The following is a 57,671-nucleotide window of genomic DNA, read 5'->3' as shown; positions in this document are numbered from 1 at the left end:
CAATCGCCGGAGGGCGATGTCGCAGAGTCGTCGGAGCTCGTCGTCGGTGCGTCCGCCCGGATGCCGGCACTCGCCGAGCAGGCCGTTGACGGCGAACCGGGCCAGGTCGTGCTCGAGTGGGTCGTCGGAGCCGGCCATGTACCGCGTCAGCTGCATGCCGTCGGCGACCAGCCCGGCAATCTCCGGCATGTCCTCGATCACCGGGATGACGTCCTGGATGACGTCGATGACGCCGCGGTGCACGACGGCGAGGTCGGTGAACTGCTGGATCGCGATCTCCTGCGCGACGGCCCGGGGCAGTCCGTCGACAGTCCTCATCAGGGCGGCGAGGTCGGCTGCGGCCGGCTCGAGGACGGCGGCCAGCACCGCAGGTTTGCCGTTGAAGTGGTAGAGCACCGTCGCCTTCGAGCAGCCGGCCGCGGTGGCGATGTCCTGCAGTGACGTCGCGTTGTAGCCCTTGGCCTGGAACAGGCTCATCGCCTGCCGCACGATCTCGTGCCTGGTCCGCTCCCGGACGGGGGTGGTGACTGCCATGTCAGCCATGGTCCTGACCGATCGGCCAGTTTTCAACCGATCGGTCAGTTTTGTGGTCCGCCTCACCTGCTGACGGCGACTTGCTTGCGGTGTAATGCTGTAATCGGGAGGCGGAGATGGCTGAAGAGACTGCTGGCGACGACGTACTCGACGCCTACTCCCGAGTGGTCTCGGGTGTGGCGGAGCATTTGATCCCGCGGGTGGCCAGCCTGCGGATCGCGAGCCGGCGCGGTGACTCGTCCGGGTCGGCGGTGGTGCTGACCGCGGACGGCCACCTGCTGACGAACGCGCACGTGGTCGGCGGCGGCGAGCAGGCGACGGCGGAGTTCGCGGACGGTACGGCGGCCCAGGCACGCGTCGTCGGCGTCGACCGGCTGTCCGATCTCGCCGTACTGCGCTCCGACCGGGACATCCCGGATCCGCCGGAGTACGGGGATGCGGACCAGTTGAAGGTCGGGAACCTGGTGGTTGCGGTCGGCAACCCGCTGGGACTGGCCGGGAGCGTGACCGCCGGCGTGATCAGCGCGCTCGGCCGGTCGCTGCCGGTGCGGACGCCGAACGTGACCCGGATGATCGAGGATGTGATCCAGACCGACGCGGCGCTGAACCCGGGCAACTCCGGCGGAGCGCTTGCCGATGGCAACGGCCGGGTGATCGGCATCAACACCGCAGTGGCCGGGATCGGCCTCGGCCTGGCGGTCCCGATGAACCAGACCACCCGCCGGATCATCGACTCGCTGCTCCACGACGGCCGGGTACGACGTGCCTACCTCGGGCTGGTCACCACGCCGGCACCGCTGCGGCCACAACTCGCCGAACGCTTCGAGCAGCGCACCGCGCTGCGCGTCGTCGAGGTGATCGCCGGGAGTCCCGCCGCCCAGGCCGGCCTCCGCCAAGGTGATCTCGTCCTCGCCGTCGACGGCGCACCTCTCCGCGATGCGCAGTCGCTGCAGCGGCTGCTGTTCGAAGACGCGATCAGCCGCCGGACCGAGATCACCGCCATCCGCAACGGCGCCCTGGTGGACGTGGTGGCTCTCCCTGCCGAGCTCACCGACCGGTAGTCAGGCCCGCTCGGAGCAGTACGCCGGTGCCGGGTTGCAGCGGGTCGCCGGGAAAGGTGAAGTCGCGGGTGACCTCGGTGAAGCCAAGGCTCTGGTGGAGGTCGAGGGTTGCGCCGTTGGCGAGGTTGGCGAAGTAGTAGACGGCATCGGCCCGCTCGGCCGTCCAGCGCATCCGGTCGACCGTGAGTAGCTCGCCGATCCCGTGTCGGCGCCAGTCCGGTGCGACGATCAGACCGACGAGGTAGTACCCGGTCGGCGCCACCTCCGGTGGATCGTCGGGGGAGACCTCGTGGTGGATCACGCCGCCGTACCCGATCACCTCGTCGTCCGCGCAGGCGACCGCGGCGTACCGGTCCGGCTCACGGAGGTCGGCCATCAACCGGTGCGTGCGGGCTTCGATCGACCCACCGGTCCGCGGCGCGATCAGCCGCGCGCAGGCTTCGAGATCCGCGAGTTGTGCCGGCCGGACCGTGATCGCGGCGTCGGCCGGCTGCCGCTCGACGTCCGGCTGATAGTCCGCGAATCCGCTCACCCGGATCAGCTTAGGATCGGCCGGGTGGACGAACGAGTGCGGTGGGCGGGGGAGTTGTACGAGCGCGCGATCTTCAACGGGGACGCCGCTGGCCTTGCCACGGCCGATCGGGAGCTGGACGCGGCCGAAGCCGACCTGGTGCTCGCTCGGGGGAAGGTGCTGCACGGGCGGTTCCTGGAGAACCGGGTGGAGGATCCGCGTGAGCTGGAGCTGTTCGAGCGGGCGCTGGCGCTGTACAACTCCGTCGACGACGAGCGTGGTCAGGCGTTGGCGTTCTTCTGGATCGGCTGCTTCCACCAGGTCGTCCGCGATGACACCGAGCCCGCGGTCTCGGCGCTGACTCTATCGCGTGAGCTCGCCACCAAGACCGGCGACGATCTCACCCTGTCCTATGCCCTCCGTCACCTGGGCGTGGCCGCTCATTCCGCGGGCAACCTGGACCAGGCCCGGGCGCTCCTGGAGGAGTCGACGGCGATTCGCCGTACCCTCGGCTTCACCGCGGGAGTCGCCGCCAACCTGGTCGGCCTGATCTATCTGGCCGACGGCGACGACGTGGGCGCCTTGGCCGACGAGGCGGCGGAGCTTGCGGCCTCTGTCGGCGCCGCGACCATCAGCGCACAGATCGAAGCGGCGCGGCGGTCACGTCTCTAGCGGGCCGCCGCGGAGGGGCTGCCCGTCGATCGCGCGGCGTTCGTTGTCGCGGACGCGGGGCTCGTAGTGGGCGAAGAAGATCTTGGCGACCAGGTCGCGCCGGCTGCGGACGCCAGTCTTGTCGAAGACGCTCTTCAGGTGTTGCTGCACGGTGTGCGTGGAGACGACGAGTTGCTCGGCGATGTCGGTCGTGGAGTTCCCCTGCAGGACCAGTCGGGTGATTTCCTGCTCGCGTTCGGTCAGCCCGTACGCCGACATGAGCAGCGGCGCGATGCGGCCGGGATGAGCCGGCTCGACGATGACCGCGACCCGGCGGGAACTCGACGAGACCAGTGAGGTGCCGTGCAGCACTACCCAGCGACCCGACCGCGACATCACCCGGGATACGGCCACTTCGCCGGCGTCCGGGTAGGTCGCCGTACGCAGAGCCTGGCCGGCGACGGCGAGGACGGCCGACGGCAGCCGGCCCGTTTCCCAGGCACCATCGGGCAGGTCGCGCAGCCATTGCTCGACGCCGGGTGTCGCCGACTCGATCTCCCAGTTGCCGGTGACAACGATCAGGCCCGGGGCGTCGGAACCCTCCGGATCGGTGGCCGCACCGAGGAGCAGCGAGTTGCGCGCGCCGGCCGCGAGGACGGGCGCGATGGTCCGCAGGAACGCCTGGTCCTCGTCGCCGAAGAGAGGTTGCCCTGATTCCCGGTAGAGGCCGAGTGCTCCCCAGACCTCACCTGACCTGGTGCGCAGGCACGCGATCAACTCCTGGTCGCCACCCATCGTCATGTTCTCGTGCCAGCGCGGACTGCTCGCCGGGTTGCCGCCGGTGGCCTCGTGCAGGGTCGAGATGCCTCGCGTCGAGCGCGCGACATCGGCGAGATTGTTGACGTCGTCCCCGTAGTACTCCTGGGCGAGCCATTCCTGCGGCAGCTCCGGCATGCCCTCGTTGAAGTGACTGGTCACCAGCAGAGAAGCGGGATCCAGCGTGTACCAGCACGGCGCCTGGTAGTAGGGGACCGCATCGCGGAGGATCTCCGACGACTCCCGCCAGAGCGTGACGAGGTCGAGCCCCTGTCGCGTCAGAGTCGCGATCCGGTCGCTCGCACGCTCCTTCGCGTACCCGCTCACACCACTCAAGGTACGGCGGGGTGGCCGGTTTGCAGATACCACATTTCTGGAATGGCCGGCCGGAGATCTCGCTCGTAGCGTCGAGCCATGACACAAATACAGGTGGTAGGGCCGTCCGACGGCCAGACGACGAAGGACATGACAGGGATCCGGGCCGACCGGTACCTGATCGACAGCGCGGCCTCGGGTGGCGGGTTCTCACTCGTGGAACAGGTCATCGACGCCCGTGTGCTGGCCGCGCCCGTGCACCGGCACAGCCGGGAGGACGAGTACAACTTCGTGCTCGAAGGACGGATGGGGGTGCTGCTGGGCGACGAGGAGGTTTTCGCTGACGCCGGCACGCTCGTCTACATGCCACGACACCAGTGGCACACGTACTGGAACGCTGGTGACACGCAGCTCCGTGTGCTCGCGATCATCGCACCCGGCGGCCTCGAGGAGCTGTTCCGCAAGCTCGCCGAGCCGGGCGGGGAGTACGACGAGGAGACGCTGCCTGCGCTGGCCGCGCAGTACGGGTGCGAGCTCGACTTCGCGGCGACCATGCCGATCGCCGAGCGTCACCAGCTGATCTTCTAGGCGTCGTGATGGCGCCGGAGGAGCTCGAGTCGATGCTCGAGGACGCGTTCGTCCTGCACGATCACGAGGCGCTCGCGCAGCTCTTCGAACCGGAGGCGATGCTGCACCCGGCCGGGTGGCCCGGCCCCGCCCGCGGCCGGGCCGAGATCGAGCGCCTGATGGACGAACTCTGGGATCACCAGCTCAGGTACGTCGCCGATCCGAGGACGGTCCTCCAGTTGCGGGGGACCGCCCTGATCATCAGTCGCTCGGCCGTCAACGTCGTACGGCGCACCCCGGACGGCACCTGGCGCTACGCCATCGTCCACCTGACCCGCTGACGCCCATCTCTGACCGGACCGCGTTCTACCAGCCGCGGGCTCGCCACTCCGGGACGTTCGGGCGCTCCTTGCCGAGGGTGGTGTCCGAGCCGTGGCCGGGGTAGACCCAGGTCTCGTCCGGGAGCTCGTTGAACAGCTTGGCCTCGACGTCGTTGATCAGTGACGTGAACCGCTCCGCGTCGCCCTGGGTGTTGCCGACGCCACCCGGGAACAGCGAGTCGCCGGTGAACAGGTGGGGTGCGCCGGCCGGGTCGTCGTACAGCAGCGCGATCGAGCCCGGGGTGTGGCCGACCAGGTGGATGACCCTGAGTGTGCACTGGCCCACCGGGATGCCGGCGCCCTCGTCGACGAGCTCGTCGGTGGGTACGCCGATGCCCTCGGCGTCGTACCGGCCGGCGACCGTGGTCGCGCTGGTCCGGGCCACCACCTCGGCGAGCGCCTCCCAGTGGTCCTGGTGCCGGTGGGTCGTGACGACCCGCTCGAGCCCGCCGTCGCCGATCAGCCTGAGCAGCGTCTGCGCGTCGTTGGCCGCGTCGATCAGCACCTGCTCGTCGGTTCGGCGGCAGCGGAGCAGATAGGCGTTGTTGTCCATCGGCCCGACCGCGACCTTGGTGATCATCAGCTCGGCCAGCTCGTGGGTCTGCACGGGACCGCCGACCTTGACGTTTCCGTGGTACTCCGGCATGCGCCCTCCCGGGGAAGTCGGTAACACCGCCGATCCTTGCATCAATCCGGTCGCGCGGTCACGGGCCCCCGGTCTGGACTGAGGAGCAGAGGGAGCGTAGCGACTGGAGCGACGAGGGAAGGCCGGGAGTCAGGGCCCGTGACCCGCCGCGCCGGAGGCGTGGCATCAGTACGGTCTTGTCGGGCCGAGTTTGCCAGAACCACTCTCCTCGATCGAATATACTTTCGAAGCCTGCTCGATCGGGGTCCCCGATCCGGCGGCGGAAGTTTTTGTCGGTGGGCCTCGTTAGCATGACCGGGCATGCCATGGAACCCCTCGAGAACGGCTGAGAGTGAGCTTGTGTCTGACCGTCTGATCGTGCGCGGAGCGCGTGAGCACAACCTGAAGGACGTCTCGGTCGACCTGCCGCGGGACGCCATGATCGTCTTCACCGGCCTGTCCGGGTCCGGCAAGTCCAGTCTGGCGTTCGACACGATCTTCGCCGAGGGCCAACGCCGGTACGTCGAGTCCCTGTCGGCGTACGCGCGTCAGTTCCTCGGCCAGATGGACAAACCGGACGTCGACTTCATCGAGGGTCTGTCACCGGCTGTCTCGATCGACCAGAAGTCCACCTCCCGCAACCCGCGCTCGACCGTCGGCACGATCACCGAGGTCTACGACTACCTCCGCCTGCTGTTCGCCCGGGCCGGCCGCCCGCATTGCCCGGAGTGCGGTGAGCCGATCGCGCGGCAGACCCCGCAGCAGATCGTCGACCGGGTGCTCGAGCTGGAGGAGGGCACCCGGTTCCAGGTGCTCGCTCCGGTCGTCCGCGGCCGCAAGGGGGAGTACGTCGACCTGTTCCGCCAGCTGAGCGGTCAGGGTCTGTCCCGGGCCCGGGTGGACGGCGAGACTGTCCAGCTGCTCGAGCCGCCGAAGCTGGACAAGCAGAAGAAGCACACCATCGAGGTCGTGGTCGACCGGCTCGCGGTGAAGCGCTCCGCGAAGCAGCGGCTGACCGACTCGATCGAGACCGCGCTCGGCCTGGCCAGTGGACTCGTCGTGCTGGACTTCGTCGACCTGCCCGAGGACGACCCGCACCGCGAGCGCCGGTTCTCCGAGAAGCTCGCCTGCCCGAACGACCACCCGCTCGCCATCGACGAGCTGGAGCCGCGGTCGTTCTCGTTCAACTCGCCGTACGGCGCCTGCCCGGTGTGCACCGGTCTCGGCACGCGGATGGAGGTCGACCCGGAGCTTCTGGTCCCGGACCCGTCCAAGTCGCTGGAGGAGGGTGCGATCCAGCCGTGGTCGGGCGCGAACGTCACGCAGTACTTCGAGCGGCTGCTGGCGGCGCTGGCCAACGACCTGAAGATCAAGACCACCACGCCGTTCGGCGAGCTGCCGGCGAAGGCGAAGAAGTCGCTGCTCACCGGGCACGACCGGCAGGTCCACGTCTCGTACAAGAACCGCTACGGCCGCGAGCGGTCGTACTACACCACCTTCGAGGGGGTGATCCCGTACGTCGAGCGGCGGCACGCGGAGGCGTCGAGCGACACCAGCCGGGAGCGCTTCGAGGAGTACATGCGCGAGGTGCCGTGCCTGGCCTGCAACGGCGCGCGGCTGAAGCCGATCTCGCTCGCGGTCACGCTGGGCGGGAAGAACATCGCCGAGATCAGCGCGATGTCGATCGACGAGGTGCACGAGTTCCTGGTCCAGATGGACCTGTCGCCGCGGGAGAAGCAGATCGCGGAGCGAGTGGTCAAGGAGATCGGCGAGCGGCTGCGGTTCCTGCTCGACGTCGGCCTGGACTACCTGGCGCTGAGCCGGCCGGCGGGTTCGCTGTCCGGTGGCGAGGCGCAGCGGATCCGGCTCGCGACCCAGATCGGCTCGGGGCTGGTCGGCGTCCTGTACGTGCTCGACGAGCCGTCGATCGGGCTGCACCAGCGGGACAACCGGCGGCTGATCGAGACGCTGGTCCGGCTGAAGGACCTCGGCAACACGCTGATCGTGGTCGAGCACGACGAGGACACCATCGACCACGCCGACTGGGTCGTCGACATCGGCCCGGGCGCGGGTGAGCACGGCGGCCAGGTGGTCGTCTCCGGCACCGTCGAGGACCTGAAGAACCACCCGGACTCGATCACCGGCGCGTACGTGTCCGGCCGCCGGGAGATCCCGATCCCGGCGATCCGGCGGCCGCTCACCGAGGGCCGCGAGCTGACCGTCTACGGCGCCCGGCAGAACAACCTCAAGGACATCGACGTGACCATCCCGCTCGGGGTGTTCGTCGCCGTCACCGGGGTGTCCGGCTCGGGCAAGTCGACGCTGGTCAACGACATCCTCTACACCTCGCTCGCCCGGCAGATCTACGGCGCTCGGACGGTGCCCGGCCGGCACACGAAGATCTCCGGGATGGAGCTGGTCGACAAGGTCATCCACGTCGACCAGTCGCCGATCGGCCGGACCCCCCGGTCGAACCCGGCCACCTACACCGGGGTGTGGGACCACGTCCGCAAGCTGTTCGCGGAGACCCCGGAGGCGAAGGTCCGCGGGTACCAGCAGGGCCGGTTCTCGTTCAACGTCAAGGGCGGCCGGTGCGAGGCCTGCTCGGGTGACGGCACGCTGAAGATCGAGATGAACTTCCTGCCGGATGTCTACGTCCCGTGCGAGGTGTGCCACGGCGCCCGGTACAACCGGGAGACGCTCGAGGTCCACTACAAGGGCAAGACGGTCGCGGACATCCTGGACATGCCGATCGAGGAGGCCTCGGAGTTCTTCGCCGCCATCCCGGCGATCTCGCGGCACCTGACGACGCTGACCGAGGTGGGCCTGGGCTACGTCCGGCTGGGCCAGCCCGCGCCGACACTGTCCGGTGGTGAGGCCCAGCGCGTGAAGCTGGCGTCGGAGCTGCAGAAGCGGTCGACCGGCCGGACGGTGTACGTGCTGGACGAGCCGACCACCGGTCTGCACTTCGAGGACATCCGCAAGCTGCTCGGCGTGCTGGGCGGCCTGGTGGACAAGGGCAACTCGGTGCTGGTGATCGAGCACAACCTCGACGTGATCAAGACCGCCGACTGGATCATCGACCTCGGTCCGGACGGCGGCCGTCGCGGTGGCACGCTGGTCGCCGAGGGTACGCCGGAGGAGGTCGCGACCAACCCGGCGTCGTACACCGGTGAGTTCCTGGCCGAGATCCTGGCCGGCCGCGCCGCCAAGCCGAGCGCGAAGCAGCAGGCCGCTGCCGCGAAGGCAGCCGTCAAGAAGGCCCCGGCGAAGAAGGCTCCGGCCCGGAAGACCGCGGCCGCGAAGACGGCTGTCGCGAAGTCGGCTGTCACGAAGACAGCTGTGACGAAGACCGCAGCGAAGAAGGCGCCGGCCAAGAAAGCGCCGGCGGCCCGCAAACGCGCGGCCAGCTGATCCGCTCCTGTCCTCAGCGACCAGCACCTGAGCGCTCCCGGTCCGGCATCCGCCCGGTCCGGCAGCGCGTTGTCGTTGCCTGCGCACGCATCGATAGTTGACTCAGGCAACAACCTCGCGGGTGGGTTCCGCCGGTCCGTCACCGGCGCCTTTCGATCCTGGTCGAAACGTCCGGGCAGGCGTCGGGGCCACCGTGGTTGACCCGGTGCGGCGACTATCGTGGCGCTGCGGCGTGACCATACCTCGAAGGAGAGACAGTGACCGGACGTTGGGACATGGGCCAGGACACCCTGAGCCAACTGGCCAAGAAGACCGGGACGGGGACGCAGGACCTCGGCGGTCTGGTGAAGCAACTGGTCGCCGCGGCGCAACCGCTGGAAGGCAAGATGAGCGGCGCCGGCAAGGCGATGTTCGACGGGTTCAAGGCCAACGTGGACGGTATCGCCGCCGACCTGAACGCCGGGCTCGCAGCGATCAACGAGGGCCAGTCCGGCATGGACACGGCCTTCCGCGGTGGTGACACCGAGATGGCCGACACGGCGAAGAAGAACCAGGGTGCGGCCGACTTCAACGCCGCCAAATTCGGCAAGCGCTGAGAGAGGAACCGACGATGGCAAACCGCAACAGCTACGACACCGCCGCCTCGGGCGAGGTCCAGTCGACGATCAACAGCCTCGCCGGCCAGATCTCGAGCCTGATCGCCACCCACAAGCAGAACGTGACGGCGGCCCTGTCGGATGCCTCGGCCAGCGGCGTGACCGAGAACTACCGTGGCGTCGAGGACCGCTTCAACAAGGCGGCCGACCAGACCCTGGCGATCATCCAGTCGCTGAAGGAGACGCTGGCGCAGAACGACGCGACCGCCGCCGCGACGTTGAAGAAGGCCTCGGCCGCCGTGGACGGCATCGGCGGCTGACCGGCCGCACAGACAGCCGCACGGTCCTGGACGCCACCCGCTGACGGGTACGTCCAGGCCGTTTCGTGGTCCGTGGTGGACAGGGCCGGATCGACCTGAGGGGTGACAGTGGACTGGGACATCGACATCGAGGGCGTCAACAAGGTCCTCACCGACACGGTGACCGAGGTGGAGCCGTTCGACGGTTTGGTGACGACGTACGGCGACAACCTGAAGGCCATCATGACGGGCCTGGACTACGACATCTTCACGATCGTCGCGGTGGCCGTCGGTGAGTACTCCGAGCATTGGGCGCCGATTCTGGAGGCTGCCGCGACTCAGGTCGGCGCCTCGTTGACCGGTGCCCACGACGCCGTCACGGCCTATATGGACGGGCAGGAGGAGATGGCCCTGAACGCGCAGCAGAACGCGTCGGACGGGGTGATCCCGGACCCGCCGGGTACGCCGGACGAGTCCAAGCCGACAGGGGAGAACATCGCGGTATGACCGATCAGGATCCGGTGCAGGTACCGGCGGAGATTGCCGACGCGGGGCGGGTGCGGTTGGCCGAGTGGCTGACCGCCGAGGCGCCGACGCCCGAGCTGGGCGCGACGCCCGAGGAGCTGGCGGACTGGTCGGCGCACCAGGTGGAGGAGTTCCTCCTGTTCGTTCCGCCTGGGTACGCCAACCTGATGTTCCTCGTGGCCGAGCACGGCATCAGCTCGTTCGCGCCGAGTGAGCAGACGCTCGAGGAAGCGATGGTGGCGGCCCGGTCGCAGCCGTGACGGCGGCCACCTGCCACCCAACTCGTTGTACGACGCGTGCCGTGACCACACGCGCCGTACTGCTTCGCCGTACCAGATGTAATCGTCGACCCAGCGTGTGACCGAGGACTGAACTGATGATCAAACCCGAAGGCATCCCGATCACGGAAGTGAAGAAGGTCGTCACCGCGCTCGACGACAACGTGTCGTCGCTGAGCGGCCTCGGGGAGAAGTTCAGCGATGTGGGCGACGGCGTCCACAACACGTTCCAGGGCCTGAACGCGGTCTACCACGCGCCCGAGCGGGAGCTGCTGGTGGGCTCGACGAAGAAGATCCAGGACAACCTCACCGAGTTCGGTCCGAGTCTGCCGAAGATGTCGGGGCACCTGGAGACGCTCGCCGACGAGGTGCGCAGCCGGCTGGGCACCCTGGAAGACATCCGGGAGGAGGCCTACGAGTGGCATCGCCGCAAGGACGGCAACCCGGAGTGGCAAAACGATCAGGACATGATCGACGACAACAACCGCATGGTCAAAGACGTCAGCCGGATCATGACCGAGGAGATCCCGGAGCTCTGCTTCACCGCCGCCAACGAGATCGTCAAGCTGCACGGCGGGAAGACCTGGGACCCGGAGACCGGCGTCCGCGAGGGCGAGGAGCCGCCGCCACCGCCGGACGAGGACGCGGAGCCGGAGGCACCGGCGTGGGGGACCGAGGAGGAGCGGGACAAGCCTTGGTGGCAGGACACCCTCGAGTTCGTGCCGAACATGCTGCTCGGCGTGGTCACGGTCATCGGCGAGACAGTCGAGAGCATCCTGACGCTGGTGCCGGTACTGCCGCTGCTGGACATGATCCCCGGCTTCTCCGACACCATGAAGGACTGGTTCAACTGGGATGTCCCGACCTGGGAGGACGCCGGTAACGCCTGGGTGGGCCTGGGCGTCTTCGTGGGACAGATCGCGACCCTTCCGAGCCAACTCGTTGCCTGGGGCGCCGAAGAACTCTTCGGCGTGGAGCGGCCCCAATGGCTCAAGGACTGGTCCCAGATGGGCCTCGACATGGGCGAGGGCATGCTGAAGGGCTTCGTCGCCTGGGACGAATGGTCGGAGAACCCGGGCAAGGCCTTCGGGATGGCGCTCACCAACATCGTCGCCACGGTCGCGTCGGGTGGCTCGGCCGGTGCGGTCAAGACCGCGGCGCTGGCCGGCAAGTTCGGCGCCGCGAGTACGGCGGTGGCGAGAGTCGCCGGCGTGGCCGCGAAGTTGCAGGGGGCGCGGGTCGGCCTGCACGACATCGCCCTCGGTGCCGTGAGCAAGATCCCGAAGGTCAGCGACGTGGTCAACGGTCTGTCGAAGATCCCGATCGTCGGCGACACCTTCAAGATGCAGGGCGTCACGCCGGCCGACGTGACGGTGGACCTGCCGGACGTCGACACCCCCGGACACACCTCGGTCGACACCCCGTCGGGCAGCACGTCCGTCGACACCTCGTCAGTGGACACGCCAACGATCGACACCTCGTCGGTGGACACGCCGACAGTCGACACCTCGTCGGTGGACACACCCTCGGTCGACACGACCCGCACCCCGGGCGCCGACTCCCCGTCCACGCCCGCGGTCTCTCATGCGGACCCGAGCACGACGACGCCGGTGACGACAACACCGGGCACGACGACACCGGGGACGGCGACACCGGGCACCACGACACCGGGCACCACGACACCGGGCACGTCGACCCCAGGTACGACGACGCCAACCAACCGGGCCCCCGACACCACGACGGCGCCTGGAACGCGCACGCCGGACTCGAGCACATCGCCTGGTACGCGTACACCGGACTCGAGCACATCGCCTGGTACGCGCACCCCCGACTCGACCACGCCGAACACCTCCCGGACCCCGGACTCGTCGCGGACGCCGGAGACATCGCGGACCCCGGACTCGACGACGCACACGCCGGAGTCCTCGCGGACGCCCGAGTCCACGCGGACGCCGGAGACCTCGCACACGCCCGAGACAACTCGCACACCGGAAACGTCGACCCCGGAGACCTCGCGGTCGCCTGAGTCCACGCACACGCCCGAGACAACTCGCACACCGGAAACGTCGACCCCAGGCAGCACCCGGACGCCGGAGACCAACACGCCCGGGACGCACACGCCGGGCTCCACGCGGACGCCGGAGACGAACACCCCCGGGACGAACACCCCAGGGTCCACGCGGACGCCGGAGACGAACACCCCCGGGACGCACACGCCGGGTTCCACGCGGACGCCGGAGACGAACACCCCCGGGACGCACACGCCGGGCTCGACACGGACGCCGGAGACGAACGCGCCTGGCACTCCGCACACCCCGGACCCGGTGGCGGCTCGGAACGTGGACCCGGCCGTCACCCCGGTCATGCCGATGCACCCCGGCGTACCCGGGCATGCCAGCACCCCGAACACGCCCAACACCCCGAACACGCCCAACACCCCGAACACCCCGAACACCCCGAACACCCCGAACACCCCGAACACGCCCAACACCCCGAACGCCCCGCGGCAGCCCAGGCCGTATCAGGAGCCGGCGCGGCCGTTCGGTCCGGCGCCGCAGTCCCCGTTCGGTCCGGCACACCGGCCGCCGGCACAGCCGCCGCACAACCCGAGCAGGCCGTTCGACGGTGGCAACGATCCGAGGTACGACAGCCCGCTCGCGCGTCAGATCGAGATCGACCGGATGAGGCCGGACTACCTGCGTCCGGAACCGGGCAAGCCTCGGTCGCAGATCGACCCGAACCAGTACATCGAGCCGCACCCGGCGGACCCCCGCCGGGGCGACCTGCGCGACTCGGTCGGTCGCCCGCCGCACGAGAACCCGGAGCGCTGGGTCGGCAACATCAACCCGGACCACGGCGTGAGCCGGCAGTTCCAGATGAACTGTGCGGACGTCTCGCGCAGGGCCGCGGACATCCTGAACGGCGGCACGCCGGATCTGGCCGCCGGGCGGAGGTTCGGCAACGGCGAGAACCCGGAAGCCACCCTCGAGTGGATGGACCTGGAGGACTTCCCGCCGAACAACAGGATGGCGGTGCAGGACTGGAACGCCAATCCGGCCGACTTCACCAACGCCGCCTACCGGAGGGTGTTCGACGCGCTGTCCGGCCGTCCGCCGGGCACGCACGCGAACATCTTCGTCACCTGGCGGTCCCCGATGCCCGGGATCCCGGGCGGTGGGCACGTCCTGAACGCATTCGTCGACGCGTCGGGGCGGGTCAAGTTCCTGGACGCGCAGCCGCCCGGCGGCCGGATCTCCGATGCGTTCCCGCCCGGCCATCAGGGCCCGCACCCGAGGAACCCGTACCCGGGCGACATCACGTCGATCCAGTTCGCCGTACGCCAGCCCGGCGGCAGGTGGGAGGGCCCTCCGCGCACCCCCAACACCCCACCGGCCTCGCAACTCCAGTACCTCCGCCCGCAAACCCCGCTCGGCACCCACACCCCGGACGTCAACACCCCCGGAACCCACACCCCGACCCCGAACACCCCGGACGCAGCCACTCCATCCATCGCCGACCGCCTGAACCCGCCAGACACTCCCACCCGCACCCCGGAGACTGGCGGCCCGGAGTCGCGCACGCCTGACTCGCGTACGCCGGAGACGGGCGGCCCGGAGTCGCGCACGCCTGATTCGCGTACGCCAGAGACGGGTGCCCCGGAGTCCCGCACGCCCGAGACCGGCGGGCCGGAGTCGCGTGCGCCGGAGACGAACGCGCCGGACTCGCGGACGCCGGAGACGAACGCGCCGGACTCGCGGACGCCGGAGACGAACGCGCCGGAGTCTCGTGCGCCGGAGACGAACGCCCCGGATTCGCGTACGCCGGAGACAGGTGCGCCTGATTCGCGTACGCCGGAGTCACCTGGTCCGGAGTCGCGCACGCCCGAGAAGAACGCCCCCGATTCCCGTACGCCGGAGACGCAGGTGCCGGACGGGCATGCTCCGGATGGGTATGGTTCGGCGCCTTCGCGCGGGGAGCCGGATGGGCCGTTTGCTCGGTCTGAGTTGGCCGATCGTGGGTTCCGGGCGTCGCCGGCGGACGAGGCGGCGTACCGGTCGAGCCTGCGATCGATCGACGCGGGCAAGATGGCAGAGCACCGCAGGCGCGGTCAGGAGCAGCTCCCTGATCGCATCGACGACCTGTCGGACCTCGAGCTGAACGCCATGGAAGAGATGCTCGGGATGCCCCACCAGGACATCAACCGGGCCTTCCGCGCGGGCGACACGAGGGTCGAGCAACTGCCGCTGGTCCGGATGGCGACCTCGGCGATGAACAAGCTGCCCGACTTCGTCGGCGATATCCACCGCGGCATCACCTTCGACACGGTGGAGGACCTCCAGGCGTTCCTGAACAAGTACCAGCCGGGCGGCTCCACCCGGGAGCCGGCGTTCACGCACTCGGACAAGGATCCGGACGGCGCGAAGATCTTCAGTGGTGGGGACTACGCCCCCGCCAGAGTCGTGATGCACATCGACGCGCGGCACGGCAAGGACATGTCGTTCCTGCGTGACAAGAGCCTCGGTGTCGACGAAGTCATCCACCCGCCGCACACCACCTTCTACCCGACGAGGCTGGAGTTCGATCGGGAGACGAAGACGTGGCACGTTCACGTCCGCGACCACGGCGGACCCGAGCCTGAGCCGCCGGGCGGCTGGCCTGCCATGGACGAAGTGGCGCCGGCTCCGGACCCCGCGAGGGACCACTGGAGGCAGCAGGCGCAGGCGCGCACGCAGCAGCCGGCGTGGAGTCCGCACAACCCGGCGTCGAACCAGATGCCTCCCACCCCGGGCCGTCGGCCGGAGCCGGTGTCGTACGATCCGCCTCCGGGCTATCTCCAGTCCAACCAGCCGCCACAGCAGCCGTTCGGGCCCGGGCAGCCGCATCAGCAGTACGGCCCCGGTCAGCCTGACGCCCCGTCGTACGAGCCGCCTCCCGGCTACCTCCAGCCGGGCCGGCCGCCGCACACCCCCCAGCAGCCGTACCACCCCGGCCAGCAGCCTCCGGGCCAGTTCGGCCCCACGGGCCAGCAGCCCGGATACCACCCGGGGCAGCAGCCGCAGCAGCCTGGCTACCAGCCTGGGCACCAACCAGGCCAGCAGCCGGAGGGGCAGTTCGGCCCGACCGGAGAGCAGCCTGGGCACCACCCCGGGCAGCAGCCGGAAGGTCAGTTCGGTCCGGCGGGGCATCAGGCGCCGGGGCAGGGTGGTCCGGCCGGTCATCAGCCAGAAGGGCAGTTCGGCCCGCCTGGCCAGCAGCCCGGTTATCACCCCGGTCAGCAGCCGGGTCACCACCCGGGCCAGCAGCCGCATCCTGGGCAGGACCCGTTTGGGCCGGGACAGCCGAACCAGCCGGGCTACCCGCACCAGCCAGGGCAGCCGTACCCGCATCAGCCGGGTCAGCCTGGGCACCACCCGGGACAGCAGCCGCACCCGTACCAGCCGGGTCAGCAGCCGCATCCTGGGCAGCAGCCACATCAGCCCGGTCAGCCGCACCAACCTGGGCGATACCCGGAGCAGCCGAACCAGCCTGCCCGCTATCCGGAGCAGCCGGGTCAGCCTGGGCGGTATCCGGACCAGCCGGGTCAGCCTGGGCGGTATCCGGACCAGCCGGGGCAGCCGCACCAGCCGGGGCGGTATCCCGAGCAGCCGGGGCAGCCGCACCAGCCGGGGCGCTATCCGGAGCAGCCGAACCAGCCGGGGTACCCGAACCAGCCGGGGTACCCGAACCAGCAGCCTGGGCACCACCCGTACCCGAACCAGCCCGGGCAGCCGCATCAGCCTGGGCAGCCGGGGCGGTATCCGGAGCAGTCGCCGTATGGGCCGGGGCAGCCGGATCCGTATGCGCCGCCGCGTCAGCCGGATCCGTACGGGCCGCCGCATCAGCCTGGTCAGCCGTATCCGAACCAGCCTGGGCAGCCGCATCAGCCCGGGCAGCCGGGGCGGTATCCGGAGCAGTCGCCGTATGGGCCGGGGCAGCCGGATCCGTACGCGCCGCCGCGTCAGCCCGATCCCTACGGACCGCCGCAGCAGCCGGGGAACTTCCCGGGGCAGCAGCCGTTCGGGCAGCCGAACCGTCCGGCGTACAACCCGCAGGAGTACGGCCCGAACGCGCGGCACACGCCGGGGGAGCAGCCTGACCAGTACGGCGGGCAGCCTCCGGCTCAACCGCACGGCGAGCAACCGTCGTACGGCCAATCGGATCCGTACGGATCAGCGGACCCGTACGGATCAGCGGACCCGCCTGGCACGGCGGATGCACACGGTCCGGGTGAGCCCTCGGGCACGCCGGGGCCGGGTGAGGTGATCCGGATGGGGACCGGGGCGAACTCGAAGTACCCCGTTCGGATGCCGGACCTGGACGAGTTCGTCGAGAACGATCCGGACCTGGACCAGGGGTACCGCGACATCCGGAACACGCCCGACGACGTGCCGAAGATCGCCGACTCACTCGACCTGCACGACGACGACCCGGCGACACTGGCCGAGTTGGAGGAGGTGGTCGACGTGGCGAAGCGGAACATGTTCGTGAACAAGCACGACGTGGCGATCGGCCCCGGTGACATCCGGCACGGCAACTTCCAGTCGCTGCCGGAGATGGCCAAGCTGTGGCGGAAGGCGACGGCAGGGCGCCTGAACGGCATGGAGATGAACCAGATGCGATCCCTGGTCGCGCACGAGTACGTGGAAGCCAAGTTGCTCGAGCTGGGCGTTCCGTACAAGCTGGCCGACCCGGACATGTGGGACTCGCAGGGGACGTACCGGCGCCGGAAGAATCCGGGCCCGCACGAGCTGGCGCCGTTGTCGACGCGAGGCGGGGAGGAAGTCGACCTCCTGGATCTCTGGGAGAGCTACGGGCTGACCCGGCCGTTCCCGGAGCCGTTCCGGCCGAAGGATTTGTCGAAGGCGACCCTGGATGCGATCGTTCAGGCAATCAAGGAGCAAAAGGGATGGTGACCGACATGACCGCCGCCGAGCGGATGGTCGAGCGCCTGCTCGCGGTGAAGTGGGACAAGGGCGCCGCGCTCGCGCATGAGGAGTCGCGCGCCCGGCTGGCCCTGGAGTTCCTTCGGCGTACGGCGCAGTGGGCGCTGGCCGTCGGAGCGGAGCGGGGCTGGCCGTCCAGCGACCTGGCGGGCGGCGTGGATCCGGACGTCGCCGTCGACCCGGCGCTGCTGGCCAGGCTCGAGCTGGACGAGTCGTCGACGGACCTGTTCCCGGTTCCGACGGACCTCGCCGTGGCGATCGTGCGCTGGGCGGCACTCGGCGACCTGCCTCGGCAACGGTTCCCGCAGCTGGACGATCCCTACGAGCCGATCCTCGAGCTGTTCGACCGCGGTGGCGGTTATGCGCGCGGCCCAGGGGAGCTCGACCTCGGCTTCATTTCGGTCCAGCTCCGGTCGGTGACCGACCGGGCCGCGCTGGAGCCGTTGCCGATCGATGCCGCGACCCTGGACGCGCTGGATCGGGAGGCCTGAGTGTCCGGGAACTACGGGACGCAGGTCATCGAGTCGGTGGCGGTTCGGCGGCGGCGGTTGCGGGAGGCCTGGTTGTTCGGGGCCGAGCGGGCCAAGAACACGTTGAACGAGCAGACGGGGAAGGTGCTCGCCAGCGTGATGATCGGTGCGGTGGCATGTGCGGGCTGTGCCGGGGTCTCCTACTTCAAGTCGGCGCAGGCGAAGGAGGAGAAGGAGCAGCCGACGCCGACCCAGACCACCTCCGGCCCGGTCAGTCCGTCACCCTCCAAGTAGCCGGCTAGCGGCCGAAGAGGTGGCGTAGCCAGGTGCGGCGGGGTTGGGGTTTGAGGGCGGCTGGGAGTACGGCGGTCGGCGGGGTCGCCAGCGTGACCGGGACCTGGACCATCTGGTCGCCCTGGAGCCAGTAGAGGTCGGGCGAGCACTGGTCCGGTGCGCTGCGGTAGCTGTCGGCGACCCAGCGGGCGAGTGCGTCGGCGCGGGCCTGGCCGGCGTCGGCGGGGCAGTAGGCGACGGTGCTCAACCGGGGTACGCCGATCAGCACGCCCGCGCCTATGGATGCCTGCGGCAACAAATTCTCCCGGTCGACGATCGCCATCGACACCAACGGGTTGCCATCGCGGGTGAGGACCGAGAACGCACCGTGGTCCTGTGGCACCAGGTCCGCGATCTCCTCCAGGCTGAGCCGCACCGGTGACGGTACGCCGGGGTCGCCGAGTCCGAGCATCGAACGCCGTACGACGGTCAGCCGCCGGAACTCGTCGCCGGTGCGGATGAACACGACCACCTCGAAGTGGTCACCGAACGGCAGCAGGGCGTCGGCGACCGGGCCGGCGGTTCGCGCCGACCAGCCGCGCTGCACGAGCAACGCGCGCTGGCGCTCGGCGACGTCGCCGTACCGGTGTTCCTCGGTGGCGAGCTCACCCTCGGCGACGACGGCCCGAAGCCACGCCTCGATCTGCTCCGGCCAGCGCTGCTGTGGTAGCTGAAGGCAACGATCGACGATCTCGCCGACTCCCACCACCGCGGACATCTGCAGTGCGCCGCGTCCCCAGCCGACCTCGACCGTCCGCTCCGCGGCGTCCACGACGCAGCCCGGCAACCAGATCGGCGCCAGGTCCGCAATCATTTCAACCACAGTGGAATCGTCTGTCTGTGTCATCCGATGACCTCACCCACCACTACAGTGTCTCGCACGTCCGTCGGTAAGAAGTACGAAGTCCCCCGCGCAACCGCGGGCTGGTCCAGCGGAGGAAAACCTTAGTGGCAAGCCGGATCGTGCACCGCCCGGCGCGGCGCACACCTGCCCCCGGGGTGCAGCAGCAGCGAGTGATCGAGCCTGCCCCGTCTCTCGGCGGCGCTGGTGGGGGCGGAGGCGGCGGCGCGCTGCAGATGCTGTTGCCGATGGTCGGCAGCATCGGCTCGGTGGCGATGATGACGATGGGCCGGTCGGGCCCGATGGTGATGGTCGGTATCGGGCTGCTGGGGCTCACCATGGTCGGCTCTGTCGGCGGCATGCTCGCGTCCCGCGGCAAGGGCGGCAAGGACCGCAAGAACCAGCGCCGCCGCTACCTCGACTACCTCGAGCGGATGCGGGACGAGTTCTCGGTCCAGGAGCGCAAGGCCCGGACGCAGGCGCTGGAGCTGAACCCTCCGCCCGACGCGCTGCTGGACTGCGTCGCGGACGTGTCCCGGCTGTGGGAGCGCCGTCGTACCGATAGTGACTTTCTGCAACCGCGGTGCGGCAGCGGCCGGGTCCCGGCGGTTCCGGCCATGGTCGGTCAGGGCGGTTCCGCGATGGAGCCGCCGGACCAGTTCATGATGGCCGAGGCGAACGCTCTGGTACGGCGCTTCACGCTGAACCCGGACATGCCGCTGACCGTGCCGCTGGACCACGTCGGCAACGTCAGCATCATCGGCGACCGCGAGGGCGTCGTCCGGGTGGCCCGCTCGCTGCTCGTGCAGACGGCGGTCTTCCACGCACCGGAGGACGTCAAGCTGGCCGCGTCCTTCCCGCGCCGCGCGATGCCCGACTGGCAGTGGCTGAACTGGTTGCCGCACGTCCAGGACCCGGAGCTCAAGCAGGGCCCGGTCCCGTTCCGGCGGATCGCCGAGACCCCGGACGCGCTGGCACGGTTGCTGTCGGACGATCTGGGTGCGCGGGTCCAGTGGGCGACGGAGTCACGCCGCGGGTCGGTGAACTTCGAGGACCGCCGCCGGCTGACCCAGCGCCTGCTTGTGCTGCACGACACGTACGGCGACGTGGCGGCAGAGGTCCGCCCGCAGGCCGACGACTCGCTCCTGCCCGGGGAGCTCGGCGTCACCGTGTTGCACCTGGTCGCCGACCGCGTTCAGGAGCCGAGTTCGGTGACGATGCGGATCACCGTGTACGGCGACGAGGTCCGGGTGGAGGACCTGCGGGGGCAGTACCCGATGGTCGCCAGCGGCCAGGTGGACCGGATGGAGGCCGCGGTCGCCGAAGGGATCGCCCGCGAGCTCGCTCCGTTGCGGCTGTCCGCGGAGTCGCTGGACGAGGACGCGCAGCGCGACAACGTCGACTTCATGGGCCTGATCGGCATCAGCGACGTGGGTCGGCTGGACTTCGGGCAGCTCTGGCAGCCGCGTCCGGATCGCGCGTTCCTGCGGGTCCCGCTGGGGGTCGACGACCGCGGCGACGTCGTACTCGTCGACCTGAAGGAATCGGCCCAGCTCGGTATGGGTCCGCACGGACTCTGCATCGGCGCGACCGGTTCGGGGAAGTCCGAGGTACTGCGGACCATGGTGATGGCCCTGCTCGCCACGCACAGCCCGGACGATCTCGCGCTGGTCCTGGTCGACTTCAAGGGCGGCGCCTCGTTCGCGCCGTTCGCGGGGGTGCCGCACGTGGCCGGCATCATCACCAACCTGCGCGACGACGCGAGCCTGATCGAGCGCGCGTACAAGAGCCTGGAAGGCGAGGTGCAGCGCCGTCAGCAGGTGCTGAAGGACGCCGGCAACAAGGCCAACATCACCGACTACCGGCTGGCCCGGGAACAGAACCCGGACCTGCCGCCGTTGCCGCACCTGTTCGTCATCATCGACGAGTTCGGCGAGCTGCTGAACGAACGGCCGGACTTCATCGACCTGTTCCTGTCGATCGGCCGGATCGGACGGTCGATCGGTGTGCACCTGCTGCTGTCCAGCCAGCGGGTCGAGTCGGGCAAGCTGCGGGGCCTGGAGACCTACCTGTCCTATCGGCTGGGTCTGCGGACGTTCTCCGAGGAGGAGAGCCGGACGGTGCTGGACACCACCGACGCGTTCCACCTGCCGCCGCTGCCCGGGTTCGGGTTCCTCAAGGTCGACACGAGCGTCTACCAGCGCTTCCGGGCGGCGTACATCTCCGGCCCGTACGTTCCGCCGGCGAACGAGGTCGTCGAGGACGAGGGGGCGGACGTCCGCCCGCAGGCGCTGACGCCGTACCAGCAGTCCGTCGAGGAGCTGGAGGCGCAGAAGCCGGTCGAGGCCAAGGCGACCGAGCGTACGACGGGGCCGACGGTGCTGACCGTGTTCGTCGACCAGGTGTCCCGCGCCGCCGAGTCGGTGCTGAAGATCTGGCTGCCGCCGCTACCGGCTGCCTGCACGCTGGACGGTCTGGCCGGCCGCGCCGACTTCGTCGACGGCCGTGGTCTGCAGCTGGCGGTGAGGTCGCCGCAGATGAAGCCGCCGGTCGGTGTGATCGACGACCCGGGCAACCAGCGCCAGGAGGTCTACCGGCTGGACCTGACCCGTGCCGGTGGTCATGTCGCGCTCGTCGGCGGTCCGCAGTCCGGCAAGACGACCGCGTTGCGCACGCTGGTCACCTCGCTGGCCCACACCCACACCCCGCAGGAAGTCGCGATCTACGCGCTCGACCTGGCCGGCGGCGGCATGCAAGCGCTCGAGCAGCTGCCGCATGTCGGCGGCGTCGCGCTGCGCACCGACCGGGAGAAGGTGCGGCGCACGGTCGAGGAGATCCGCGGGATGATCGACCACCGCGAGCGGGTGTTCCGCAACCACGCGATCGACACCATGGAAGCGCTCCGCAAGGACCACGCGGCCGGCGCGATCCCGGAGCTGCCGACCGCGGACGTCGTCTTGGTGATCGACAACTACGGCGCGATCCGGACCACGTTCGACGAGTTGGACGAGCCGATCACCGACCTGCTGTCGCGCGGCAGCAACTACGGCATTCACGTGGTCGCGTCGATGATGCGCTGGAACGACGTCCGGATGCAGAACCAGGCGATGTTCGGCACGATGCTGGAGCTGCGGCTGAACGACCCGTCGGACTCCAGCATCGACCGGCGCCTCCAGGAAGTCCTGCGCAAGGCCGGCCCGGGCCGGATGCTGGTGCCAGGGTCCACGAAGTTGTTCGCCCATTTCGCGCTGCCGCGGGTGGACGGCGTCACCTCGGACGAGAACCTGGCCGAGGTGCTCGAGGCGCAGGCGGTGTCCGCGCGGTCGACCTGGCAGGGGCCGCGGGCGCCGCAGATCCGGATCCTGCCGCTCAAGCTGCCGCGGGCCGAGCTGGGCGACGAGATCCGCGAGCCGGCCGTGGTGCCGATCGGGGTGGACGAGCGTGCGCTGGCGCCGGTGTACCTGGACCTGTCCGGCCGGGACAGCAACCTGGTGGTGTTCGGCGACAGCGGCTCCGGCAAGACCAATCTCGTCCGGCTGATCGTGCAGCAGCTGATCGAGCGGCACCCGTCCGATCAGCTCGTGTTCGCGGTGATGGATCCGCGGCGCGGCCTGCGCGAGTACGTGCCGGAGGCGTACGTCGGTGGCTACGCGCCAACCGGCCGGGTCGCCGCCGGGCTGGCCGCCGGGGTGTCGCAGGAGCTGGCGAAGCGGATGCCGGACGACACCGGCGCTGTTCCGGAGGCCGGCCAGGGCGGACCGCGGATCGTGGTGCTGGCAGACGACTACGACCTGCTCACCGCGGGCGGGCAGTCGCCGATGGACCCGTTCCTCCCGTACGTCGCCTCCGGCCGGGACATCAAGCTGCACTTCATCCTGACCCGGCGCGCCTCGGGCGCCTCGCGGCAGATGTACGAGCCGTTCCTGTCCGCGGTGCTCGAGTCCGGGGCCGCCGGTCTGGTGCTGTCCGGCGATCGCAGCGAGGGCCAGCTCTTCACCGGCGCCCGCCCGGGCGACTACCCGCCCGGCCGCGGTTTGTTCGTGCGACGGGGTGACGGGCCGCAGCTCGTCCAGACGGCGCTGGCCGACGCGGTGCAGGCCGTCAGCGAGAACAGCGGAGGAACGACATGACAGTGCACATGGCCGGGCCTCCGGCACCGGCAGGGTCATGGGGCTTTGACTCCCGGCCTTCCCTCGTCATTCCAGTCGCTGCGTTCAATGCCACGCCTCCGGCGCGGCGGGTCCTGGGGCTGAAACTCCCGGTCTTCCCTCGTCGCTCCAGTCGCTTCGCTCCCTTCACTCCTCAGTCCAGACCGGGAGGCCCGAGGACCGGGCTCCCTCCACTCCTCAGTCCAGGCCGGGAGGCCCCATGACCTACGACCTGGTGGCGCTCGTGGACGGACGTCCGTCGAGTGACGACGTCCTGGCGGGACTGGCCGCGGCGGGGGAGGAGATGGGCGTTCGCGCGGTGAGCGGCGGCGCCGTCATCCAGCTGTGCGGCGAGGACCATCTACCCCTGGTGTCGATCGAGTTGCCGCTGCTGATCCAGGTCCCGGGCGAGGTGGAGCGGATGCTCGGTACGTCGGTCGGCACGGTGCGGACGCCGGCCTGGTGGGTGGAGATCCGGGCGACGGCTCGCGACGGCGCCCGCGAGGTCGCGGAGCAGTACGCGAACACGCTGATCAACCGGCTGGGCGGCAAGGTCTGGACGTCGGCAGGAGTCCAGACGCCCCGGAACGAAACACCGCACAGCGCGAGCGAGGGAACCGACTGAGATGCCGAACGACCTTATCTTCAGCCCGGGCGTCGACCTGATCACCGAGAAGGTCGCCGTCGTCATGCAGGACCGGCCGGTGATCGGCATGTCGGCCTGGCTCAGTGACGCGCTGACGTCGGCCAAGATGGCCGCCCGCGACGTGCAACTGGTCACGCCGAAGGCCTCCAAGCTGACCTGGCCGGTCCGGTCGATGCTGTTCAAGGGCACCTACTCCAAGTGGGTCGTCACCGGCGACGACGGTGAGTACTTCGACGGCTTGAACGGCGTCCGGCTGAACTGGAACGGTGACCTGTTCGTCGCCCGGGCCACCGTGAGGCCGGGGGAGCAGAACTCCGACATCCACCCGGACTTCGTGGTGGAGGAGAAGCCGTTCGCCCAGCTGCAGCTGACCGTGCGGGTCCGGCACAAGGCGGTCGAGAGCCTGGTGCTCGGCCGGGTCGCCGAGCGGCTGTTCACCGCGACCACCGGCAGTGGGCCGGCCGGCTGGGCGACGTCCGAGCCGGTGACGCAGCCGTGGAGCCCGGAGGCACTGACCGAGTACTGCCGGGACCGGGCGCCGTCTCCGACCTGGCTGGTGCTGTCCGGACAGCCGGGCGCGGAGTTCAGGCCCGCGGTCGGGACGCTCGAGTCACGCCGGGTGCAGTCGGGGCTGGACGAGACCGTGACGCTGGCCGTCGCACAGTCCGGGCTGGAGTTCCCGGACGTGAACAAGGTCGGTGTGTGGATCGACGAGATCGCCGACAACTTCGAGCTGGTCTCCGCGATGGTGGTGGGCTCGTACGGCGCCGCCGACGGGACGTACCAGCCGCGGTTCGCCGGAATGACCAGCCCGATCGGGGTCGCCGCCGGGAACGAGGCGGTCCGGGCGTCCAGTGTCGCGGAGATGCTCAAGGTCAAGGGGATCAGCCGGGCGATGGCGATCGGCCCGGCGCACGCACCCGCGATCTGGTATCCGATCGGGGACGGCCGCAACCCGCGGGACTGGCAGAAGTACGCGACGCTGATGAAGAAGCTCGTCCCGGCCGAGGCGGCGGCGGGCACGGCGTGACGAACCACCAGAACAGGAGCATCGACGGATGAGTACGTACAGCCGGGTCACGGTGATCGGGCAGCGCAAGCGGATGGATGCCGTGCTGCCCGCCGACGAGCCGCTCGGTGTACTGCTCCCGGACCTGCTCCGGCTGCTGGACGAGCCGCTGCAGCAGAGCCCGCAGCGGCGCTTCCTGACCACCGCGGCCGGCACGCTGGTGCCGCCGGAGGGGACGCTCGCGTCGGCGCAGATCATCGATGGCACAGTCCTGCGGCTGGCGGCCGAGGGTGAGTTGCCGCCGCCCCCGACCGTGTACGACGTGACCGAGGAAGCGGTCGAGGACCTCAAGCGCCGCGGGACCACGTTCAAGCCCGCGCACCGGCGGATCCTGGCCGGCGCCGGGCTGGTGTTCTCGGTCATCGCCGGCGCGATCTCGCTGCTGGTCGCCGCGCCGAACGTGCTGACCGGTGTGATCCTGCTGGTGGTCGCGGCGATCTGTGCCTTCATCGGCATCGCGCTCGGCCGGTCCGGCAACAACGTGGTCGCGATCCCGCTGGTCACCGTGGCGACCGTCGTACTGGCGCTCACGGCTGCGTTCTGGGCACTGGACGCGGGCTGGGAGCTCGGGCTGGTGATCACCGTCGGTGCGCTGTGTCTGGCCTTCGGCCCGATGTTCTTCGCCGCCGCGGGGGTGGCCGGTGGCGGCGTCGTCGCGGGTGCGACGGCGATCCTGTTCGTGGCGGTGTGGATGGTCGGTGCCGGCACGGGGCTCGCCGCGGATCGCACCGGTGCGCTCGCTGCTCTGCTGGCTGTGCTGCTGCTCGGACTGCTGCCGCGGCTGGCGCTGGGGTTGTCCGGTCTGTCCGGTCTGGATGACCGGCGTGCTGCCGGTCAGGAGATCATGCGTGGCGACGTGCAGAGTGCCTTGAATGCGGCGCACCTCGGTCTGGCCCTGGCGGTCATGCCGATTGCCCTGTCGTCCGCGGTGGCCGGGATCATGCTGCTGCGCCAGGGCGGGGCCTGGTCGATCGCGCTGGCCCTGGTGCTCGCGTTCCTGCTCGCGTCGCGGTCGCGGCTGTACCCGTTGGTGAGCGAGGTCGCCGTACTGTTCGCGGCCGCGTTCACGATCGTGTCGGGGTGTGTGCTGATCGCGGCGGTCAACGGTCAGGGCGGTGCGTTCATCGCACTCGGGCTGCTGGTGCTGGTGGCGATGTTCTGCGCGTTCGGTCTCAGTTTCGCACCGGCGGAGCATGTCCGTGCTCGGCTCACCCAGCTGCTCGACTATCTTGAGGTCGGGGCGATCATCGTGACGGTCCCCTTGGCGCTGGGAGTCTTCGGCGTCTACTCCGACCTGCTGAACGCGTTCTGACGACCGGATGGAATGACTGAATCGAACTGGCAGGGTGACATGCTGCGCCAGATGGCGGAGCAGTCACCGGCCGAGGACCCGGCCCGCCCGGACAACCCGCCCGCACCGGCCCCCGCCGCACCACCTGTGGCCCCCGCCGGGCAGGGCGGTCCTGCTGTGCCTCCCGCACCTCAGCAGGGTCCGTATCAGCAGCAGTACGGGCAGCAGCCGCCACCGCCTGGTCCGCCGACCCAGTACCAGCAGCAGCCTTACCCGCAGGAGCAGTACCCACTACAGCCGTACCCGCAGCAGCCGCCGTACCCGGCTGAGCAGTACCCACCGCAGCAGCCTCCCTATCCACCGGAGCAGTACCCGCCTCAGCCGCAGTACCCGCAGCAGCCGCCCTATCCGCCGGACCAGGGGTACCAACAGCCGCCGCCGTACCAGCCGGGTCCGTACGAGCAGCAGCAATACGTGCCACCGCCGCCGTACCAGCCTGCGCCGTACGAGCAGTACCCGCCGCAGCAGCCGTACCAGCAGTACCCGCCCTACGAGCAGCCGCAGTACGAAGAGCAGTACCCGCCCCAGGGACAGCACCATCCCGGGCAGGTGCCGCATCAGGACTACTACGAGCAGCCCCCGCACCAGGGACCGCCGGCGCAGGATGACGGCTGGGGCGCACCGGCGCCGCCGACTCCGCAGTCGGACCAGATCGGTACGCCGATGCAAGGGCCGGGAGGCGACTCGGTGTTCGACCGATTCCGCCGGATCGCCTCCGAAGCGGCGTACCTGGTCGGCGCCTCGGGCCGGATGCAGCGCGACGTGGACAACATCGCGATGATCCGCCGCCCGATCGCGATCATGCGTCGCGTCGGTGTCCTGAGCCCGGTCACCAACGGCGGTACGTCGACAGTCACCGCACTGCTGGCCACCATGCTCGCGGCGCAACGATCCGACCGGGTGGTCGCGGTCGACGCGGATCCGGGCGGTGCCGAGCTGTCCCGGCGGTTGGAGTTCTCCGTCGGTGCCGGCCCGATCGAGCGTGTCACCCTGCTCCGCAGTGAGGGCACCGCAGAGGCCGTCCGTACGACGCTCGCCGAAGCGCAGGGCCAGGGCGCGCGTGACGTCGGGCTGGCCGTGGTCGACTGCCCGGGCGGCCTGTTCGACGAGATCCCCGCCGAGCTGGCGGGCTCCGGGCATTGCGCTGTCGTGGTGGTGCCATCGGTGCAGCACGTGGCGAACTACTGCCTAGCGCAGCTCGACCAGCTGACACCGGGCGGCCAGGACGTGCTGCTCACCCGCGGCATCGTCGTCATCACCATGGTCGAGAACGTCGACCCGGCCTCGGTCACCTGGCTGGTCGAGGCCTTCCGCCAGCGCGGTATGGAGCCGGTCGTGCTGCCGTTCGACCTGCACATCGCCCAGTCGTGGCCGCTGCGCACCGAGCAGCTGCAGTCGGACACTCGCCGCGCGGTTCTCGATCTGGCCGCCCGCGTGGTGGAGACGGTCACCCGCATTGCCGGCTGACGCACAGCGGGTTCACAGCAAAGCCTCAAACGACAGTTGAATCCGACAAACTTCCTCAAACGCTGAACCGTTCTGCTGATCTGGTCGTTTGACCCGGTATCCGCCCCTGTACTTGAACGGGTCGGGTAGACATCAAAGAAGCGAAGCGTTCAACTACTTTGACCGAAGCTCCTGGAGGTCCAGATTCATGAGCGATGACACCATGGCCCCGCCCACCGCAGCTCCCGCACCGGAGGCGGCCGGCGAGCTGCGCGACCGGAGGTCGGTGCTCCGCTGTGCCGCGATGGTCGCACTGGCCGGCGCGGGCGCGCCGATCCTCGCCGCCTGTGGCGGGGGAGACGACGCGGGCTCGGCCGGCACCACCGGGACCAGCTCGGCCCCGACCACCAGCGCGCCGTCCTCGGCCCCCAGCTCGGCGCCGTCGTCGAGCGCTCCGGCCACCACGGCGAGCGGGACGGTGCTCGGCCCGGCGGCTGACGTGCCGGTGGGCGGCGGGAAGGTGTTCACCGACGCGAAGGTCGTGGTGACCCAGCCGGCCGCGGGTCAGTACAAGGGCTTCTCGGCCGTCTGCACCCACCAGGGCAACCCGGTGGGCTCCGTGGAAGGCGGTCAGATCGTCTGCCCGTTCCACAACAGCCATTTCAGCATCACCGACGGCAGTCCGGTCAGCGGCCCGGCCCAGACCCCGCTCCCGGCCGTCAACGTCGCCGTCCAGGGCACGAACATCGTCCAGACGGCCTGACACAGGGGGAGCGAGAAAGAGCCCGACCTTCGGGGGCCGGGCTCTTTCTCGTTCAGGTGATCAGCGCCGCCTCGTTCAGGTGATCAGCGCTGCGCCGGGTCGACCTTCCCGACGTACAGCAGCTTGTTCGGCGAGCCGGTGCCCGGGTCGCCCACCTTGTCCGGCGTGGACGCGCCGACCAGGGCGGTCGTCACATCGGCCGGCGTGGCGTCCGGGTGGTCGGCCAGGTAGAGCGCGATCCCGCCGGCCACATGGGGCGTGGCCATCGACGTGCCGCTCATCGTGTCCGTCGAGTCGGGGTCGGTGATGCCGACCGACAGGGTGTCGACACCGGGCGCGAACAGGTCGACGCAGGTGCCCCAGTTCGAGAACGACGCCTTCTGGTCCTGGTCGTCGGTCGCGCCGACCGTGATCGCCGACGGCTCCCGGGCCGGCGACGCGCCGCAGGCGTCCGAGCTCTCGTTGCCAGCGGCAACTGCGTAGGTGATGCCGGAGTCGACCGACGCCTTCACCGCCGCGTCCAGTGCGTCGTCGGCGCCGCCGCCGAGGCTCATGTTGGCGACCGCGGGCTTCGTCGCGTTCTTGGTCACCCAGTCGATCCCGGCGATGACGGACTCGGTCGAGCCGGAGCCCTTGCAGTCGAGCACCCGGACCCCGAACACCTTGGCGCCCTTGGCCAGGCCGTACGTCGTCCCGGCGATGGTGCCGGCCACGTGGCTGCCGTGCCCCATGCAGTCGACACCGTTCTGGCCGTCGCCGACGGTGTCGGTGCCGACCGAGGCGCGGCCGCCGAAGTCCTTGTGCGCGGCGTAGATCCCGGTGTCGATCACGTAGACGTTGACGTTCTCGGCGGTGGTGGAGGCCTCGTACTTCTTGTCCAACGGCAGATCACGCTGGTCGCTGCGGTCCAGGCCCCACGGCGGGTCGTCCTGGCTGACGGTGATCTTCTGGTTCTGCTGGACGAACGCGACCCGCGAGTCGCCGGCCAGCTTCTTGGCCTGGTCCTCACTCATGGTCGCCGAGAAGCCCTTGACCGAGGCGTCGTACTGGTCGCGCACCTTGACGTCGTAGCTGCTCGCCAGGCTCGCGTTGGTGGCCCGGGTCTCGGTCTGCGAGCGCTGCCCGGCCAGGACGACGATGTAGCTGCCGGGGATCGCGGTCGAGGTGCCGGCACCGCGGATGGTGACATCGGCCTCCGGTGCAGCCGTGCTGCCGGCCGCGGTGGCGACGATGCCGGTGACGGCCAGCGCGGACGCTGCGACCGCTCCCAGCACGGCCCGCGGCCTGCGGACGCTGTGCAGCTTTCCCGGCAGCTTTCGAACATTAGGGGACATGGGCGGATCTCCCTCGAGTCAGCGCAAGGCCCAGTTGCCTCACGCAAAGGTCCTGCCGACCTACCCTGCGTGAAAGGCTAGGGTCCGCGCTCATCCCAACCAGGGGTCAAACCAGCCTTATGTGCCAAGCCGCAACATGACTGCAAGGTTCAGCTGGTTTGGCGGGCGCGGTGGTTGGCGTACTTGCGGACGGCGAACTCGTAGGCCTCGGTGAGGAGGTCCTGGAGCGGGGCGAGGTCGGTGGGGGAGATGATGCAGACCCAGTGCTGGGAGGCGTAGAACGGGTGCGGCATCAGCTTGTCCCGCTCGGCGTAGTCGTGGCCGGAGTCGAGCACCCAGTCCGCGTCCCGCTCGGTCGGCACCGGGCCGAACAGCGACGTGTACGTCGCCTTGGTCAGGCCGATGTTCAGTCGCCAGGCACCCGGCTCGTCGAGTCGTGAGACATTCTCGTAGTGGTCCCCGGTCACGATCGTGGCGAACGGCTGCTGCCGCTCCGGCGGCAGGTCCGCCTCCGGGTCGTACAGGTAGAACAGGTCGCCCTGTGCCTCGAGCAGCCGGATCCCGTCGTACCCCCGGATCAGGAGGTCCATCTCGTCAACAGTCATGCCTTCAAGTGTGTCATTGAAGTAGCGATTGATACTTTGGCCGAATTCCGACTTTGTCCGTGCGGCGAACTAGGGTGGATGAGTGGCTGATCCGTCCTCCTACCGTCCCGCTCCCGGGTCGATTCCCGACTCGCCGGGTGTGTACCGCTTCAGCGATGCCGCCGGGCGGGTGATCTACGTCGGCAAGGCGAAGAACCTGCGGGCCCGGTTGTCCTCGTACTTCCAGGATCTGGTCAACCTGCACCCGCGCACCCAGGCGATGGTGACGACCGCGGCGAAGGTCGAGTGGACCGTGGTCGGCAGCGAGGTCGAGTCGCTGCAGCTGGAGTACTCCTGGATCAAGGAGTACGACCCGCGTTTCAACGTGAAGTACCGCGACGACAAGTCGTACCCGTGGCTCGCGATCACCCTCAACGAGGACTATCCGCGGGTGATGGTCGGCAGAGGCCAGAAGAAGAAGGGCATCCGGTACTTCGGCCCGTACAGCCACGCCTGGGCGATCCGCGAGACCGTCGACCTGCTGCTGCGCGTCTTCCCGATGCGCTCGTGCAGCAAGGGCGTGTTCAACCGGCACCGCCAGATCGGCCGGCCCTGCCTGCTGGGGTACATCGGCAAGTGCGCCGCCCCCTGCACCGGCCAGGTCAGCCAGGAGGAGCACCGCAAGATCGTCGACGACTTCGCCGCGTTCCTGTCCGGCCAGACCGCGACGTACGTGCGCCGGCTGGAGAAGGAGATGCGAGCGGCGGCGGCCGAGCTCGAGTACGAGCGGGCCGCGAAGATCCGGGACGACCTGGCCGCGCTGGAGAAGGCGCTGGCCAAGAACGCGGTCGTCCTCGGCGACGGCACCGACACCGACGTGATCGCGCTGAGCGAGGACCCGCTCGAGGTCGCCGTGCAGATCTTCTACGTCCGCGGCGGCCGGATCCGCGGTGAGCGCGGCTGGATCGCCGACAAGGCCGACGGGACCGCGACCACCGGCGACCTGGTCTCGCGCTTCATCCAGCAGACGTACGCCGGTGACTCGGGTGACGCGATTCCGCGCGAGATCCTGGTGCCGACCGAGCCCGAGGACATCGACGCGCTGACCGAGTGGCTGTCCGAGCTGCGCGGCTCGAAGGTGTTCATCCGGGTCCCGCAGCGCGGCGACAAGAAGTCGCTGATGGAGACGGTCGAGCGGAACGCGCTGCAGACGCTCACCATGCACAAGACCAAGCGGGCCAGCGATCTGACCACCCGCAACCAGGCGCTGGAGGAGATCCAGGCCGGGCTCGACCTGCCCGAGGCGCCGCTGCGGCTGGAGTGCTACGACGTCTCCAACCTGCAGGGCACCGAGGTGGTGGCCTCGATGGTCGTGTTCGAGGACGGCCTGCCGCGCAAGAGCGAGTACCGGCGGTTCGTGATCAAGGGTGTCGACGGTCAGAACGACGTCGCCTCGATCGCGGAGGTGCTGACCCGGCGGTTCAAGCGTCTCCTCGACGAGCGGGCAACGTTGCAGGACGACGAGGACCCGGCGGCGAGCCTGATCGACCCGGAGACCGGCCGGGCCCGCAAGTTCTCCTACGCGCCCGGACTGGTCGTGGTCGACGGCGGCCCGCCGCAGGTCGCGGCCGCGCGGCAGGCGCTGGACGAGCTCGGCCTCGGCGACATCCCGGTCTGCGGGCTGGCCAAGCGGCTCGAGGAGGTGTGGCTGCCCGACGAGGAGGACCCGGTGATCTTCTCCCGGACGTCGGAGGGCCTCTACCTGCTCCAGCGGCTGCGCGACGAGGCCCACCGGTTCGCCATCACCCACCACCGCAACCGGCGCTCGAAGTCGATGGTGGAGTCCGTCCTCGACGAGGTCCCGGGCCTGGGCGAGGTACGGCGCAAGACGCTGCTGAAGCATTTCGGGTCGCTGAAGAAGCTGCGCCAAGCAACGATCGACGAGGTCGCCGAGCTGCCCGGATTCGGCCGTCGTACGGCGGAATCGGTCGTACTCGCGGTGAACCTTGCCGCAACGAAGGCCGACACCGGCCGGGCGCCGGCGGTGAACATGGCCACGGGCGAGATACTGGATGACGACGTCCCGGCGCCGGCCGGGGCGCCCGACGGGGATCCAGGGAGAACTGAGAACTGATGGACGACGACCAGGGCGGCAATCTCATCATCGTGTCCGGTATGTCCGGCGCGGGACGGAGCTCGGTCGCGGACGTGCTGGAGGACCTCGGCTGGTTCGTGGTGGACAACCTGCCGCCGATGTTCCTCACCACCATCGTCGAGCAGGTCGTCGGCACCGGCGCGTCACCGCGGCTCGCGGTCGTCGTCGACGTCCGGACCGGCCTGTTCTTCGACGAGCTGAGCTCCGCCATCCACGATCTGCGGCTGAAGGGGTACCGCCCGCTGACGCTGTTCCTGGAGGCCTCCGACGACGTGATCGTGCGGCGACAGGAGAGTGTCCGCCGGCCGCACCCGCTGCAGGGCGAGGGCCGGCTGCTGACCGGGATCCAGCGCGAGCGCGAGCTGCTCGGCGACATCCGGGCCGGCGCCGACCTGGTCATCGACACCTCGAACATGAACATCCACCAGCTCGCCGCGAAGATCGTGAACGCCTTCGGCGACGAGGAGAACGCCGAGCTGCGGGCCACCGTGGTGTCGTTCGGGTTCAAGTACGGCATCCCGGTCGACGCCGACGTGGTCGCCGACATGCGGTTCATCCCGAACCCGTACTGGCAGCCCGACCTGCGCCCGATGACCGGGCAGGACCGCCCTGTGTCAGACTTCGTCCTCGGCCATCCGCTGGCCCAGCAGTTCCTGCAGAACTACGTGGACGTGCTGGACACCTTGCGGACCGGCTACCTGAACGAGGGCAAGCGCTTCGTCACCGTCGCGATCGGCTGCACCGGGGGTAAGCACCGCAGCGTCGCGATGGCCGAGGAGATCGCCCGGAGGCTGCGCGAGAAAGGGTCACCGACCTTGGTCGTACACCGGGATCTGGGGCGGGAGTGAGCCAGAGTCCCTGGGACGCCCCTGCCCGCGGAGAGCACGAGCCGGGGGCCTCTGGTGTGTCATCTGGGGGGCGACCCCCAGACCCCCGCCAGAGTCCCTGGGACACCCCTGCCCGCGGAGAGCACGAGCCGGGGGCCTCTGGTGTGTCATCTGGGGGGCGACCCCCAGACCCCCGCCAGAGCTCCTGGGACACCCCTGCCCGCGGAGAGCACGAGCCGGGGGCCTCTGGTGTGTCGGCTGGGGTGCGACCCCCAGATGCCCGCTCAGCGCCCAGGGTCGTCGCACTGGGCGGGGGGCATGGACTGGCGGCCTCTCTGTCCGCGCTTCGCCATGTCACCGATCAGCTGACCGCGGTCGTCACGGTCGCCGACAACGGCGGTTCGTCCGGCCGTTTGCGCAGTGAGCTCGGCGTCCTGCCGCCTGGTGATCTGCGGATGGCCTTGGCCGCGCTGTGCCGCGACGACGAGTGGGGCCGGACGTGGGCCGACGTGCTGCAGCATCGATTCCGCAGTGATGGCGCGCTCCACGACCATGCCGTCGGCAACCTGCTGATCGTCGCGTTGTGGGAGTTGCTCGGCGAGGCCGTGGACGGGCTCGACTGGGTCGCGCGCCTGCTCGGAGCACAAGGCCGGGTGCTGCCGATGTCCTCCGTACCGCTGGACATCACTGCGCGGGTGCTCGGTCTGGATCCGGACCATCCGGAGGCGATCACCGAGATTCGTGGTCAGGCCGAGGTGGCCACCACCGAAGGGCATGTGGTCGACGTCGCGCTCGACCCGGCCGACCCGCCGGCTTGTCCCGAGGCGCTGGTGGCCATCGCGGAAGCCGACTGGGTCGTGGTCGGTCCGGGGTCGTGGTTCACGTCGGTGATTCCGAACCTGCTGGTCCCGGCGTTGTGCCGTGGTCTCGAGCAGACCAGCGCCCGCCGGGTGCTGACGCTGAACCTGGGGGAGCAGAAGGGCGAAACCGACGGCTTCTCGCCGGAGACCCACCTCGAGGTGCTCGCCGCGCACGCGCCCGACCTGCGGATCGACGTGGTCCTCGCCGACGAGGGCCACGTCCCCGATCCGAAGTCCTTGCACCGTACGGCGGAGTCCCTCGGCGCGGACCTGGTCATCGCCGACATCGCCGACGACGACCGCCACCTCCACCACGCCCCGGACAAACTCGCCAAGGTCTTCCGCGAGATCTTCAGCTAGCGTCGACCTGCTTCCTCTGGTCGTACACCAGCTTGCCCTGGGCGTCGTACCCGCGGACCCGGGCCTGCTGGATGTCCGAGTTCCCGCCGGTGAGGCCCCAGATGTAGTAGCCGCCTGAGATCAGGGCGCGGGTCGGTCCCGTCTTCGGCAGGTCGACGACGATCTGCGCGACGCCGTCGGGGACCATCGCGAACTCGAAGCTGTCCGGGAACTTGCCGTCCGCGTTCACCGCGCGCCGGGTGTAATCGGACTCACCGCCGTTGGTGGTGGGCTTCGTCATGTGGCACCACACGGCGACCCTCCGGTCCGGCGAGACGAGCACTGCGGTGAACTTGTCGCCGGTGCCGGTCTTCAGCGCTACGAACCAGGAGCTGGTGATCAGCCCGGCGTCCTTCTCGCGCTGGTCCTGCTGCTGTTTCCCCTGCCCTCCGTAAGCGGGGTTGGTGGCGATCTCGTCCTCCCACAAGCGGCAGCGATCGCGGATCTGGCCGTCGGTCAGCGGACTGACCGGCGGTGCGGGAGCCAGCACCTTCCCGGTCTGCGGATCCTTCGTCAGCACGACCCGCGGTGTGATCGGTTCGGCCGTCTTGACCGTGACGTTGGAGGGGACCGTCGGCTGGGTGTTCTGCGTCGGAGTGGCGGGCTTGTAGACCAGCTCCCAGATCTTCTTGCCGTCGGCGTCGTACGCCCGGATTCGCTTGAGGTCGAGCCGGGTGTTGTGGGTGCCGTCGTAGCCCAGGGTGTAGAACCCGTCGGCGCCGACGAGCGCCTGGCGCGGGCTGGGGTCGCTGTTCGTCTCCACGAGAACGCGCGCGGCACCGGGGACCGGCACCCACAGCGCACTCTCAACGGCTTGCGGCACGTTGTTCGGGCTCGAGCGCATCACCTCGGTGGTGCTGATGCGGCCGTTGGTGAACGGCTTCTTCGGTGCGTCCATCGTGCAGGTCGAGACGATCGACCGGTCCGGTGACAGGAACGCGGCGAAGAGCAGTGACTGGTCGCCGCTCTTCACCACGACCTTCCAGCGTGCGTCGATCGGGCCGGCCTTGTCCCAGACGTTGGCCTTGTGCTCCTGGAGGAACTGCACCTGCTCGCGGTCGTACTGCACGCAGCGGCCGAGCACCTCCGCATCGGACAACGGGCTGACCGGAGGTGGCGGGGCGATCGTCTGGCCGGTCTCGTTGTCGACGATCCGGCCGGTCTTCACGTCGATCGTGACGGTCTGGCCCTTGTCCGTTCCGGCCGGGCCCACGCTCTCGGTCCGGGTCGACGACCAGGCGGCGATACCGCCGACGATGGCGGCGGTGGTCAGCGCCGCGGTGCAGACCGTCGCGATCCGGTTTCTGCGGACCGACCGCCGGGCGCGGACGAGGATGTCCTCGACGTCGGTGTGCAGCGGCTGGTCCGCGTCGTCGGCCGCGGCGGCCAGCAGTCGTTCGATGTCGTTGCTCACGAGGCGCTCCTTTCGGTCTGGTCGAGTAGTTCACGCAGGCGGGCAAGACCGCGGGAGGTCTGGCTCTTCACACCGCCGGTGCCGATGCCGAGGATGTCGGCGGTCTGTTCCAGGCTGAGGTCGGCGTAGTGGCGCAGGACGACGCAGGCCCGCTGACTCGGCGGCAGGGCGCCGAGGGCCTGGACGACGAGGAGGCGGTCGTCGACCGTGCCCACTCCGTCGGGCCAGGGCGCGACCTGCTCGTCGGTCTCGACGAGTCGCTCGCGGCGCCACGGCTTCCTGGACTGGTCGAGGACGGCGGTGACGACGCAGCGGTGCGCGTAGCCGTTCAGCCCGTCGCTGCGGTCGATCCGGTTCCAGCGGCGGTAGACCTTCACCAGGGCGTCCTGGGCGGCGTCCTCGGCGCGATGCCAGTCGCCACACATCAGGTACGCCGTACGTCGCAGCCGACGGATCGTGATCGCCGCGAACTCGGCGAACTCGGCTTCGTCCCGTGCTCTCATACCCCTCCCATCAGAGTCTCGCCGGAGGAACGCAATCGAGCGGCCGGAAGGTTGCAGTGCCCCGTAACAGGGCACTCATCATTCCGTTGGACTGATGTGACCCTTCCGTCCCTGCTGAGGCGGCGGACCTGCCAGAGGGTCTTTGACAGCGGTGGGAGGATGCCTTCATGGCGATGACAGCACAGGTGAAGTCCGAGTTGACCAGCATTCAGGTCACGAAACCCTGTTGCCGCAAGGCCGAGGTGTCGTCCGTGCTGCGGTTCGCGGGCGGTCTGCACCTGGTCTCCGGGCGGATCGTCGTCGAGGCCGAACTGGACAGCGGGGCCGCGGCCCGGCGGTTGCGCAAGGACATCGCCGAGATCTTCGGTCACCCGTCGGACGTGGTGGTCATCTCCCCGTCCGGTATCCGTAAGCAGACCAAGTACGTCGTCCGCGTCGTCCGCGACGGCGACGCGCTGGCCCGGCAGACCGGCCTGGTGGACAACCGGGGACGTCCGGTCCGGGGCCTGCCGCCGGCGGTCGTGTCGGGTGCTTCGTGCGATGCGGTGGCGGCGTGGCGTGGTGCGTTCCTGGCGCACGGCTCGCTGACCGAGCCGGGCCGGTCGTCCTCGCTCGAGGTGACCTGCCCCGGTCCGGAGGCGGCGCTGGCGCTGGTCGGCGCGGCGCGGCGGCTCGGGATCGGGTCGAAGGCGCGCGAGGTGCGCAACGTTGACCGCGTGGTCATCCGCGACGGCGACGCGATCGGTGCATTGCTGACCCGGTTGGGCGCACACGAGTCCGTGCTCGCCTGGGAGGAGCGGCGGATGCGTCGCGAGGTGCGCGCGACCGCGAACCGGCTGGCCAACTTCGACGACGCGAACCTGCGTCGTTCGGCCCGGGCCGCGGTGGCCGCGGGCGCACGGGTCGAGCGGGCGCTGGAGATCCTCGGCGACGACGTACCGGACCACCTGCAGGTGGCGGGCAAGCTGCGGCTGGAGCACAAGCAGGCCAGCCTCGAGGAGCTCGGTCAGTTGCACGAGCCGGCGCTGACCAAGGACGCGGTCGCCGGCCGGATCCGCCGTCTGCTCGCGATGGCCGACAAGCGCGCCGCCGACCTCGGCATCCCCAACACCGAGGCCAACCTCACCCCGGAGATGCTCGACCCGGCCTGACGGATCCTGACCAACTGCCACCCGCGCTGTCTCACCGTACGGCGGTCTCCGGGGAGTGTTCGGAGGCCGCCGTACGCAGGCCTGGGGGGTCCGGAACGCGGACGGGCGGGGGAGTTCACGCGGAAGATGCGTGTACCAGCAGGTGGTCTGGTCTGGAACACTCCGTGAGACACCGGTGGTCTGATGTGGACGGTACCAGTTGGCCGAGTGGGCTGTTGGGCTAGTGTTCGGGCTGTAGCGGCAGTGCTCGAAAGCTAGTAAGAGGAGACGCAGTCCCGTGACCGTACGCGTAGGTATCAACGGCTTCGGCCGGATCGGCCGTAACTTCTTCCGCGCCGTGCAGGCGTCCGGTGCCGACATCGAGGTCGTCGCCGTCAACGACTTGACCGACAACCAGACCCTCGCTCACCTGCTGAAGTACGACTCGATCCTGGGCCGCTTCCCCGGTGAGGTCTCCGCGACCGACGACGACATCACCGTCGCCGGCCACAGCTTCAAGGCGTTCGCCGAGCGCGACCCCGCGAACCTGAAGTGGTCCGACGTCGGCGCCGACGTGGTGATCGAGTCGACCGGTTTCTTCACCGACGCCACCAAGGCCAAGACGCACGCCGACAACGGCGCCAAGAAGGTCATCATCTCCGCCCCGGCGAAGAACGAGGACCTGACCGTGGTGATGGGTGTTAACCACGACCTGTACGACGCCGAGAAGCACACCGTGATCTCGAACGCGTCCTGCACCACCAACTGCATCGCCCCGCTGGCCAAGGTCCTGCACGACGCGTTCACGATCGAGCGGGGTCTGATGACCACGATCCACGCGTACACCCAGGACCAGAACCTGCAGGACGCCCCGCACAAGGACCTGCGCCGCGCCCGAGCCGCCGCGCTGAACATCGTGCCGACCTCGACCGGCGCCGCGAAGGCGATCGGCCTGGTGCTGCCGGAGCTCAAGGGCAAGCTGGACGGCTACGCGCTGCGGGTCCCGGTCCCGACCGGTTCGGCCACCGACCTGACCGTCACTGTCGGCCGCGAGGTCACCGTCGACGAGGTCAAGGACGCCTACAAGGCGGCCGCCGCCGAGGGCGCGCTGAAGGGCTACCTGACCTACACCGAGGACGAGATCGTCTCCACCGACATCGTCACCGACCCGGCCTCCTGCATCTTCGACGCGGGCCTGACCAAGGTGATCGGCAACCAGGTCAAGGTCGTCGGCTGGTACGACAACGAGTGGGGCTACTCGAACCGCCTCGTCGACCTGGTCAACCACGTCGGCGCGTCCCTCTGACGTCTCCCGTTCACCCGTTGCGTCCGAAGAACTGGGGCCTGTCGCGCCCGGTTCTTCGGACGCTCATGGTTTCGCTGAAGGAAGTCGAACTGTGAAGACCATCGAAGACCTCGGGGACGTGGCCGGCCTGCGGGTGCTGGTGCGCTCCGACCTGAACGTGCCGATCAAGGACGAGACGATCGGCGACGACGGCCGGATCCGGGCCAGCCTGCCGACGCTGGTGAAGCTGGCCAAGGCCGGCGCGAAGGTGATCGTCACCGCACACCTCGGCCGCCCCAAGGGCAGGCCGAACCCGGAGTTCACCCTGGCCCCGGTGGCCAAGCGGCTCGGCGAGCTGCTGCAGCCCGACGGCATCAAGGTGCACTTCGCCGGCGATGTCACCGGTGACAGTGCGCAGTCCGCCGTCCAGGAGCTGGACGAGGGCGAGGTCCTGCTGCTCGAGAACGTGCGGTACGACGCGCGCGAGGAGAGCAAGGACGAGACCGAGCGGGGTGCGCTGGCCGAGGAGCTCGCCGCACTGGCCGACGTGTTCGTCAGCGACGGCTTCGGCGTCGTGCACCGCAAGCAGGCCAGTGTGTACGACGTCGCGAAGAAGCTCCCGCACGCCGCGGGCTGCCTGGTTCTCGCTGAGGTCGACGTACTGAAGAAGCTGACCGAGGAGCCGGTCCGTCCGTACGCCGTCGTGCTCGGCGGCGCCAAGGTGTCGGACAAGCTGGCGGTGATCGACAACCTGCTGGCCAAGGCCGACAAGCTGCTGATCGGCGGCGGCATGGTCTTCACCTTCCTCAAGGCCCAGGGCCACGAGGTCGGCAAGAGCCTGCTCGAGGAGGACCAGCTGGACACGGTCAAGGGCTACCTGGAGACCGCGAAGGCCAAGGGTGTCGAGATCGTGCTGCCGACCGACATCGTGGTCGCGCCCGAGTTCAAGGCCGACGCGCCCGCCACGGTCGTCGCCGCGGACGCGATCCCGGCCGACCAGCTCGGCCTGGACATCGGCCCGGACTCCGGCAAGGCGTTCGCCGCCGAGATCGCCGGTGCGAAGACGGTGTTCTGGAACGGTCCGATGGGCGTCTTCGAGATGGCCGCGTTCGCGGGCGGAACCAAGGCGGTCGCGCAGGCGTTGACCGAGGTTGACGGCCTCAGCGTGGTCGGTGGCGGTGACTCGGCCGCGGCGGTCCGCCAGCTAGGCTTCGCCGACGACCAGTTCGGGCACATTTCCACCGGCGGTGGGGCCTCGCTGGAATACCTGGAGGGCAAGGAGCTCCCCGGTCTGGCTGTACTGGAAGAGGACTGAAACCGATGGCCGACACTGCAGCTGCCCGTACGCCGTTGATGGCGGGCAACTGGAAGATGAACATCAACCACGTCGAAGCCGTGCACCTGGTGCAGAAGCTGTCGTGGACGCTGCAGGACAAGAAGCACGACTTCGAGCGGGTCGAGGTGGCGGTGCTGCCGCCGTTCACCGACCTGCGCAGCGTGCAGACGCTGGTCGACGGTGACCGGATGAAGATCAAGTACGGCGCCCAGGACGTGTCGAAGTACGACGCGGGCGCGTACACCGGTGAGATCTCGGCGGCGATGCTGGCCAAGCTCGGCTGCACCTACGTGCTGGCCGGTCACTCCGAGCGCCGGCAGTACCACCACGAGGACGATGCACTGGTCAACGCGAAGGCGACCAAGGCGCTCGAGGCCGGGCTGGTCCCGATCGTCTGTGTGGGCGAGGGTCTCGACATCCGCAAGGCCGGCGAGCACGTGGAGTACACGCTGGCCCAGGTCGACGGTGCGCTGGCCGGGCTGAAGCAGGACGACGTCCGCAAGCTCGTCATCGCCTACGAGCCGGTCTGGGCGATCGGCACCGGCGAGGTGGCCACTCCGGAGGACGCGCAGGAGGTCTGCGCCGCTATCCGGGGCCGGCTGGAGGAGACGATCTCACCCTCGGTGGCCGACTCGGTACGGATTCTTTACGGGGGGTCGGTGAAGATGAACAGCGCAAGTGGCATCATGGCCCAACCGGATGTCGACGGCTGCCTGGTCGGAGGTGCAAGCCTCCAGGTGGACGAGTTCGCCGGTATCTGCCGTTACCTGGACCTTCAGTTAGGCTACTCCTCGTGATTCTCGCTTTCTCGATCGTCGTGATCGTCTGCAGCCTCATCCTCACGCTGCTCGTGCTGTTGCACAAAGGCCGTGGTGGCGGTCTGTCGGACCTCTTCGGTGGCGGTGTGTCGTCCAGCCTGGGCGGTTCCTCGGTCGCCGAGCGGAACCTGGACCGGATCACGATCGGTGTCGGTCTGATCTGGTTCGCTGCCATCGTCGCGCTCGGCCTGCTCTACAAGCTCGGCTGAAGGGGAGTAGGTTCCCGTGGCTGGTGGTGGCAGTGCGATTCGTGGCAGCCGGGTCGGCGCAGGCCCGATGGGCGAGGCGGAGCGCGGCGACACCGCGCCCCGGCAGCGCATCGTGTTCTTCTGTGCGAACGGTCACGAGACCGCGACGGTGTTCGCGGTCGAGGCGTCCATCCCGGAGGCGTGGGACTGTCCGCGGTGCGGTCTGCCGACCAGCACCGATGTGAACAACCCGCCCCCGCCCCCGAAGATCGAGCCCTACAAGACCCACCTGGCCTACGTGAAGGAGCGGCGCAGCGAGCAGGAGGCGGCCGAGATCCTCGAGGAGGCCCTGGAGAAGCTCCGCGCCCGGCGCGCCCGCGGCGAGGTCATCTTCTAGGTACGTCGCAACAGCCCGGACCGATCGTGATCGGTCCGGGCTGTTGGCGTTTCACGGCCGTTGGGTGCTGCCGGGGACGACCAGCCCGGACTCGTAGGCCGCGATCACGGCCTGGGTCCGGTCACGCAGGGCGAGCTTGCCGAGCAGGCGGCTGACGTGGGTCTTGACGGTCTCCTCACTGACCACCAGCCGGGTCGCGATCTCCGGGTTGGACAGCCCCTCGGCGATCAGGCCGAGCACCTCGATCTCGCGCGGGGTGAGGTGGTCGAGGACCACGGTCCTGGCGGGATCCCGCGCGGGCCGGAGTCTGGCGAACTCCGAGATCAGCCGGCGGGTCACCGACGGCGCGAGCAGGCCGCCGCCGGACGCGATCACCCGGACCGCGTCGAAGAGGTGCTCGGCGGTCACGTCTTTCAGCAGGAACCCGCTCGCGCCGGCGGCCAGTGCGTCGTACACATGCTCGTCCAGGTCGAACGTGGTCAGCATCAGGATCCGCGGGCCCGGTGCGCGGCCCGCGTCGGCGACGATCAGCCGGGTCGCCTCGATACCGTCCAGGATCGGCATCCGCACATCCATCAGGACGACGTCCAGCGGCTGCTCGCGACACAGCCGGACCGCCTCGGAACCGTCGGCCGCCGTACCGGCGACGACGAAGTCCGGCTGGGTGCCGAGGAGGGCGCCGAACCCGGCCCGGACGACCTCCTGGTCGTCGACGACGGCGATCCGGATCGGCGCGGTCATGGCATCTCCACCGGGATCGGCAAGACCGCCTCGACCACCAGACCGCCGCTCGTCGACCGGCCGACGGTCAGTGTCCCGCTCACCATCGCGGCCCGCTCGCGCATGCCGATCAGCCCGTGCCCACCAGCGCCGTCGAGCTCGAAGGCATGGTCGACGTCATGGCCCGGGCCGTTGTCGCGGATCCGCACGCGCAATGCCTCGGCGGTGTAGTCCAGCTCGACGTCCGCGGCCGCACCGGGTGCGTGCCGGCGCACGTTGGTCAGCGCCTCCTGAACGATCCGGTACGCCGTCAGCTGGACGCCCGGGTCCAGCGGTACGACGCAGCCGCGGACGATCAGCCGAGTGCTGGCACCCGACGACGCACGGGCCTCGTCGACGAGGGCGTTCAGCTGTTCCAGACCGGGTTGCGGTGCCCGCACCGGGCGGGTGTCGGTGTCGACGTCCTCGTGTAGTACGCCGAGCAGCCGGCGCATCTCGGTGAGCGCGGACCGCGCGGTGTCGCCGATCGCGACCAGCCGTTGCGCGCCCTCCGGCGGCAGACCGGGCGTTGTCAGCCGTGCGGTCTCGGCCTGCACGGCGATGATCGAGATGTGATGCGCGACCACGTCGTGCAGCTCGCGGGCGATCCGGGCCCGCTCACCGCGGGCGGCGTACTCGAGCAGGGTGTCCGCGGTCGCCTGGCCGGCCGCGGCGGAGGCGGCCTCGGCGCCGCGTTCGCGGACGGCGGTGCCGACCAGGACCGCGACGGTCATCAGCACCAGCGCCACGCTCGAGGCCGGCCCCGGCTGCCCGAGTGCGAACAGCACGAACGGCAACAGGATCGGGAACACGACCCGGCGGGATCGGCGTCGCGCCAGCCAGTACAGAGCGATGAGTCCGGCCAGTAACCCGGCGGCGTACGGCGGTTCGGGACTGGCGAGCATCACGGCGTTCGCGAGGGTGACGGCCAGTGTCGCCGGCACCGGATGGGTCGGCAGGAACACCAGTGGCACCGTGGACAGCAATCCGAGCAGGAACGCCGTACCCAGATCCATCCCTGTCCCGTCTCCCCGCCCACCGGCCTCCACGATGGCAAGCAGACCGAGGACGGCCGCGACGACGACGAACGCGGCGCGGGTGCCGGCGATCCTGCGGACGGCAGCAAGCGCCCGGTCACCCAGCTCACGGACCTGGCTCACGTCGTCATTGTCCGCCCGCCGGGTCACCGCGGCGTCCCCCACGCGAGGGACGGCAGATCCGCTCGGCAGCGTGACGACACCCGCCGACCTGGTCCGTAGCGTCAGCTGGCATGGAGGCCAACACCGTCGAGGTCCGCGAACTGCACAAGACGTACGGCGCCACCGTCGCGGTGGACGACCTGTCCTTCACCGTCGGGCCGGGTCAGGTGACCGGTTTCGTCGGTCCGAACGGCGCCGGCAAGTCGACGACGATGCGGGTGATCCTCGGGCTGGACGCGCCGGATGGCGGCAGCGCGCTGGTCGGCGGCCGCCGCTACCGGGACCTCGGTACTCCGTTGCGCGAGGTCGGCGCCCTGCTCGACGCGGGGGCGATCCATCCGGGCCGGAAGGCACGTGACCACCTGCTGTGGATGGCGCAGTACAACGGTTTGCCGGCCCGGCGGGTGGACGAGGTGCTCGAGCAGGTGGGCCTCACCCAGGTGGCGCGGCGCCGGGCCGGCGGATTCTCGCTGGGCATGCGGCAGCGGCTCGGGATCGCCGGTGCGTTGCTCGGGGATCCGCCGGTGCTGCTGTTCGACGAACCGGTGAACGGGCTGGACCCGGAAGGCATCGTCTGGATCCGCGGCCTGCTGCGGTCGCTGGCCGCCGAGGGCCGGGCGGTGCTGGTGTCGAGCCACCTGATGGGTGAGCTCGAAGACACCGCGGACCATCTGATCGTGATCGGCCGCGGCCGGCTGGTCGCCGATACCACCGTGCGCGAGCTGGTCGCCGCCGCGTCGGCCGACCGGGTCGTCGTGCGCACCGCGGACCGGACCCAGGCGATGACGGTGCTGGCGAACGCCGGCGCCACGGTCGCCGCGACCGACCACGATCGGGTGACCGTGACCGGGCTGACGTCGGAGTACGTCATCAAGGTGCTGAACCAGCACGCGCTCACCTTCACGGAGGTCGCCGCGCATCGCGCGTCGCTGGAGGAGGCCTACATGGAACTGACGCGCGACACGGTCGAGTTCGCCGCTCATACCCGGCCACTGGAGGCGTGAGCAATGAAGGGCTTCCTCCACGTGCTGCACGGGGAGTGGACGAAGTTCCGCTCCGTGCGGAGCACCACGTTGTGCCTGCTGGCCGCGGTCGGTGTCAGCGTCCTGCTGGAACTACTGGGCTCGCAGGCCGGCTCGACAGATGCCAACGAGCAACCGCGATACTCCGACCAGGCCTACTTCGTGCACAAGCCGCTGGCCGGCGACGGCTCGATGGTCGCCCGGGTCGTCAGCCAGCCGAACAGCCACGAGTGGGCGAAGGCCGGCCTGTTGGTGAAGGCCGGGGTCGCACCGGGAACCCCGTACGCCGCTGTGCTGGTCACGCCCGAGCACGGTGTGCGGATGGAGGCGATGTTCGACACCGAGCTGGCCGGATCGGCGAACGCCGCGCCGCGCTGGCTCAAGCTGACACGGTCCGGCAGTTCGATCACCGGATACGAATCCGCCGACGGTGCCGACTGGCGCGAGGTCGGCACGGTGACCGTGGCGCTGCCGCGGGACGTCGAGGTCGGCCTGTTCGTCGCGTCGCCGCCGTTGTACGTCGCGACCCGGACGGGCAGCGGCACGTCGGTCGGCATCAGGAACACCGTGGGGTCGGCGACCTTCGACAACGTGACGGTGACCGGGTCACAGCCGGCGCAGGACTGGACCGGTGCGAACATCTCGACGCTGCCGTCGAAGCAGACCGGCGGGATCCCCACCGGGGACCTGAGCCGGTCCGATGACAGCTTTACGGTGACCGGATCAGGTGACATCTCCGGGTACGGCATCGCCAGTTGCCGCTCGCCCGGCGAGGACGACGTGGTGCTGCTCAGCCTGTTCGGCGTCCGGGTCGGGATGATCGCGGTGATCGCGCTCGGCGTGCTGTCGATGACCGCCGAGTACCGGACCGGGCTGATCCGGACCACGCTCGCCGCCGGACCGCGGCGCGGTCAGGTGCTCGCGGCGAAGGCTGTTGTGCTCGGCACTGCGGTGTTCGTGACCGGGCTGGTCGCCTCCATGGCCTCGTTCCTGCTCGCCCAACCAGGGTTGCGCTCGGGCGGGTACAACCCGCCGGCGTACCCGCATGTGTCGTTGCTGGACCGCGCGAGTCTGCGCGCGGTCGTCGGCACCGCTGCGTTCCTCGCTCTGGTCGCGCTGTTCAGTCTCGGCATCGCGGTGCTTCGCCGTCGTACGGTCGGAGCGATCGTGTTCGTGATCGCGCTCGTCGTGGTGCCGCAGATCGTCGCGCCGGTCATCTCGCCCGAGGCCGACGTGTGGATCAGCCGGGCCACGCCGATCGCCGGGCTGGCCGTCCAGCAGACGGTCGACCGCGCCGCGCAGGTCATCGGTCCCTGGGCCGGGCTGGGGGTGCTCTGCGCGTATGCCGCCGTCGCACTCGGCCTGGCACGCTGGCAGTTCGGCCGCCGGGACGCCTGATGCCGGCCGGGCGGGCACTGCGGGCCGAGTGGACGAAGCTGCGCACGGTACCAAGCACTGGCTGGACGCTGGTGGCGATCGTCCTGGCGACGACAGCCATCGGCGCCCTCGTGACCTGGGATCTCACGCCACCGGACTGCGAGCGCTCGGACCCGTCGTGCGACTTCGACCTGACCAAGCTCAGCCTGTCGGGCGTCTATCTCGGACAGGCGGCGGTGATCGTGGTCGCTACGCTCGCCGTCACTGCCGAGTACGAGACCGCGATGATCCGGACCACGTTGGCGGCCTGCCCGCGCCGGCTCGTCGTCCTGGCCGCGAAGGCGGTCGTCATCACCACGGCGGTTATCGGGGCCGCCACCCTCAGCATGCTTGCGTCGCTGCTGGCCGGTCGTGAGTTCCTGGCGAGCAACGGATTCACCGCGGTCGCGGGCTACCGGGCCCTCTCGCTCGGAGACGGGCCGACCCTGCGGGCCTACGGCGGAACGGTGCTGTACTTCGGCCTAATCGCGTTGCTCAGCCTCGGAGTCGCCTTCGTCGTCCGCCACACCGGCGGCACGGTGACGATCCTGCTCGTCCTGCTGTACGTCGCGCCGATCGTGTCGATCGCCGTCTCCGATCCACGCCGGAAGGAGTGGATCGAGAAGGTGTCGCCGATGACTGCTGGCCTGTCCATTCAGGCCACCCTCCGCCTGGACACGCTGCCGATCGCCCCGTGGCCGGGCCTGGGCATCCTCGCGCTGTACGCGGCCACCGCACTCGCAGCAGGCTTGGTGCTGTTCCGGATCCGCGACGCCTAGGAGCTACCGCTGTCGGGCGAAGAGTTCGTTGAGTTCGGCCTGCGGGATCTGGTCTGCGGCGAAGTCGATCGTGCCCGTGGTGAGGAGTTCTTGCGCGGCACGGCGTACCAGGCCGAGCGCGGCTCGGGCGATGCTGCCGCCGAGGCTGATGCGGGTGACGCCGGCTTCCTCGAGATCGCCAACGGTGAGGCCGGAGGTGCCGAGTCCAAGGACCACGTTGAGCGGACCGTTGATTTCCTGCACCAGCGTGCGGATCGCGGTGAGATCGTTGACGCCGGGGACGTAGAGGCAGTCGGCGCCGGCTTCGCGGAAGCGGTTCGCGCGGTCGATGGAGTCCGCGAGGGACGTCGGCGACGGAGGAGTTGGCCGTCGGTGCGCGCGGTGAGGACGAAGTCAGGTCCGGCCGCCTCCCGGGCCGCGACGATCCGCTCGACCGATAGGTCGACGTCGTACAGCTTCCGGCCGTCGTAGTCCTCGATGTTCCCACCGGCCAGGCCCGCCGCCCGCGCCAGCGTGATCGTCTCCGCGACCTGCTCGGGCGCCGACCCGTAACCGTCCTCGAGGTCGCCGTTCACCGGTACGGCGCTCGCCGCGGTGATCTCCTGGACCCGCGCGAACATGTCCTCCCGCGACACCGCCGGCGCACCGTCCGGCAGCGTGTGGTCACCCTTGCCGAGCGAGAACGCGATCCCGGCGCTGGTGGTCGCGATCGCAGCGAACCCGGCATCCGCCAGCACCACCGCACTCCCGGCGTCCCAGGCGTTCGGCATCACGAAGAATCCGTTGTGCAACTCGCGAAACGTCATACCGCTCATCCTCGCAGCCGGACAGTTCGTCCCCAGCCGAAGCATCAGCCGCCACTGGGGTGTGCCGGGTCAGGTGCGTGGGGCGCGGATGTTGGTCGGGATCTCCGCGGCGGCGGACTCGTCGAGGAGCCAGAGGGTGCGGTTCAGGCCTTTGACGCCGCTGGCCGGGATCTGCAGACGGCCGGGGTTGGACAGCGCCAGCCGGACGGCCTTCGCCTTGTCCGCGCCGGAGACGACGAACCAGACCTCGTGTGACCGGTTCAGCGCCGGGAAGGTCAGCGAGATCCGGGTGGGCGGCGGCTTGGGGGAGCCGTGCACCGCGATGGTCGAGACGTCCTCGGAGTGCAGCCCCGGGTGCTCCGGGAAGAGCGACGCGACGTGCCCGTCGGGACCAACGCCGAGCAGCAGTACGTCGAACGTCGGTACGCCGTCCCGATCGCCGGCACTCACTGCCTTGGCCAACTCAGCCGCGTACGCCGTTGCGGCGGCCTCGGCGCCTTGTCCGGTGTCGGCGGCCATGGGGTGGACCCGGGCCGGGTCCACATCCACGTGGTCGAGCAGCGCTTCGCGGGCCTGGGTCTCGTTCCGTTCGGGGTCGCCGTCCGGAAGGAACCGCTCGTCACCCCACCAGAACTCGACCCGCCGCCAGTCGATCGCGCTCCGGGCCGGCGACTCGGCGACGGCCCGGTACACGGCCGAGGCGACCCGGCCGCCGGTCAGGACGACCTGAGCGACCTTGCCGTCGCTCTGGACGTCGACCAGCCGGGTGATGAGCCGGGCCGCGACGGCGTGGGCCAGGCCCTCGGCGTCGCGGTTGACCAGGATCGACGGGGAACTCATGACCGCCCCGCCACCCTCTTACCCGTGCTCTTCTTCGCCGCCGTCTTCTTGGTCGCGGTCTTCTTCGCAACCGCCTTCTTCGCAACGGATTTCTTGACCGCGGACTTCTTGGCGGTGGTCTGCTTCGGGGCCGGCGCGTCCGCGGCCGCCGTTCGTGAGGCCGCCTTCGACGCCGCGGTCTGGGCCGTCCGGCGGTCGACCGCGCTCACCTTCTTCGCATCGGCCGGCATCGCCTCCCGCTCGACCATGCACGCCAGCGTCCGCGCGTACACGTCGTCCGGATCGAGCCGCCGCAACTCCTCGCTCAGCAGCTCGGACGTCGTCCGGCGCTTCAACGCCACCGGCCGATCGGGCTGCCCCGGAATGCTGAACGTCGCCACCGCACCATCCGGACGCGTCAGCGAGATCGGCCCGGTCGGCGTGAACAGCCGTACGGCGGTGACGCCAGGGCCACGCGACGTCTTCTGCTCGACCGCGACCCCGAGCCGCTGCTGCAACCAGGCCGCCATCAGGTCGGCGCTCGGGTTGCCCTTGGCCGACACCACCTCGGCACCGGTCACCTTCGTCGGGTACTGGTCGAGCGCCGCGGCCATCAGTGCCCGCCACGGGGTCAGCCGGGTCCAGGCGAAGTCCGTGTCGCCGGGCTGATAGCCCTCGGCCCGCGCCGAGAAGTCGACCGATGCGCGCCGGGTCGCGGCCGCGTCGGTGACCTTGCGACGACCCAGGCGGCCCAGCGGGTCGTCCGCGGGAACCTTCGGTCCGCCACCCGGCCACCAGACGATGACGGGGGAGTCGGGCAGCAGCAGGGGAGTGATCACGGACTCCGGCACCTTGGCCAGCTCACCGTGCAGCCGCAGCAGCACCGCCTCGCCCGGAATGCCTTCGCCAACCCGCACTTCGGCATCCAGACCCGATGCACCGCGACCGGGCCGCAGGATCGCGACCAGGACGCGGGACGGGTGTTCGCGACCGGCTTCGTTCGCGGCCTTCATCGCGTCGTGGTGGGACGCCTCGTCGACGACCACCACGATGGTGCCGACCATGCCCATGGCCGGTGAGCCCGCGTTCCGGCGGGCCCGCAGCAGCGCCGAGGCGATCTCGCTCGACGTCGTACCGGTCAGGTCGATGATCATGGCCGCCTCCAGGCGCGTCCGTCGCGGGCGAGCATCTCGTGCGCGGAGTCCGGGCCCCAGCCGCCGGACTCGTACTGCTCCGGCTTGCCGTGCTTGGCCCAGTAGTTGATCACCGGGTCGAGGATCTTCCAGCCCAGTTCGACCTCGGTGTGCTGCGGGAACAGCGGCGGGTCGCCCAGCAGTACGTCGAGGATCAGCCGCTCGTACGCCTCCGGTGAGGACTCGGTGAAGGAACCGCCGTACGCGAAGTCCATGTTCACGTCGCGGATCTCCATCGCCGTCCCCGGCACCTTGGCGCCGAAGCGCATGGTGATGCCCTCGTCCGGCTGGATCCGCAGTACCAGCGCGTTCTGGCCGAGCTCTTCGGTCTCGGTCTTGGTGAACGGCAGGTGCGGTGCGCGCTTGAACATCACCGCGACCTCGGTGACGCGGCGGCCGAGGCGCTTACCGGTGCGCAGGTAGAACGGGACTCCGGCCCAGCGGCGCGTGTCCACGTCCACCCGCAGTGCGGCGAAGGTCTCCGTTGCGGAGTCCTGCGGGATGGCATCCTCCTGCAGGTAGCCCTTCACCTTCACGCCGCCGGCCCAGCCTGGGGCGTACTGACCGCGTGCGGTGTGCAGGTCGAGGCGCTCCGGCAGCTTCACCGCGGCCAGCACCTTCTTCTTCTCCTGCCGCAGCGACCACGCGTCGAAGCTGACCGGCTCCTCCATTGCGACCAGCGCGAGCAGTTGGAGCAGGTGGTTCTGGATCACGTCCCGGGCCGCGCCGATGCCGTCGTAGTACCCGGCCCGGCCGCCGATGCCGATGTCCTCGGCCATGGTGATCTGGACGTGGTCGACGTAGTGGCTGTTCCACACCGGCTCGAACATCGCGTTGGCGAACCGCAGCGCCAGCATGTTCTGCACGGTTTCCTTGCCCAGGTAGTGGTCGATCCGGAACACCGCCTCCGGCGGGAACACCGACTCGACCACATGGTTCAGCTCACGGGCGCTCTTCAGGTTGTGGCCGAACGGCTTCTCGATCACGACCCGCCGCCACGAGCCGGGGACCTCGTCGGTCAGCCCGTGCTCGGACAGCTGCTGCACGACCTGCGGGAACAGGCCGGGCGGGATGGACAGGTAGAACGCGTGGTTGCCACCGGTCCCGCGGGTGAGGTCGAGCTCGTCCACGGTCTCGCGCAGCCGCTTGAACGCCTCGTCGTCGGTCAGGTCACCCGGCACGAACCGGAAGCCCTCGGCCAGCTGCTGCCAGACCTCCTCGCGGAAGGGGGTCCGGGCGTGCTCCTTCACCGAGTCGTGTACGACCTGGGCGAAGTCCTGGTTGGTGTAGTCGCGCCGGGCGAACCCGACCAGGGCGAAACCGGGTGGCAGCAGCCCCCGGTTGGCCAGGTCGTAGACCGCCGGCATCAGCTTCTTGCGGGCCAGGTCACCGGTGACACCGAAGATCACCAGGCTGGAAGGCCCGGCGATCCGCGGCAGCCGCCGGTCCTGCGGATCCCGCAGCGGGTTGACCGGGCCGGTCAGCTCTTCGTCGAGCTCAGCGGTCATCAGCCGCTTCCCTCCGAGGTTGTCTAGTTGCCGAACAGAGACAGGAGTTGCTGTACGCCGGTTGCCGGGTCGGTCAGGTGGAGGCGCAGGACCGGACGGCCGCGCTCGGCGAGCACGTTCGCGTCACCGGCCGCCTGGGCCGAGATCAGTGTGCCGAACGTGAACGGGCGATCGGGGATCTCCACGTCCGTCGGGTGCGCCGCGGTGATCTGCAGGAACACGCCCTGCGGGTGGCCACCCTTGTGGTACTGACCGGTGGAGTGCAGGAACCGGGGACCCCAGCCGAAGGTCACCGGCCGGCCGGTCCGGGCCGCCAGCGCCGGACGAACGCCTGCGAGTGAAGCGTCCCGCTCGGAGTCCAAGTAGGCCATGACGGCCAGGTAGCCATCGGAGTCGAGCTTGCCGAGCAGTACGTCGACAGCGCCCTCCAGCGAGTCCACCCCGTCCAGCAACCCTTCCGAGCCACGAACCTCGACCACACCGTCGGTGAACGCCGCCGCCTCCGGCTCGGGTTGTGCGTCGAGGAGACCGCGAGCGGCCTTCTTCGCACTCTCGACGTCCGGCTGGTTGAACGGGTCGATCCCCAGCAGGTACCCGGCGACCGCGGTCGCGACCTCCCAGAGCAGGAACTGCCCACCGAGCGAACCAGCGGTCAGCGCAGTCGGTACGCCGCTCGTCGCCTTCTCGGCCAGCAGCGCGTTCGTGAGGTCCGACGCCTCGCTCCGCAGCTCCGGTGCGTTGGGCTCGACTGCGACCGGCAGCACACCGGTCCCGTTCTTGCCCGTGCTCTCCGCGATCAGCTGCTCGGCCCAGTCGGGGAAGCCGACGATGTCCGAGCCGTCTGCCGCGACGATCGCCTTGTCCCGCCCGGCACTGGCGGCGAGTACGGCGCCCAGCCACAGCGCGGGGTTGTCGGTGGAGTCGGCCTGCACCGCCGGAGCGGCCTCAGCCGCCTGGTCCAGCAGTTCAGCGATGTCTGCGCCGGCCAGTCCGGAAGGCACCAGTCCGAATGCCGTCAGCGCGCTGTAGCGGCCGCCGACATTCGGGTCGGCCAGGAACGTCTTGCGGTAGCCCTCGTCCGCCGAGAGCTTCTCGAACGGCGAACCCGGGTCGGTCACCACGATGACGCGCGACGCGGCGTCGATCCCGGCGTCCGTGAACGCCTTGACGAACGCCCGCCGGTGGCTGTCGGTCTCGACTGTGCCGCCGGACTTGCTCGACACCACGATGACCGTCTTCTGCAGGTCGCCGCCGAGCGCCCGCGCGACCACGCTCGGGTCGGTCGAGTCCAGGACAACGAGCTCGACGCCGGCCGTCCGGGTGATCACCTCGGGAGCCAGTGACGAGCCACCCATACCGGACAGCACGATCCGGTCGAGACCCTCGGACCGGAGGTCGGCCTGCAATGCCTCGATCTCGGCCAGCAACGGCCGCGAGGTCTCGTGCAGGTCGACCCAGCCGAGCCGGATCGACGCCTCGGGCTCGGCCTCCGGACCCCAGATGGTGGCGTCCTTGGCGGCGATCCGGGACGCGATCTTCTCGGCGACCAGGCGGTCGACGACCTCGGCCCAGTCGCCGTTCTGCGTGCTGACGTTCGGAGTGCTCACTTGGCCGCCGCCTTGAGGGACGCGGTGACGGTGTCCTGCAGCTCCGACCAGGACGCGTCGAACTTGGCCACGCCCTCGTCCTCGAGCACCTGCACGACCTCGTCGTACGAGATGCCCAGCTTCTCCAGGTCGTCGATCACCTTGCGGTCGGCGGCGTAGTCGCCGCGGACCGTGTCGCCGGTGACCTCGCTGTGCTCGGCGGCCGCCTTGATGGTTGCCTCGGGCATCGTGTTGACCACACCGCGGGTGACCAGGTTGTCGACGTACAGGGTCGGCGGGTACGCCGGGTCCTTCACGCCGGTCGAGGCCCACAACGGCCGCTGCGGCTTGGCGCCGGCGGTCTCGATCTCGCGCCAGCGGTCGGAGGAGAAGATCTCCTCGTACGCCTGGAACGCGAGCCGCGCGTTGGCGATCGCGGCCTTGCCCTTCAGAGCCTTCGCCTCATCGGTGCCGATGGCATCGAGTCGCTTGTCCACCTCGGTGTCCACCCGGCTGACGAAGAACGACGCGACGCTCGCGAGCTTGGTCACGTCGTGCCCGTTCTCGATCGCCTTCTCCAGACCGGTCAGGAACGCGTCGGCGACGGCCTTGTACCGGTCCAGGGAGAAGATCAGCGTCACGTTCACGCTGATCCCCGCCGCGAGCGTCTCGGTGATCGCCGGCAGACCCTCCTTGGTGGCCGGGATCTTCACGAACACGTTGTCCCGGCCGACGGTCTCCCACAGCTCCTTGGCCTGGGCGATCGTCTTCTCGGTCTCCCGGGCCAGGCCCGGCTCGACCTCGATCGAGACCCGGCCGTCGACCGTGTCGGTGTCGTCGTACACCGGCTTGAACAGGTCCGCGGCGTCGCGGACGTCATCGGTGGTGATGACCCGGATGGCCTCGTCGGTGGAAACCCCCTCGGCGGCCAGCCGGGACACCTGCTCGGCATACGCGCCGGCGTCGGAGATCGCCTTGGCGAAGATCGTCGGGTTGGTGGTCACCCCGCTGATGTGGGAGTCGTGGATCAGCGTCTCCAGGCCGCCGCTGGTCAGCCGCTGCCGGGAGAGGTCGTCGAGCCAGATGGAGACACCCGCGTCAGCGAGTGCTTTCAAGCGATCGTTCATGTCCGAAGCCTCCGGATGTTCTGTTGTGGTGTTGTTCAGTTGCGCTCGTTGGTGGCGTCGGCGTTCGGGTCCGCGCTCACCGCCGGGTCGTCGCCGGGGCCGATTCCGCCGGCCGGGCGACGCCCTGCCGGTACCCCGGAGCCGCCGAGTTCCGCGGCGGCGGCGATGCTGTCCTTGGCGGCCTGGACGACGGCGGCGGCGGTGATGCCGAACTCGTCGTACAGGACCTTGTAGTCGGCGGAGGCGCCGAAGTGCTCGAGGCTCACGCTGCGGCCGGCGTCACCGACGATCTCGCGCCAGCCCAGGGCGATCCCGGCCTCGACCGAGACCCGGGCCCGGACCTGCGGTGGGATGACCGCGTCGCGGTAGGCGTCGTCCTGCTCGTCGAACCACTCCCGCGACACCATCGACACGACCCGGGCCTTGATGCCCTCGGCCGCCAGGGTGTTGCGGGCCTCGACGGCCAGCTGCACCTCGGAGCCGGTGCCGATCAGTACGACGTCCGGCGTGCCGTCGGTGTCGAGCAGCGTGTAGCCGCCCTTCTTCACGTTCTCCGTGGTGGCGAAGCCGTCGGTGCCGCGCGGGAAGACCGGCACGTTCTGCCGGGTCAGCGCCAGACCGGCCGGGCGGTCGGTGTGCTCGAGGATCGCGGCCCACGCGGCCGCGGTCTCGTTCGCGTCACCGGGCCGGACGACGTCCAGGCCGGGGATGGCCCGCAGCGCCGCCAGGTGCTCGATCGGCTGGTGGGTCGGACCGTCCTCGCCGAGGCCGATCGAGTCGTGCGTCCACACGTACGTGACCGGCAGCTTCATCAGCGCGGCCAGCCGGACCGACGGGCGCATGTAGTCACTGAAGACCAGGAACGTGCCGCCGTACGGGCGGGTGCCGCCGTGCAGGGCGATGCCGTTCAGGATCGAGCCCATGGCGTGTTCGCGGATGCCGAAGTGCAGGACCCGGCCGTACTCGTCGCCCTGGAACTCCTTGGTGGAGAACTCGGCGGGGATGAAGGACGGCTGGCCCTTCGGGGTGGTGTTGTTCGAGCCGGCGAGGTCGGCCGAGCCGCCCCAGAGCTCGGGCAGCTCGGGCGCCAGCTTGGTCAGCACCTCACCGGAGGCGGCCCGGGTCGCGACACCCTTGGCGTCCGCGTCCCAGCTCGGCAGCGCATCCGCCCAGCCGGCCGGCAGGTCACGGTTCTCCAGCCGCGCGAACAGGGCGGCCCGCTCGGGCGATGCGGCCTTCCAGGCCTCGAACCCGGTGTTCCACTCGGCCTCGAGCGCCGTACCGCGCTCGATCGCCCGGCGGGTGTGCGCGATCACGTCGTCGGCCACCTGGAACGACTGCTCCGGGTCCCAGCCGAGCACCTTCTTGGTCGCGGCCACCTCCTCGGCGCCGAGGGCGGAGCCGTGGATCTTGCCGGTGTTCTGCTTGTTCGGGGCCGGCCAGCCGATGATCGTGTGCAGCCGGATGAAGCTCGGCTTGTCCGTGACCGCCTTGGCCGCCTCGAGCGCGTCGTACAAAGCCTGGACGTTCTCCTCGTAGCCGGTGCCGCCGTTGGTCCAGTCGACGGTCTGGACATGCCAGCCGTAGGCCTCGTAGCGGGCCGCCACGTCCTCGGAGAACGCGATGTCGGTGTCGTCCTCGATCGAGATCTTGTTCGCGTCGTAGAGCACCGTGAGGTTGCCGAGCTTCTGGTGACCGGCCAGCGAGGACGCCTCGGCCGAGACGCCTTCCTCCAGGTCGCCGTCGGAGGCGATCACGTAGATCTGGTGGTCGAACAGGCTCTCGCCCTTGGCCGTCTCCGGGTCGAACAGGCCGCGCTCGCGGCGGGCCGCCATCGCCATGCCGACCGCGTTGCCGACACCCTGGCCGAGCGGGCCGGTGGTGGTCTCGACACCCTTGGTGTGGCCGTGCTCCGGGTGGCCCGGGGTCAGGCTGCCCCAGGTGCGCAGCGCCTTCAGGTCGTCCAGCTCCAGGCCGAAGCCGGCCAGGTACAGCTGGATGTACAGGGTGAGGCTGGAGTGACCGGCCGAGAGCACGAACCGGTCGCGTCCGGCCCAGGTCGGGTCGGCCGGGTTGTGCCGCATCACCTTCTGGAACAGCAGGTACGCCGCCGGCGCCAGGCTCATCGCCGTACCGGGGTGACCGTTGCCGACCTTCTCCACCGCGTCCATCGCGAGCACCCGTACGGTGTCGACCGCGCGCTGGTCGAGGTCGGTCCATTCAAGCTTGGGGCTGGTCTTCTCCGTCACGCCGGCGGCGCTCCTCTCGATGGCTGCGAAAACTGCGTCTGGTCAGCGTCGAGGGGATCGCTCCGCGACCTACCGGCCGGTCACGATCGCGCCCCCGCGCATCACCGTGAGCGAGCCTACTCGCCCGGGCGTTCGGCGCCTTCCATAGAGTCGGAACCCGGACGGTGTGGCGCTTGTTCCCGACGTCTGCCACGTCACACCGATGACTCGCCCAGGGGGGTGGGCGGACCCTCCTACGGGGCGTCGTAGACTGTCGAACCGTCAGCGCCGGGCCTCCGGCGTCAACACAGGAGAGTTCGAGGTGTTCGTGACGGCCGTCGACCCGCGTCCAGCCGCGACGACGTCGTACCCGACGCCGCTGCCGGACGGCACAGCTGTTCTGAGTCCGTCGGTGCGCGACGTGGTGAAGGCGTACGTCGGTCTGACCAAGCCACGCATCATCGAGCTGCTGCTGATCACCACGGTGCCGGTGATGTTCCTGGCCGCCGGGGGAGTGCCCGGGCTCGGCGTCGTCGCCGCCACCTTGGTCGGCGGGATCCTCGCGGCCGGCAGCGCGAACACGATCAACTGCGTGCTCGACCGCGACATCGACGAGCAGATGCGCCGGACCCGCCGCCGCCCGTTGCCGCGGCACGCGGTCAGCCCGAAGTCGGCGACCGTCTTCGGCGTCGTCCTCGGCATCCTGGCCACGCTCGAGCTCGGGTTCTTCGTGAACTGGCTGTCCTCGGGCCTGGCGCTCGCGGCGAACGCCTTCTACGTGTTCGGCTACACGATGGTGCTGAAGCGCCGGACCGTGCAGAACATTGTCTGGGGCGGGATCGCGGGCTGTTTCCCGACGCTGATCGGCTGGACCGCGGTGACCAACGAGCTGGCCTGGACGCCGTTCGTGCTGTTCCTGGTCGTGTTCTTCTGGACGCCGCCGCACACCTGGGCGCTGGCGATGCGCTACCGCGAGGACTACGCGTCGGTCGACGTACCGATGCTGCCCGTGGTCGCCACCCCGGTCGCGACCGCCCGCCAGATCATGGCGTACTCCGTGGTCATGGTGGCCACCTCGATCGCGCTCTGGCCGGTCGCCGACACCGGTTTCGTCTACCCGCTGGCCGCGATCGCCCTGGGCATCGTCTTCCTGCGCGAGGCCCGCGCGTTGTTGCTGCGGGCCCACACCGGCGCCGAAGGTGCCGCGCTGCGGCCGATGCGGCTGTTCCACTTCTCCAACATCTACCTGGCGCTGCTGTTCATCGCCGCGGCGATCGACCCGCTGCTGCGCTGATCATCCGCGCACAGCGGTTGACGCTGCGCGCACAGGTGGGTACGACGCCTTATCCGGCGTCGCTCGAGCTGCCTGACTTGCGG

At 69.7% G+C, this 57,671-nt stretch carries 48 protein-coding genes and 1 pseudogene (1 of these 49 cut by a window edge); 31 read left to right on the top strand and 18 right to left on the bottom strand.

The window, feature by feature from the left end; translation table 11 throughout:
• Positions 1 to 534: the 5' portion of a TetR/AcrR family transcriptional regulator gene (locus ACGFIF_RS10375; protein ID WP_393153581.1), read on the bottom strand. It extends 15 nt beyond the left edge of the window; 534 of the gene's 549 nt are visible here — the first part of the coding sequence; it begins with the start codon at positions 532 to 534; its stop codon lies off the left edge, out of view.
• Positions 535 to 650: 116 nt separating this feature from the next.
• Between ACGFIF_RS10375 and ACGFIF_RS10370 the strand changes: the two genes are divergently transcribed.
• A complete protein-coding gene (locus ACGFIF_RS10370; RefSeq protein ID WP_393153579.1) occupies positions 651 to 1,595 on the top strand; it encodes a S1C family serine protease in 945 nt (314 codons plus the stop codon).
• Here ACGFIF_RS10370 and ACGFIF_RS10365 read toward each other — a convergent pair.
• Positions 1,582 to 2,127, bottom strand: coding sequence for a GNAT family N-acetyltransferase (locus ACGFIF_RS10365; RefSeq protein WP_393153577.1), 546 nt, complete (start codon positions 2,125 to 2,127; stop codon positions 1,582 to 1,584). The genes ACGFIF_RS10370 and ACGFIF_RS10365 overlap by 14 nt on opposite strands.
• A 24-nt stretch (positions 2,128 to 2,151) precedes the next feature.
• On the opposite strand from ACGFIF_RS10365, the gene ACGFIF_RS10360 reads away from it, so the two are divergent.
• The gene (locus tag ACGFIF_RS10360; RefSeq protein ID WP_393153575.1) at positions 2,152 to 2,778 is read left to right on the top strand and encodes a tetratricopeptide repeat protein; all 627 of its coding nucleotides are present in this window, start codon (positions 2,152 to 2,154) and stop codon (positions 2,776 to 2,778) included.
• Here ACGFIF_RS10360 and ACGFIF_RS10355 read toward each other — a convergent pair.
• Positions 2,767 to 3,900 carry a LuxR C-terminal-related transcriptional regulator gene (locus tag ACGFIF_RS10355; protein ID WP_393153573.1) on the bottom strand — a complete coding sequence of 378 codons (1,134 nt, stop codon included), beginning with the start codon at positions 3,898 to 3,900 and terminating at the stop codon, positions 2,767 to 2,769. The genes ACGFIF_RS10360 and ACGFIF_RS10355 overlap by 12 nt on opposite strands.
• An 87-nt stretch (positions 3,901 to 3,987) precedes the next feature.
• Here ACGFIF_RS10355 and ACGFIF_RS10350 point away from each other — a divergent pair, with 87 nt between their 5' ends.
• Both ACGFIF_RS10350 and ACGFIF_RS10345 read left to right on the top strand, forming a co-directional pair.
• The gene (locus tag ACGFIF_RS10350) at positions 3,988 to 4,476 is read left to right on the top strand and encodes a cupin domain-containing protein (protein WP_393153571.1); all 489 of its coding nucleotides are present in this window, start codon (positions 3,988 to 3,990) and stop codon (positions 4,474 to 4,476) included.
• 8 nt (positions 4,477 to 4,484) lie between these two features.
• Complete coding sequence (locus ACGFIF_RS10345; protein WP_393153569.1) at positions 4,485 to 4,796, top strand: YybH family protein; 312 nt, start codon at positions 4,485 to 4,487, stop codon at positions 4,794 to 4,796.
• Between the two features lie 25 nt (positions 4,797 to 4,821).
• Here the strand turns inward: ACGFIF_RS10345 and ACGFIF_RS10340 are convergent, their stop codons facing one another.
• The gene (locus ACGFIF_RS10340; RefSeq protein ID WP_393153567.1) at positions 4,822 to 5,481 is read right to left on the bottom strand and encodes an MBL fold metallo-hydrolase; all 660 of its coding nucleotides are present in this window, start codon (positions 5,479 to 5,481) and stop codon (positions 4,822 to 4,824) included.
• A gap of 339 nt (positions 5,482 to 5,820) precedes the next feature.
• On the opposite strand from ACGFIF_RS10340, the gene uvrA reads away from it, so the two are divergent.
• The 8 genes from uvrA (at position 5,821) to ACGFIF_RS10300 (ending at position 18,319) form a co-directional block, all read left to right on the top strand.
• A complete protein-coding gene (uvrA, locus tag ACGFIF_RS10335) occupies positions 5,821 to 8,874 on the top strand; it encodes an excinuclease ABC subunit UvrA (RefSeq protein WP_393153565.1) in 3,054 nt (1,017 codons plus the stop codon).
• 257 nt (positions 8,875 to 9,131) lie between these two features.
• Complete coding sequence (locus ACGFIF_RS10330) at positions 9,132 to 9,470, top strand: hypothetical protein (protein ID WP_393153563.1); 339 nt, start codon at positions 9,132 to 9,134, stop codon at positions 9,468 to 9,470.
• A 14-nt stretch (positions 9,471 to 9,484) separates the two neighbouring features.
• On the top strand, positions 9,485 to 9,790 hold the full coding sequence (locus ACGFIF_RS10325) for a pore-forming ESAT-6 family protein (protein ID WP_393153561.1): 306 nt from the start codon (positions 9,485 to 9,487) through the stop codon (positions 9,788 to 9,790).
• A gap of 108 nt (positions 9,791 to 9,898) precedes the next feature.
• Positions 9,899 to 10,276 (top strand): DUF6507 family protein, encoded by a 378-nt coding sequence (locus ACGFIF_RS10320; protein ID WP_393153559.1) that lies wholly within the window; start codon positions 9,899 to 9,901, stop codon positions 10,274 to 10,276.
• A complete protein-coding gene (locus ACGFIF_RS10315) occupies positions 10,273 to 10,554 on the top strand; it encodes a hypothetical protein (protein ID WP_393153557.1) in 282 nt (93 codons plus the stop codon). The genes ACGFIF_RS10320 and ACGFIF_RS10315 overlap by 4 nt, the downstream gene beginning before the upstream one ends.
• 116 nt (positions 10,555 to 10,670) lie before the next feature.
• On the top strand, positions 10,671 to 17,525 hold the full coding sequence (locus ACGFIF_RS10310) for a toxin glutamine deamidase domain-containing protein (protein ID WP_393153555.1): 6,855 nt from the start codon (positions 10,671 to 10,673) through the stop codon (positions 17,523 to 17,525).
• The gene (locus ACGFIF_RS10305) at positions 17,519 to 18,046 is read left to right on the top strand and encodes a hypothetical protein (protein WP_393153553.1); all 528 of its coding nucleotides are present in this window, start codon (positions 17,519 to 17,521) and stop codon (positions 18,044 to 18,046) included. The genes ACGFIF_RS10310 and ACGFIF_RS10305 overlap by 7 nt, the downstream gene beginning before the upstream one ends.
• Positions 18,047 to 18,319 carry a hypothetical protein gene (locus tag ACGFIF_RS10300; RefSeq protein ID WP_393153551.1) on the top strand — a complete coding sequence of 91 codons (273 nt, stop codon included), beginning with the start codon at positions 18,047 to 18,049 and terminating at the stop codon, positions 18,317 to 18,319.
• Between the two features lie 4 nt (positions 18,320 to 18,323).
• On the opposite strand, the gene ACGFIF_RS10295 is transcribed toward ACGFIF_RS10300, so the two are convergent.
• Positions 18,324 to 19,172: a hypothetical protein gene (locus ACGFIF_RS10295; protein WP_393153549.1), complete on the bottom strand. Its 849-nt coding sequence runs from the start codon at positions 19,170 to 19,172 to the stop codon at positions 18,324 to 18,326.
• Between the two features lie 200 nt (positions 19,173 to 19,372).
• Between ACGFIF_RS10295 and eccCa the strand changes: the two genes are divergently transcribed.
• The 6 genes from eccCa (at position 19,373) to ACGFIF_RS10265 (ending at position 28,622) form a co-directional block, all read left to right on the top strand.
• Positions 19,373 to 23,329, top strand: coding sequence for a type VII secretion protein EccCa (gene eccCa / locus ACGFIF_RS10290; RefSeq protein WP_393153547.1), 3,957 nt, complete (start codon positions 19,373 to 19,375; stop codon positions 23,327 to 23,329).
• A 238-nt stretch (positions 23,330 to 23,567) separates the two neighbouring features.
• A complete protein-coding gene (locus ACGFIF_RS10285) occupies positions 23,568 to 23,972 on the top strand; it encodes a hypothetical protein (protein ID WP_393153545.1) in 405 nt (134 codons plus the stop codon).
• 1 nt (position 23,973) lies between these two features.
• The gene (locus tag ACGFIF_RS10280) at positions 23,974 to 25,023 is read left to right on the top strand and encodes a DUF6177 family protein (RefSeq protein WP_393153543.1); all 1,050 of its coding nucleotides are present in this window, start codon (positions 23,974 to 23,976) and stop codon (positions 25,021 to 25,023) included.
• Between the two features lie 28 nt (positions 25,024 to 25,051).
• The gene (gene eccD / locus ACGFIF_RS10275; protein ID WP_393153541.1) at positions 25,052 to 26,374 is read left to right on the top strand and encodes a type VII secretion integral membrane protein EccD; all 1,323 of its coding nucleotides are present in this window, start codon (positions 25,052 to 25,054) and stop codon (positions 26,372 to 26,374) included.
• A 12-nt stretch (positions 26,375 to 26,386) separates the two neighbouring features.
• Positions 26,387 to 27,880, top strand: a complete 1,494-nt coding sequence (locus tag ACGFIF_RS10270; RefSeq protein ID WP_393153539.1) for a MinD/ParA family protein — start codon at positions 26,387 to 26,389, stop codon at positions 27,878 to 27,880.
• Between the two features lie 187 nt (positions 27,881 to 28,067).
• Entirely contained in the window at positions 28,068 to 28,622 is a 555-nt protein-coding gene (locus ACGFIF_RS10265) for a Rieske (2Fe-2S) protein (RefSeq protein WP_393153537.1), read from the top strand.
• 83 nt (positions 28,623 to 28,705) lie between these two features.
• Here the strand turns inward: ACGFIF_RS10265 and ACGFIF_RS10260 are convergent, their stop codons facing one another.
• Positions 28,706 to 29,956, bottom strand: coding sequence for a S8 family peptidase (locus ACGFIF_RS10260; RefSeq protein ID WP_393153535.1), 1,251 nt, complete (start codon positions 29,954 to 29,956; stop codon positions 28,706 to 28,708).
• A 149-nt stretch (positions 29,957 to 30,105) separates the two neighbouring features.
• Positions 30,106 to 30,561, bottom strand: coding sequence for a DUF6194 family protein (locus ACGFIF_RS10255; protein ID WP_393153533.1), 456 nt, complete (start codon positions 30,559 to 30,561; stop codon positions 30,106 to 30,108).
• Between the two features lie 82 nt (positions 30,562 to 30,643).
• Between ACGFIF_RS10255 and uvrC the strand changes: the two genes are divergently transcribed.
• From uvrC to yvcK, 3 genes are all read left to right on the top strand, one after another.
• Positions 30,644 to 32,674: an excinuclease ABC subunit UvrC gene (gene uvrC / locus ACGFIF_RS10250; RefSeq protein ID WP_393153531.1), complete on the top strand. Its 2,031-nt coding sequence runs from the start codon at positions 30,644 to 30,646 to the stop codon at positions 32,672 to 32,674.
• Positions 32,674 to 33,543, top strand: a complete 870-nt coding sequence (gene rapZ / locus ACGFIF_RS10245; RefSeq protein WP_393153529.1) for an RNase adapter RapZ — start codon at positions 32,674 to 32,676, stop codon at positions 33,541 to 33,543. The genes uvrC and rapZ overlap by 1 nt, the downstream gene beginning before the upstream one ends.
• 242 nt (positions 33,544 to 33,785) lie before the next feature.
• On the top strand, positions 33,786 to 34,742 hold the full coding sequence (yvcK, locus tag ACGFIF_RS10240) for a uridine diphosphate-N-acetylglucosamine-binding protein YvcK (RefSeq protein ID WP_393153527.1): 957 nt from the start codon (positions 33,786 to 33,788) through the stop codon (positions 34,740 to 34,742).
• On the opposite strand, the gene ACGFIF_RS10235 is transcribed toward yvcK, so the two are convergent.
• Together ACGFIF_RS10235 and ACGFIF_RS10230 are read right to left on the bottom strand one after the other, a co-directional pair.
• Complete coding sequence (locus tag ACGFIF_RS10235; RefSeq protein ID WP_393153525.1) at positions 34,735 to 36,195, bottom strand: hypothetical protein; 1,461 nt, start codon at positions 36,193 to 36,195, stop codon at positions 34,735 to 34,737. The two genes, yvcK and ACGFIF_RS10235, sit on opposite strands and share 8 nt — an antisense overlap.
• Entirely contained in the window at positions 36,192 to 36,698 is a 507-nt protein-coding gene (locus tag ACGFIF_RS10230) for a SigE family RNA polymerase sigma factor (RefSeq protein ID WP_393153523.1), read from the bottom strand. The genes ACGFIF_RS10235 and ACGFIF_RS10230 overlap by 4 nt, the downstream gene beginning before the upstream one ends.
• 167 nt (positions 36,699 to 36,865) lie before the next feature.
• Between ACGFIF_RS10230 and whiA the strand changes: the two genes are divergently transcribed.
• From whiA to ACGFIF_RS10200, 6 genes are all read left to right on the top strand, one after another.
• A complete protein-coding gene (gene whiA / locus ACGFIF_RS10225) occupies positions 36,866 to 37,849 on the top strand; it encodes a DNA-binding protein WhiA (protein ID WP_328520667.1) in 984 nt (327 codons plus the stop codon).
• Between the two features lie 277 nt (positions 37,850 to 38,126).
• Complete coding sequence (gap, locus tag ACGFIF_RS10220; protein ID WP_393153520.1) at positions 38,127 to 39,134, top strand: type I glyceraldehyde-3-phosphate dehydrogenase; 1,008 nt, start codon at positions 38,127 to 38,129, stop codon at positions 39,132 to 39,134.
• Between the two features lie 91 nt (positions 39,135 to 39,225).
• A complete protein-coding gene (locus ACGFIF_RS10215; RefSeq protein ID WP_393153518.1) occupies positions 39,226 to 40,428 on the top strand; it encodes a phosphoglycerate kinase in 1,203 nt (400 codons plus the stop codon).
• A gap of 5 nt (positions 40,429 to 40,433) precedes the next feature.
• Positions 40,434 to 41,246, top strand: a complete 813-nt coding sequence (tpiA, locus tag ACGFIF_RS10210) for a triose-phosphate isomerase (protein ID WP_393153516.1) — start codon at positions 40,434 to 40,436, stop codon at positions 41,244 to 41,246.
• Positions 41,243 to 41,476, top strand: a complete 234-nt coding sequence (gene secG, locus ACGFIF_RS10205; RefSeq protein WP_132145086.1) for a preprotein translocase subunit SecG — start codon at positions 41,243 to 41,245, stop codon at positions 41,474 to 41,476. Before tpiA ends, secG begins: the two co-directional genes overlap by 4 nt.
• Positions 41,477 to 41,492: 16 nt before the next feature.
• Positions 41,493 to 41,852, top strand: coding sequence for an RNA polymerase-binding protein RbpA (locus tag ACGFIF_RS10200; protein ID WP_132210419.1), 360 nt, complete (start codon positions 41,493 to 41,495; stop codon positions 41,850 to 41,852).
• 51 nt (positions 41,853 to 41,903) lie between these two features.
• Here the strand turns inward: ACGFIF_RS10200 and ACGFIF_RS10195 are convergent, their stop codons facing one another.
• Positions 41,904 to 42,593, bottom strand: a complete 690-nt coding sequence (locus ACGFIF_RS10195; RefSeq protein ID WP_393153513.1) for a response regulator — start codon at positions 42,591 to 42,593, stop codon at positions 41,904 to 41,906.
• Positions 42,590 to 43,771 (bottom strand): sensor histidine kinase, encoded by a 1,182-nt coding sequence (locus ACGFIF_RS10190; RefSeq protein WP_393153511.1) that lies wholly within the window; start codon positions 43,769 to 43,771, stop codon positions 42,590 to 42,592. The genes ACGFIF_RS10195 and ACGFIF_RS10190 overlap by 4 nt, the downstream gene beginning before the upstream one ends.
• A gap of 110 nt (positions 43,772 to 43,881) precedes the next feature.
• Here ACGFIF_RS10190 and ACGFIF_RS10185 point away from each other — a divergent pair, with 110 nt between their 5' ends.
• Genes ACGFIF_RS10185 through ACGFIF_RS10175 form a run of 3 tightly spaced genes read left to right on the top strand, consistent with a single transcriptional unit; the run spans position 43,882 to position 47,027 of the window.
• Complete coding sequence (locus ACGFIF_RS10185) at positions 43,882 to 44,814, top strand: ABC transporter ATP-binding protein (protein WP_393153509.1); 933 nt, start codon at positions 43,882 to 43,884, stop codon at positions 44,812 to 44,814.
• 3 nt (positions 44,815 to 44,817) lie between these two features.
• Positions 44,818 to 46,230 (top strand): ABC transporter permease subunit, encoded by a 1,413-nt coding sequence (locus tag ACGFIF_RS10180; protein WP_393153507.1) that lies wholly within the window; start codon positions 44,818 to 44,820, stop codon positions 46,228 to 46,230.
• On the top strand, positions 46,230 to 47,027 hold the full coding sequence (locus ACGFIF_RS10175) for an ABC transporter permease (protein ID WP_393153505.1): 798 nt from the start codon (positions 46,230 to 46,232) through the stop codon (positions 47,025 to 47,027). The genes ACGFIF_RS10180 and ACGFIF_RS10175 overlap by 1 nt, the downstream gene beginning before the upstream one ends.
• Positions 47,028 to 47,030: 3 nt before the next feature.
• On the opposite strand, the pseudogene ACGFIF_RS10170 reads toward ACGFIF_RS10175, so the two are convergent.
• From ACGFIF_RS10170 to tkt, 7 genes and pseudogenes are all read right to left on the bottom strand, one after another.
• A pseudogene (locus ACGFIF_RS10170) lies at positions 47,031 to 47,797 on the bottom strand (isocitrate lyase/phosphoenolpyruvate mutase family protein).
• A 105-nt stretch (positions 47,798 to 47,902) separates the two neighbouring features.
• Positions 47,903 to 48,673 carry a 6-phosphogluconolactonase gene (gene pgl / locus ACGFIF_RS10165; protein ID WP_393153503.1) on the bottom strand — a complete coding sequence of 257 codons (771 nt, stop codon included), beginning with the start codon at positions 48,671 to 48,673 and terminating at the stop codon, positions 47,903 to 47,905.
• The gene (locus ACGFIF_RS10160) at positions 48,670 to 49,806 is read right to left on the bottom strand and encodes a glucose-6-phosphate dehydrogenase assembly protein OpcA (protein ID WP_393153501.1); all 1,137 of its coding nucleotides are present in this window, start codon (positions 49,804 to 49,806) and stop codon (positions 48,670 to 48,672) included. Before ACGFIF_RS10160 ends, pgl begins: the two co-directional genes overlap by 4 nt.
• Positions 49,803 to 51,353, bottom strand: a complete 1,551-nt coding sequence (zwf, locus tag ACGFIF_RS10155) for a glucose-6-phosphate dehydrogenase (protein ID WP_393153499.1) — start codon at positions 51,351 to 51,353, stop codon at positions 49,803 to 49,805. Before zwf ends, ACGFIF_RS10160 begins: the two co-directional genes overlap by 4 nt.
• Positions 51,354 to 51,376: 23 nt before the next feature.
• Positions 51,377 to 52,960 carry a glucose-6-phosphate isomerase gene (locus ACGFIF_RS10150; protein ID WP_393153497.1) on the bottom strand — a complete coding sequence of 528 codons (1,584 nt, stop codon included), beginning with the start codon at positions 52,958 to 52,960 and terminating at the stop codon, positions 51,377 to 51,379.
• A complete protein-coding gene (gene tal / locus ACGFIF_RS10145) occupies positions 52,957 to 54,066 on the bottom strand; it encodes a transaldolase (protein WP_393153495.1) in 1,110 nt (369 codons plus the stop codon). Before tal ends, ACGFIF_RS10150 begins: the two co-directional genes overlap by 4 nt.
• A 35-nt stretch (positions 54,067 to 54,101) precedes the next feature.
• Positions 54,102 to 56,237, bottom strand: coding sequence for a transketolase (gene tkt, locus ACGFIF_RS10140; protein ID WP_393153691.1), 2,136 nt, complete (start codon positions 56,235 to 56,237; stop codon positions 54,102 to 54,104).
• A 379-nt stretch (positions 56,238 to 56,616) separates the two neighbouring features.
• On the opposite strand from tkt, the gene ACGFIF_RS10135 reads away from it, so the two are divergent.
• Positions 56,617 to 57,588: a heme o synthase gene (locus tag ACGFIF_RS10135; RefSeq protein ID WP_393153493.1), complete on the top strand. Its 972-nt coding sequence runs from the start codon at positions 56,617 to 56,619 to the stop codon at positions 57,586 to 57,588.
• Positions 57,589 to 57,671: the final 83 nt, after the last annotated feature.

Source organism: Kribbella sp. NPDC049174 (genome assembly GCF_043197365.1).
Classification (GTDB): Bacteria; Actinomycetota; Actinomycetes; order Propionibacteriales; family Kribbellaceae; genus Kribbella.
This window is presented reverse-complemented; position numbering and strand designations above follow the sequence as displayed.

Bases quoted from the DNA above. Each gene is read 5' to 3' on its own strand.
- ACGFIF_RS10185 (WP_393153509.1), top strand. From the start codon at position 43,882: ATGGAGGCCAACACCGTCGAGGTCCGCGAACTGCACAAGACGTACGGC.
- ACGFIF_RS10310 (WP_393153555.1), top strand. From the start codon at position 10,671: ATGATCAAACCCGAAGGCATCCCGATCACGGAAGTGAAGAAGGTCGTC.
- ACGFIF_RS10180 (WP_393153507.1), top strand. From the start codon at position 44,818: ATGAAGGGCTTCCTCCACGTGCTGCACGGGGAGTGGACGAAGTTCCGC.
- ACGFIF_RS10230 (WP_393153523.1), bottom strand. From the start codon at position 36,698: ATGAGAGCACGGGACGAAGCCGAGTTCGCCGAGTTCGCGGCGATCACG.
- tal (WP_393153495.1), bottom strand. From the start codon at position 54,066: ATGAACGATCGCTTGAAAGCACTCGCTGACGCGGGTGTCTCCATCTGG.
- ACGFIF_RS10295 (WP_393153549.1), bottom strand. From the start codon at position 19,172: ATGATTGCGGACCTGGCGCCGATCTGGTTGCCGGGCTGCGTCGTGGAC.
- ACGFIF_RS10255 (WP_393153533.1), bottom strand. From the start codon at position 30,561: ATGACTGTTGACGAGATGGACCTCCTGATCCGGGGGTACGACGGGATC.
- ACGFIF_RS10195 (WP_393153513.1), bottom strand. From the start codon at position 42,593: ATGACCGCGCCGATCCGGATCGCCGTCGTCGACGACCAGGAGGTCGTC.
- tkt (WP_393153691.1), bottom strand. From the start codon at position 56,237: ATGGACGCGGTGGAGAAGGTCGGCAACGGTCACCCCGGTACGGCGATG.
- ACGFIF_RS10160 (WP_393153501.1), bottom strand. From the start codon at position 49,806: ATGATCATCGACCTGACCGGTACGACGTCGAGCGAGATCGCCTCGGCG.
- ACGFIF_RS10345 (WP_393153569.1), top strand. From the start codon at position 4,485: ATGGCGCCGGAGGAGCTCGAGTCGATGCTCGAGGACGCGTTCGTCCTG.
- whiA (WP_328520667.1), top strand. From the start codon at position 36,866: ATGGCGATGACAGCACAGGTGAAGTCCGAGTTGACCAGCATTCAGGTC.
- eccD (WP_393153541.1), top strand. From the start codon at position 25,052: ATGAGTACGTACAGCCGGGTCACGGTGATCGGGCAGCGCAAGCGGATG.
- zwf (WP_393153499.1), bottom strand. From the start codon at position 51,353: ATGACCGCTGAGCTCGACGAAGAGCTGACCGGCCCGGTCAACCCGCTG.
- ACGFIF_RS10325 (WP_393153561.1), top strand. From the start codon at position 9,485: ATGGCAAACCGCAACAGCTACGACACCGCCGCCTCGGGCGAGGTCCAG.
- pgl (WP_393153503.1), bottom strand. From the start codon at position 48,673: ATGAGTTCCCCGTCGATCCTGGTCAACCGCGACGCCGAGGGCCTGGCC.
- ACGFIF_RS10315 (WP_393153557.1), top strand. From the start codon at position 10,273: ATGACCGATCAGGATCCGGTGCAGGTACCGGCGGAGATTGCCGACGCG.
- ACGFIF_RS10285 (WP_393153545.1), top strand. From the start codon at position 23,568: ATGACCTACGACCTGGTGGCGCTCGTGGACGGACGTCCGTCGAGTGAC.
- ACGFIF_RS10340 (WP_393153567.1), bottom strand. From the start codon at position 5,481: ATGCCGGAGTACCACGGAAACGTCAAGGTCGGCGGTCCCGTGCAGACC.
- rapZ (WP_393153529.1), top strand. From the start codon at position 32,674: ATGGACGACGACCAGGGCGGCAATCTCATCATCGTGTCCGGTATGTCC.
- tpiA (WP_393153516.1), top strand. From the start codon at position 40,434: ATGGCCGACACTGCAGCTGCCCGTACGCCGTTGATGGCGGGCAACTGG.
- ACGFIF_RS10370 (WP_393153579.1), top strand. From the start codon at position 651: ATGGCTGAAGAGACTGCTGGCGACGACGTACTCGACGCCTACTCCCGA.
- ACGFIF_RS10280 (WP_393153543.1), top strand. From the start codon at position 23,974: ATGCCGAACGACCTTATCTTCAGCCCGGGCGTCGACCTGATCACCGAG.
- ACGFIF_RS10260 (WP_393153535.1), bottom strand. From the start codon at position 29,956: ATGTCCCCTAATGTTCGAAAGCTGCCGGGAAAGCTGCACAGCGTCCGC.
- ACGFIF_RS10270 (WP_393153539.1), top strand. From the start codon at position 26,387: ATGACTGAATCGAACTGGCAGGGTGACATGCTGCGCCAGATGGCGGAG.
- ACGFIF_RS10175 (WP_393153505.1), top strand. From the start codon at position 46,230: ATGCCGGCCGGGCGGGCACTGCGGGCCGAGTGGACGAAGCTGCGCACG.
- ACGFIF_RS10305 (WP_393153553.1), top strand. From the start codon at position 17,519: ATGGTGACCGACATGACCGCCGCCGAGCGGATGGTCGAGCGCCTGCTC.
- ACGFIF_RS10350 (WP_393153571.1), top strand. From the start codon at position 3,988: ATGACACAAATACAGGTGGTAGGGCCGTCCGACGGCCAGACGACGAAG.
- ACGFIF_RS10265 (WP_393153537.1), top strand. From the start codon at position 28,068: ATGAGCGATGACACCATGGCCCCGCCCACCGCAGCTCCCGCACCGGAG.